Raw genomic sequence first — 54,926 nt, 5'->3', positions numbered from 1 at the left:
CGTAACAGTGGGAGAGTAGGTAGCCGCCATTTTTAGAGAAGCCCTTCTGGTATTTCTACCGGAAGGGCTTTATTGTTTTTTGTCCTTCTGAAATTTGTGACATCATTTTTAACAGCAATAATCCTCATAATACCTATTAAAAAAGTGAATATTTACTGGTAATTTGTATGTTATGAGGATATTTATTTGTATCTTTGTCGCCCGAATTGTAATCTAACGATTTAAAAAAGAGAGAAGCTTTGGGAAAGTTTGATAAATACAAAATTGATTTGAAAGGCATGCAAACAGACTCTGCTAAGTATGAGTTTGTTTTGGATAACCTTTACTTCGCCCACATTGATGGTCCTGAAGTTCAGAAAGGAAAAGTAAATGTTACTTTGACTGTGAAAAGAACCTCTCGTGCTTTCGAACTGAGCTTTCAGACAGACGGTATAGTATGGGTACCATGCGACCGTTGCCTGGACGAAATGGAGCTACAGATCACTTCGTCTGACAAACTGATGGTGAAGTTTGGACATGAATATGCAGAGGAAGGCGACAACCTGATTGTGATCCCTGAAGAAGAGGGAGAAATCAACGTTGCATGGTTCATGTATGAATTCGTTGCACTCTCTATCCCAATGAAGCATGTGCATGCTCCGGGTAAGTGCAACAAAGCTGTTACTAGCAAGTTGAGCAAGCATCTCAAAACAGATGCCAATGAAGATAGCGATGAAGTCTTCGAAACAGGTGGAGATGATATCGTAGTTGAGGAGGAAATGGAGGAACAAATTGATCCCCGTTGGAATGAATTAAAAAAAATATTAGATAATAATTAAAGTTTTAAGAAAATGGCACATCCTAAGAGAAGACAATCAAAAACAAGAACAGCAAAGAGAAGAACTCATGATAAGGCAGTAGCTCCTACATTGGCTATTTGTCCGAATTGCGGAGAATGGCATGTTTATCACACTGTATGTGGCGCATGTGGTTACTACAGAGGTAAGCTCGCTATCGAAAAAGAAGCAGCTGTATAATTAGTACAGTATACTCAAGACAGCCGAGGGGGAAAACTCTCCGGCTGCTTTAAGTATTATAGTATCGCTAATTTAAAATAGGTTTGATGGAAAAAATAAATGCAGTAATCACAGGAGTTGGAGGATATGTACCCGATTATATCTTGACTAATGAAGAGATATCAAAAATGGTAGATACCAACGATGAATGGATTATGACTCGTATTGGAGTAAAGGAAAGACATATTCTGAATGAGGAAGGATTAGGTAGCTCATACATGGCACGCAAAGCTGCCAAGCAGTTGATGAAGAAGACCGGAGCCAATCCTGACGATATTGATTTGGTTATTGTTGCTACTACTACTCCTGACTATCACTTCCCTTCTACAGCTTCTATTCTTTGCGATAAACTCGGACTGAAAAACGCATTTGCTTTCGATTTGCAGGCCGCTTGTTGCGGTTTCCTGTATTTGATGGAAACAGCTGCTAACTTCATTCGTTCGGGAAGATATAAGAAAATTATCATTGTCGGTGCCGATAAGATGTCGTCAATGGTTAACTATACAGATCGTGCTACATGCCCTATCTTTGGTGACGGTGCCGCTGCTTTTATGATGGAGCCCACTACGGAAGATTTAGGTGTTATGGATTCGATATTGAGAACTGATGGTAAAGGCCTGCCTTTCCTCCACATGAAAGCTGGTGGTTCGGTTTGTCCTCCGTCTTATTTCACTGTAGACAATAAAATGCACTATCTGCACCAGGAAGGAAGAACAGTGTTCAAATATGCGGTTTCAAGTATGTCGGATGTATCGGCTGCAATTGCAGAAAAGAATGGTCTGACTAAAGATACTATTAACTGGGTGGTTCCCCACCAGGCGAATGTACGTATCATTGAAGCTGTGGCTCATCGCATGGAACTCCCGATGGATAAAGTGTTGGTGAACATTGAGCATTATGGTAACACAAGTGCCGCTACGCTTCCTCTGTGTATCTGGGATTTTGAGGATAAACTAAAGAAAGGTGATAACATTATATTTACAGCATTCGGCGCCGGATTTACATGGGGTGCGGTTTATGTAAAATGGGGTTATGACGGAAAAAAGGAATCGTAACGTAAGTTACTGAATTATAACACAAAAAACGCATCCTATTTCGATTCGATGCGTTTTTTTGTCTCAACCAATAAAATAAAGAGAAATGCATAAAGCAGGTTTTGTAAACATCGTAGGGAATCCGAATGTCGGAAAGTCGACATTGATGAATGCTTTGGTGGGAGAACGTATATCAATTGCTACCTTCAAAGCGCAGACTACCCGTCACCGAATTATGGGAATTTATAATACGGATGATATGCAGATTGTTTTTTCTGATACTCCGGGAGTATTGAAACCTAACTATAAGTTGCAGGAGTCGATGCTGAACTTCTCAACCTCTGCATTGACAGATGCGGATGTACTGCTTTATGTGACTGACGTGGTGGAGACGCCCGATAAGAATAATGAGTTTATGGGAAAGGTGCGTCAGATGACGGTTCCTGTCCTGTTGCTTATCAACAAAATAGACCTTACGGATCAGGAGAAGCTGATCAAACTGGTCGAAGAGTGGAAGGAGTTGCTTCCGCAGGCTGAGATTATCCCTATTTCCGCCGCATCCAAGTTTAATGTAGACTATGTGATGAAGCGTATTCAGGAACTGTTGCCTGATTCTCCTCCTTATTTCGGCAAAGATCAGTGGACGGATAAGCCTGCCCGTTTCTTTGTGAATGAGATTATCCGTGAAAAGATTCTGCTATATTATGATAAGGAAATCCCTTATTCGGTGGAAGTAGTAGTGGAAGAATTTAAAGAGGAAGCGAAAAAAATACATATCCGGGCAGTGATTTATGTGGAACGTGATTCACAAAAAGGAATCATTATCGGCAAGCAGGGAAAAGCATTGAAAAAAGTAGCTACCGAAGCACGCCGGGAATTGGAACGTTTCTTTGGAAAGACGATTTTCCTGGAAACTTATGTGAAGGTTGATAAAGATTGGCGTAGTTCGGATAAGGAACTGCGGAACTTTGGTTATCAGTTAGATTAAGAGTATTCATGCGACTGGGATAGTCGTGAAAAACAAGGTATTGAGCTATGAATAATTTAGTTGCAATTGTAGGACGTCCTAATGTGGGCAAGTCTACCTTATTTAACCGTCTGACGAAAACTCGTCAGGCAATTGTGAATGAAGAAGCGGGTACAACCCGTGACAGACAGTATGGCAAGTCCGAATGGCTGGGCCGTGAGTTCTCCGTGGTAGATACCGGCGGATGGGTAGTGAACTCTGACGATATCTTTGAAGAGGAAATCCGGAAGCAAGTATTGCTGGCTGTGGAGGAAGCAGACGTTATTCTGTTTGTAGTGGATGTGATGAACGGAGTGACTGACCTGGATATGCAGGTTGCGACTATCTTGCGACGTGCTAACAGCCCGGTGATTATGGTTGCCAACAAGACGGATAATAATGAATTACAATATAACGCTCCTGAGTTTTATAAATTAGGATTGGGCGATCCGTATTGTATCTCTGCTATCACCGGAAGTGGTACAGGTGATTTGATGGACTTGATCGTCAGCAAATTCAATAAAGAGACTTCGGAAATTCTGGATGATGATATTCCCCGCTTTGCTGTAGTAGGACGCCCGAATGCAGGAAAATCCTCTATTGTAAACGCGTTTATCGGAGAAGACCGTAACATTGTAACGGAGATCGCCGGAACAACCCGTGACTCTATTTATACTCGTTACAATAAATTCGGATTTGATTTTTATCTGGTAGATACAGCCGGTATCCGTAAAAAGAATAAGGTGAACGAGGATTTGGAATACTATTCGGTAGTCCGTTCGATTCGTTCGATTGAAAACGCGGATGTCTGTATTTTGATGCTTGATGCTACAAGAGGTGTTGAAAGCCAGGATTTGAATATTCTTTCTTTGATTCAGAAAAATCAGAAGGGGCTGGTAGTCGTGATTAATAAGTGGGACCTGATAGAGGATAAAACGGCGAAAATGATGAAGGAGTTTGAAGCGACTATCCGTTCACGTTTTGCTCCCTTTGTGGATTTCCCGATTATATTTGCTTCTGCATTGACCAAACAGCGTATCCTGAAAGTGCTTGAAGAAGCCCGTAACGTGTATGAAAACCGTACGACGAAGATACCGACTGCCCGTCTGAACGAAGAGATGCTTCCGTTGATTGAGGCATATCCACCCCCCTCCAATAAAGGTAAATATATCAAGATCAAATATATCACGCAGTTGCCGAATACACAAGTGCCTTCATTTGTATATTTCGCCAATTTGCCGCAGTATGTGAAGGAACCGTACAAACGTTTCCTGGAAAATAAAATGCGTGAGAAGTGGAATCTGACCGGTACACCGATCAATATTTATATCCGACAGAAGTAAAAGGTATATTCGTATAAATAAAAAGAAATTGCCCGGCAATATTTCATTGCCGGGCAATTTCTTTTTATTTATGAGGATTATTCGTCTTTATTTAACTGGAAGTCCTTACGGCGCAAAACGAAACTGTTACTTAAGTATTTTTCACGCACGATCTTGTTTTCTGCCAATTCTTCCGGTGTTCCCTGAAACAGGATCTTGCCTTCGAACAGCAGATAAGCGCGGTCAGTGATACTTAATGTTTCCTGCACATTGTGGTCGGTAATCAGGATACCGATGTTTTTATCCTTCAGCTTCCACACAATCTGCTGAATATCTTCTACTGCGATAGGGTCTACTCCGGCAAACGGTTCATCGAGCATAATGAACTTCGGGTCGATGGCAAGACAACGGGCGATTTCCGTACGACGGCGTTCACCTCCGGACAACTGGTTACCCTTGTTCTTGCGTACCTTCTGAAGGCGGAACTCAGCGATCAGACTTTCGAGCTTGTCTTTTTGATAATCTTTGGGCTTATTGGTCATTTCGAGTACAGAAGCGATATTGTCTTCTACACTCATCTGACGGAATACGGAGGCTTCCTGTGCAAGGTATCCGATACCTGTCTGCGCCCGTTTGTATACTGGAAACTTGGTTATCTCAAGGTCGTCGAGGAAGATTCGTCCTTCATTAGGAGTGATCAGTCCTACGGTCATATAGAATGAAGTCGTCTTACCGGCACCGTTCGGTCCCAGCAAACCCACAATTTCACCTTGCTTCACGTCGATGGATACATGGCTTACAACGGTTCGTTTACCGTACTTCTTAACCAGGTCTTCCGTGCGAAGCACCATCTTGCTTTCTTCCATATTCTAGTTATTTTGCGGCAAATGTAGTAAAAATAAGCTGAAATAATGTACATTTGCAGACAAATAGTGTGAGTTATGATAAAAGCATTGAGAACTGTCGGACGATATATCATGCTGATGGGACGTACTTTTTCCCGTCCCGAGCGTATGCGTATGTTTTTCCGGCAATACCTTAACGAGATGGAGCAACTGGGTGTGAACTCCATCGGCATCGTGTTGTTGATTTCGTTTTTCATCGGCGCGGTGATTACTATTCAGATAAAATTGAATATTGAAAGTCCATGGATGCCTCGCTGGACAGTGGGATATGTGACTCGTGAAATTATGTTGCTGGAGTTCTCCTCTTCTATTATGTGTTTGATTCTGGCGGGAAAGGTAGGCTCGAACATTGCTTCAGAACTGGGAACGATGCGGGTGACGCAGCAGATTGACGCACTTGAAATAATGGGTATAAATTCCGCCAATTATCTGATACTACCCAAAATAACGGCCATGGTAACTGTGATTCCTGTATTGGTGACGTTTAGTATTTTTGCCGGTATCATCGGTGCTTTTTGTACCTGTTGGTTTGCCGGTGTGATGAATGCGGTCGATCTGGAATATGGATTGCAGTATATGTTTGTCGAATGGTTTATCTGGGCGGGTATCATAAAATCCCTTTTCTTTGCCTTTATTATTGCAAGTGTTTCTGCCTTTTTCGGTTATACGGTAGATGGTGGTTCCATTGCTGTAGGAAAGGCTTCTACGGATGCTGTGGTAAGCAGTAGTGTGTTGATTCTGTTTGCAGATTTGGTATTAACTAAACTTTTGATGGGATGATTGATATTAGAGGACTTTATAAATCATTTGAGGATAAAACGGTATTGAGTGATATCAATGCGTCTTTTGAGAATGGAAAGACAAACCTGATTATCGGTCAGAGCGGCTCCGGTAAAACGGTCTTAATGAAATGTATCGTAGGCTTGCTTACTCCTGAAAAAGGAGAAGTGCTGTATGACGGACGTAACCTTGTCCTGATGGGGAAGAAGGAGAAAAAGATGCTTCGTAAGGAGATGGGGATGATTTTCCAGAGTGCGGCGCTTTTTGACTCCATGTCGGTGCTGGATAATGTAATGTTCCCGCTGAATATGTTTAGCAACGATACACTGCGTGACCGTACCAAGCGTGCCATGTTTTGTCTGGAACGTGTGAATCTGACCGAGGCGAAAGATAAATTTCCGGGTGAAATCAGTGGTGGGATGCAGAAGCGTGTGGCCATTGCCCGTGCTATCGCATTGAATCCGCAGTACCTGTTCTGTGACGAACCGAACTCCGGGCTGGACCCCAAAACGTCATTAGTTATTGACGACTTGATTCATGACATCACTCAGGAGTATAACATGACGACTATCATCAATACCCATGACATGAATTCTGTGCTGGGAATCGGTGAGAAAGTGATTTATATTTATGAAGGACATAAAGAATGGGAAGGGACGAAAGATGATATCTTCACTTCTACCAATGAACGGCTGAATAACTTTATCTTTGCTTCGGACCTGCTTCGTAAAGTGAAGGATATGGAAGTGCAGAATATGGAAGGCTGACGGAAAAGTAAATAGAAGGACATAAAAAAACTTCTGTCATCATGTGGCAGAAGTTTCTTTTTTTTCTTAGCTATATTAGCGTCGGCAATTAAGCTCTGGGTCTAGCTTCTTTAACTACCATTGTACGGCCCATGTACTCTGCACCGTTCAATTCTGCGATTGCTTTAGCAGCTGCTGCATCGTCTTCCATTTCGATGAAAGCAAATCCTTTGGATTTACCGGTTTCACGATCCATAACTACTTTAACTGATGATACTGCTCCGTAATCTTCCATCACTTGTTGCAGATCTCCTTCCTTAACACGGTAGTTAAGGTTTCCAACATAAATGTTCATAATGAAAATGATAAAAAAATAAATAAATGAATAAAACTCTCTGGATAGATGGTTACTAATAAAAAGATTAAAACGACAGAGAGTTTACAAATGCGTTTTCGAAACAGAAGTAAAAACCTTGTAATCAAATCGAGAAACTAATGGTCCATCAATCCGCAGCAAAGAAAAGAATAATTTTTGGATTGACCATCTTTTTCTTACTTTAATTTGCAGGTAACGAGAAAAAAAGAAGGATGCGTGGCTAGTGAACCGCTGCCTGTCATGCAATTGTCACTTGGATATTCCAAAATAGATGCGAAATAAATCTGCAATGTCTTTTGAAAATTGAAAGATTAGCACTAATTTTGCACCCTCGTTTGAGTTAGAACAAAGTATAAATCAAATAAATAATTGTCAGAATGAACGTTTCATTACAAAACATTGACAAAGTAAGCGCACAGCTTACTGTGAAGCTTGAGAAAGCCGACTATCAGGAAAAAGTAGACAAATCGTTGAAATCATTCCGTCAGAAGGCACAAATGCCGGGATTCCGTAAAGGAATGGTTCCGATGAGCCTGGTTAAGAAGATGTATGGTAAATCAGTGATTGCAGAAGAAGTGAATAAGGTACTGCAAGAAGCTGTTTACAACTATATTAAAGAAAATAAGGTGAACATGCTGGGCGAACCGTTGCCTAACGAAGAAAAACAGCAGGTTATCGACTTCGATACAATGGAAGAATTCGAGTTTGTGTTCGATATCGCTCTGGCACCTGAATTCAAAGCTGAAGTAAGCGCTAAAGATAAAGTGGATTACTATACGATCGAAGTATCGGATGAAATGATCGAAAACCAGGTGAAGATGTATACTCAGCGCACTGGTAAATACGACAAAGTGGACGTTTACGAAGATAACGACATGCTGAAAGGTCTGTTGGCTCAGCTGGACGAAGAAGGTAATACGAAAGAAGGCGGTATTCAGGTAGAAGGTGCAGTATTAATGCCTTCTTATATGAAGAACGACGATCAGAAAGCTATCTTTGCTAATGCAAAAGTAAATGATGTACTGGTATTCAACCCGAATGTTGCTTACGACGGACACGCTGCTGAACTTGGTTCTCTGTTGAAGATCGACAAGGAAATCGCTAAGGATGTGAAGTCTGACTTCAGCTTCCAGGTAGAAGAAATCACTCGTTTCGTACCGGGTGAACTGACTCAGGAAGTATTTGACCAAGCATTTGGTGAAGGTGTAGTGAAGACTGAAGAAGAATTCCGCGCTAAGATCAAAGAAGAAATCGCAGCAAGATTTGTTGCTGACAGCGATTATAAATTCCTGATCGACATTCGTAAAGTGATGATGGACAAAGTAGGTAAGCTGGAATTCTCTGATGCATTGCTGAAACGTATCATGTTGCTGAACAACGAAGAAAAAGGCGAAGAATATGTAGCTGAAAACTACGATAAGAGTATCGAAGAACTGACTTGGCACCTGATCAAGGAACAGCTGGTAGAGGCAAACGATATCAAAGTAGAGCAGGAAGATGTGCTGAAGATGGCGAAAGAAACTACCAAAGCACAGTTCGCTCAATACGGAATGTTGTCTGTCCCCGAAGATGTACTTGATAACTATGCACAGGAAATGTTGAAGAAGAAAGATACTATTAACAACCTGGTAAGCCGCGTAGTGGAAGTAAAGTTGGCTGCAGCTTTGAAAGCTCAGGTCACTTTGGAGAACAAGAACGTTTCTATGGAAGAATTCAATAAAATGTTTGAATAATCGTTCGGTTGAATAGAACATAAAGTCACAGAAACACAGAGTTTTTATAAAATTATAACTCTGTGTTTTTTTGTGTCTATGTGTTCTTTTTCGTTTCTTTGCACTTACGTTTATAATAAATTTAATTAGAAAGGAACAATAACATGGATGATTTTAGAAAATACGCAACCAAGCATTTAGGAATGAATGGCATGGTGCTGGACGATGTGATTAAATCGCAAGCCGGGTATTTGAATCCCTATATTCTCGAAGAGAGACAGCTGAATGTAACTCAGCTCGATGTATTCTCCCGACTGATGATGGATCGCATTATTTTTCTGGGTACACAAGTAGATGACTATACGGCAAACACGCTTCAGGCGCAGTTGCTCTATTTGGACTCTGTAGACCCGGGTAAGGATATCTCTATCTATATCAATTCTCCGGGTGGTAGTGTATATGCCGGACTGGGTATTTACGATACCATGCAGTTTATTTCAAGTGATGTTGCTACTATCTGTACAGGTATGGCTGCTTCGATGGCTGCTGTATTACTGGTAGCCGGTGCCGAAGGCAAACGTTCTGCATTGCCGCATTCACGTGTGATGATTCACCAGCCGATGGGCGGTGCGCAGGGACAGGCTTCAGATATTGAAATCACAGCCCGTGAAATTCAGAAATTGAAGAAAGAACTTTATACGATCATCGCCGATCATTCGCACACTGACTTTGATAAGGTATGGGCCGATTCGGACCGTGATTACTGGATGACAGCTCAGGAAGCGAAAGAATACGGAATGATTGATGAAGTATTGATTAAAAAATAAAAATGGCTGATTCAAAGACAAAGAAAAAGTGTAGCTTCTGTGGTCGGTCGGAGAATGAAGTCGGATTCCTGATCACAGGAATGAACGGCTATATCTGCGACAGCTGCGCTACCCAGGCTTATGAGATTACTCAGGAAGCACTGGGCGAAGGCAGAAAAAGGGCCGGAGCTACCAAACTCAACTTAAAAGAACTGCCCAAACCGGTAGAAATAAAGAAATTCCTCGATCAGTACGTAATCGGACAGGATGATGCGAAGCGCTTTCTTTCCGTATCGGTTTACAACCATTATAAGCGTCTTTTGCAGAAAGACAGCGGTGATGATGTAGAGATTGAAAAATCAAACATTATCATGGTGGGTAGTACCGGAACCGGGAAAACATTGCTGGCACGTACTATTGCCAAGTTGCTTCATGTTCCGTTTACGATTGTAGACGCTACGGTATTGACGGAAGCCGGTTATGTCGGTGAAGATATTGAAAGCATTCTGACCCGTTTGCTTCAGGTGGCAGACTATAATGTGCCGGAGGCTGAGCAAGGAATTGTGTTTATCGATGAGATAGACAAGATCGCCCGCAAAGGAGACAATCCTTCTATCACTCGCGACGTAAGTGGAGAAGGGGTGCAGCAAGGTTTGCTGAAATTGCTTGAGGGATCGGTGGTGAACGTTCCTCCCCAGGGAGGCCGTAAGCATCCCGACCAGAAAATGATTCCGGTGAATACCAAGAACATTCTCTTTATCTGTGGTGGTGCTTTCGATGGTATTGAAAAGAAAATCGCCCAACGGCTGAATACGCATGTGGTAGGATATACCGCATCGCAAAAAACGGCAGTGATCGATAAGAATAATATGATGCAGTACATTGCTCCTCAGGATTTGAAGTCATTCGGACTGATTCCCGAAATTATCGGTCGTCTTCCGGTGCTGACTTATCTGAACCCGCTGGACCGCAATGCACTCCGTGCTATTCTTACCGAACCGAAAAACTCTATCATCAAGCAATATATCAAGTTGTTTGAAATGGATGGTATCAAGCTGACATTTGAAGATTCTGTTTTCGAATATATCGTTGACAAGGCTGTAGAATATAAGTTAGGTGCCCGCGGGTTGCGTTCTATTGTGGAAACAATCATGATGGATGTCATGTTTGAAATCCCTTCAGAGAGCAAAAAAGAGTATAAGGTAACGCTGGATTATGCAAAACAACAGCTGGAAAAAGCGAATATGGCAAGGCTGCAAACTGCTTAATATCAAATAGTAAGGCTATTAAAAATGATTGTTTCTGTTTTTTCTTGAAAATATTAGTCGTATTTTGCTTGGTAATTACGAAGTTGTTTATAACTTTGTTTGGCTCTCTTGCAATGGAGGGCTTTACTTAAAGTTAAACCATGAACTGAATAAAACAACCTAAGTTAAGATGGCAGGGAAGATTAATTTAACAGATGAACTGAAAAAGTATTTCGGATTTAATAAGTTCAAGGGAAACCAGGAAGCAATCATTCAGAACTTGCTTGATGGTAAAGATACCTTTGTGCTAATGCCTACCGGTGGCGGAAAATCTTTATGCTATCAGTTACCTTCGCTCTTGATGGAAGGTACGGCAATTGTTATTTCTCCGCTCATTGCGTTGATGAAGAATCAGGTGGATGCAATGCGCAATTTCAGTGAAGAGGATGGCATCGCCCATTTTATAAATTCTTCATTAAATAAAGGCGCAATAGACCAAGTAAGGTCTGACATCCTTGCCGGAAAAACAAAATTGCTATATGTGGCTCCTGAGTCATTGACAAAGGAAGAAAACGTAGATTTTTTGCGTTCGGTGAAAATATCGTTCTATGCGGTAGACGAAGCTCATTGTATTTCCGAATGGGGGCATGACTTCCGTCCGGAGTATCGGCGAATTCGTCCGATCATTAACGAAATAGGGAAAGCTCCCTTGATTGCGCTTACTGCAACAGCAACACCGAAGGTACAGCACGATATCCAGAAAAATCTGGGGATGGTGGATGCACAGGTTTTCAAATCTTCGTTCAACCGTCCGAACCTTTATTATGAGGTACGCGCAAAGACTAACAATATTGATAAAGATATCATCAAGTTCATCAAGAACAACTCGGAAAAGTCGGGCATTATCTATTGCCTGAGTCGGAAGAAAGTAGAGGAACTTGCTGAAATTCTTCAGGCAAACGGAATAAACGCGCGTCCTTATCATGCAGGTATGGACTCAATGACGAGAACGAAAAACCAGGATGATTTCCTGATGGAAAAGGTGGAAGTGATTGTGGCTACCATCGCTTTTGGTATGGGAATCGACAAGCCGGATGTACGGTTTGTGATCCATTATGATATCCCGAAGAGTCTGGAAGGGTATTATCAGGAGACTGGACGTGCCGGTAGAGACGGTGGCGAAGGTCAGTGCCTGACCTTTTATACAAACAAAGACTTGCAGAAACTGGAAAAGTTCATGCAAGGAAAACCTGTGGCAGAACAGGAAATTGGCAAGCAGCTTCTGTTGGAAACCGCTGCTTATGCCGAATCTTCCGTGTGCCGGCGCAAGACATTGCTGCATTATTTCGGTGAAGAATATACGGAAGAAAATTGTGGAAATTGTGACAACTGTTTAAACCCTAAAAAACAAGTGGAGGCTCAAGAGTTATTATGTGCCGTGATTGAAGCGATTATCGCGGTGAAAGAAAATTTTAAGGCAGATTATATCATAGACATACTACAAGGTAGAGAAACGTCGGAAGTACAGGCTCACCTACACGAAGACCTCGAAGTGTTCGGTTCGGGTATGGGCGAAGAAGACAAAACATGGAATGCAGTGATCCGGCAAGCTTTGATTGGCGGTTACTTGAGCAAAGATGTGGAGAATTATGGTCTCTTGAAAGTGACGGAAGAGGGGCATAAGTTCCTGAAGAAGCCAAAATCATTCAAGATTACTGAAGATAATGATTTTGAAGAAACGGAAGAAGAAGTACCTGCACGTGGCGGTGGCTCTTGTGCGGTAGACCCGGCTCTTTATTCAATGCTGAAGGATCTACGGAAGAAGCTGTCCAAGAAACTGGAAGTTCCTCCTTATGTCATTTTCCAGGATCCGTCTTTGGAAGCAATGGCTACCATCTACCCGGTGACATTGGATGAACTGCAGAATATTCCGGGCGTAGGTGCCGGAAAGGCGAAACGCTATGGTGAAGAGTTCTGTAAACTGATCAAACGTCATTGCGAAGAGAATGAAATCGAACGTCCGGAAGATTTACGTGTACGTACGGTTGCCAATAAGTCAAAGATGAAGGTGGCTATCATTCAGGCTATCGACCGTAAAGTGGCGCTGGACGATATCGCTCTTTCCAAAGGAATCGAGTTTGGTGAACTGCTGGATGAAGTGGAAGCAATCGTTTACTCCGGAACTAAACTGAATATTGACTACTTCCTGGAAGAAATTATGGATGAAGATCATATGCTCGATATCTATGATTACTTCAAGGAATCTACGACAGACAAGATTGATGATGCTCTTGACGAACTGGGCGATGAATTTACCGAAGAGGAAGTCCGACTGGTGAGAATCAAGTTCATCTCTGAAATGGCTAATTAAAAAAGCGAAAAAAATAGGCGTGCAGGTATGCTGTTTTGAATAAAAACCGTATATTTGCACGCAATAAATTTTTAAACGCACAGCCCTATGTCATTTATTGCTGATAAGATTGTAATGGATGGGTTAACTTACGATGACGTATTGTTGATCCCCGCTTATTCTGAAGTTTTACCGCGCACTGTCGATCTCTCGACAAAGTTTTCAAGAAACATTGAGTTAAAAATACCTTTTGTGACGGCTGCCATGGATACGGTTACCGAAGCGAAAATGGCTATTGCCATTGCCCGTGAAGGTGGTATCGGTGTGATTCACAAAAATATGTCTATTGAGGAGCAGGCAAGACAAGTTGCCATTGTAAAGCGTGCTGAAAATGGTATGATTTACGATCCTGTTACTATCAAGAGAGGTTCTACTGTCAGTGACGCTTTGGGAATTATGGCTGAATATAAAATCGGTGGTATTCCTGTAGTGGATGATGAAGGTTATCTGGTAGGTATCGTTACTAACAGAGATTTGCGTTTCGAAAGAGACATGACAAAGCATATTGATCTTGTTATGACTCCTAAAGAAAGATTGGTTACTACCAATCAGTCTACCGATCTGGAATCTGCTGCACAGATTCTTCAAAAACATAAGATTGAAAAGTTGCCGATTGTAGGAATGGATGGCAAACTGATCGGTCTTGTTACATATAAAGATATTACAAAGGCAAAAGATAAACCGATGGCTTGTAAAGATGCCAAAGGTCGTCTGCGGGTAGCTGCAGGTGTCGGCGTTACTGCTGATACGCTGGATCGTATGCAGGCATTAGTGGATGCCGGTGCAGATGCTATCGTAATCGATACGGCTCACGGACATTCTATGTACGTTATTGAGAAACTGAAAGAAGCAAAGAAACGCTTCCCGAATATTGATATCGTGGTAGGTAACATTGCTACCGGAGAAGCTGCGAAGGCTTTGGCAGAAGCTGGTGCTGATGCTGTGAAAGTAGGTATCGGTCCGGGGTCTATCTGTACGACTCGTGTTGTTGCAGGTGTAGGTGTTCCTCAGTTGTCGGCTGTATATGATGTAGCCAAGGCACTGAAAGGTACAGGTGTTCCTCTGATTGCTGATGGTGGTTTGCGCTATTCCGGTGATGTGGTAAAAGCATTGGCTGCCGGCGGATACTGTGTGATGATCGGATCATTGGTTGCCGGAACAGAAGAGTCTCCGGGTGATACTATCATCTTTAACGGACGTAAATTCAAATCATATCGCGGTATGGGTTCATTGGAAGCAATGGAGAATGGCTCTAAAGACCGTTATTTCCAGAGTGGAACTGCCGACGTGAAGAAATTGGTTCCGGAAGGTATTGCTGCTCGTGTTCCTTATAAAGGTACACTTTATGAAGTAGTTTATCAGTTGTCTGGTGGTCTTCGTGCAGGTATGGGATATTGCGGTGCTGCTAATATTGAAAAACTTCATGATGCGAAGTTTACTCGTATTACAAATGCCGGAGTGATGGAAAGTCACCCGCATGACGTGACGATTACCAGTGAATCACCTAACTATAGCCGTCCGGAATAATTTATATAAACGGTAAACGATTAACGGTGAACGGTGAACAGGCTGTATGGCATATGTTCGTTGTTCACCGTTTGTCGTTTTTAAATAAAAATCAATGATGAAAAGAAATCTGCTTTTAGGATGGATAAGTCTCTTCGGAGTATTAGCTTTCGCTCAGGAAGATTCCGTAGTGATGCGGATTAATGGGAAAGAAATACCTCGTTCGGAGTTTGAATGCTCCTATCGCCGGCATACGGACGGTAATGGTACGAAATTGTCTCCTAGAGAATATGCGGAGCTTTTCATTCTGTCTAAGTTGAAAGTGGAAGCGGCCAGAGCGGCCGGACTCGACACTACTTCGGCTTTTCGCAAGCAACAGCAGGCTTATCGGACAAATTTGCTGAGGTCATACCTTCTGGATGATCAGGAAATGGATGGCAATGCCCGTATTCTATATCAGAAGATGAAGGAAAATGTACGTGGCGGACAAGTGCAGATACGGCAAATTTACAAATATCTGCCTCAGACCATTACATCCCGGCATTTACAGGAGGAACAGGCTCGCATGGACTCTATTTATCAGGTGATACAAAATCAGCCGAGTGTGAATTTTGCCCGTTTGGTAGATCGGTTTTCGGATGATAAACGTTGTCGGTGGATAGAAAGTTTACAGACAACATCGGAGTTTGAGGAGGCTGCTTTCTCTTTAGCAAAAGGTGAAATATCCAAACCTTTTTTTACTCCGGAGGGGATTCATATTCTGAAAGTCATAGATCGAAAGGAAGTGCCTGCATATGAAGTCGTTAGTGACAGTCTTCTGAATCGTTTAAGGCGTCAGCCGTTGGATAAAGGAACGGAAGCCATCGTAGAGCAATTGAAAAAGGAATACCAGTATATTCCCAATATGGAGTCTTTGGAAGAAGTATTGCAGAAAGGTGGAACGGAACGGGCTTTGTTTACCATCAACGGGCAGGCATATACAGGAGAAATGTTTAAGCGGTTTGCTTCATCCCATCCTCAGGCTGTAAAACGGCAGTTGAATGGCTTTATAGCAAAATCTCTGCTGGATTATGAGAGTCAGCATATGGAAAGAAAACATCCGGAACTTCGTTATACTTTGCAGGAATATGCTGAGAAATGTCTGGCTGAGGAAATCGTGCATCAGAAAGTAGATTTACCGGCTGTTAACGACCGGGCGGGATTGGCTACTTATTTTAAGTTTCATTCATCGGATTACCGATGGGAGCATCCCCGATACAAAGGAGTAGTGTTGCATTGTGCAGATAAAAAGACTGCTAAACAGGCTAAAAAGCTACTGAAAAAAGTTCCGGAGAATGAATGGGAGGATATGCTTCGCAAAACATTTAATACATCCGGTGCTGAAACAATTAAAATTGAACAGGGTGTTTTTGCCGACGGAGATAATAAATATATAGATAAATTGGTCTTTAAGAAGGGCACTTTTGACCCTGTAGTGTCTTATCCTTTTACTATTGCTGTAGGCAAAAAACAGAAGGGACCGGAGGATTACAGAGAGGTAATTGATCAGGTGAGAAAAGATTATAGAAGCTATCTTAACGCATATTGGGAGCAAGAATTGAGGGAGTCTGGTAAGGTTGAAATAAACCAAGAGGTTTTAAAAACAGTTAATAATAACTGATGTAACCGATTATTCACTATCTTCGTACCTTAAATAAGTAGATTTGAATTGACAATGCGAATATTAGTCCTCTTACTAATTACCCTTCTCTGTTGTGGAGCGTGCAAAGAGCAGTACGACCACAAAGGCAAGACTGCATTGGTGGAGGTAGATGGTAACTTTTTGTATAAAGAAGATTTGATGTCTGTACTACCGGTCGGATTGTCAAAAGATGATAGCATTCTTTTCGCCGAGCATTACATTCGTAGCTGGGCGGAGGAGATTTTGTTGTATGAAAAAGCTGCGAATAATATTCCGGATAATGTGGATGTAGATAAGCTGGTGGAGAATTACCGGAAAGCTTTGATTATGCATACCTATCAGCAGGAATTGATAAACCAAAAACTGACGAATGATATTTCGGAACAGGAAATAGCGGATTATTATGAGAAAAACAAGGAATTGTTTAAACTGGAATCTCCGCTGATCAAGGGATTGTTTATTAAAGTACCGTTGACGGCACCTCAGCTGAACAATGTTCGCAGATGGTACAAGACGGAAAAACAGGATGCTGTGGAAAGTCTGGAAAAATATAGTTTGCAGAATGCGGTGAAGTATGAATACTTTTACAATAAATGGGTTCCGGTTACGGATGTTCTGGACCTGATTCCATTGAAAGAGGCGTCACCGGAGCAATATGTAGACAAGCACCGACATGTGGAACTGAAAGATACGGCATTTTACTATTTCCTCAATGTGAGCGATTATCGCGGGGCAGGTGAAGAGAAACCGTATGAGTTTGCCCGGTCGGAAGTGAAGGATTTACTGGTCAATCAGAAACGGGTGAACTTTATGGAACAAGTGAAGAATGATCTGTATCAGCAGGCTGTAAACAAGAAGAAGATTATATACAATTATTAAATACAAAGAATGAAGAAGTTTGTGAACTTTAGATTTATTGTTACCCTTGTCCTGGCAGTATTTGCCAACGTGGTAACTTATGCACAGGACAATGTAATTGATGAGGTAGTTTGGGTAGTAGGTGACGAAGCTATTTTGAAATCAGATGTAGAAGAGGCCCGTATGGATGCCTTGTACAATGGACGCAGATTTGAAGGCGATCCTTATTGTGTAATACCCGAAGAAATCGCTGTGCAGAAGTTATTCCTGCACCAGGCAAAGTTGGATAGTATCGAAGTTTCCGAAGCGGAAATCATTCAGCGTGTAGATATGATGACCAATATGTATATCCAGCAGATTGGTTCTAAGGAGAAAATGGAGGAATACTTCAATAAGACTGCTACTCAAATTCGTGAAACGTTGCGCGAAAATGCCCGTGATGGACTGACAGTACAGAAGATGCAGCAGAAACTGGTAGGAGATATCAAGGTAACTCCGGCAGAAGTACGCCGATATTTCAAGGATCTTCCTCAGGACAGTATCCCTTATATTCCGACTCAGGTAGAGGTGCAGATTATTACACTGCAACCTAAAATTCCTATTGCGGAAATTGAAGATGTAAAGAGACGTCTGCGCGATTATACAGACCGTGTGACAAAGGGTGAAATTGATTTTTCTACACTGGCACGTCTGTATTCCGAAGATAAGGCTTCTGCTATCAAAGGTGGTGAACTTGATTTTATGGGACGTGGTATGCTGGATCCGGCTTATGCCAATGTAGCATTCAGTCTTCAGGACCCGAAGAAAGTATCCAAGATTGTAGAATCTGAATTTGGTTATCATATTATCCAGCTTATCGAGAAACGTGGCGACCGTGTGAATACCCGTCACATTCTGTTGCGTCCGAAAGTATCTGAAAAGGAGTTGACTGAGGCTTGTGCCCGTCTGGATTCTATTGGCGATGATATCCGTCAGAATAAGTTTACATTTGATGAGGCTGCCTCTGTGATTTCACAAGATAAGGATACTCGTAATAATCACGGTCTTATGGTGAATACGAATGAGCGTACAGGTATCACTACTTCTAAGTTCCAGATGCAGGATTTGCCTCAGGATGTTGCGAAAGTGGTGGATAAGATGAATGTAGGCGAAATTTCCAGAGCCTTTACGATGATTAACGAGAAGGATGGAAAAGAAGTTTGTGCCATTGTAAAACTGAAAGCAAAGATCAACGGTCATAAAGCTACCATTGCAGAAGACTATCAGGACCTGAAAGAAATCGTGATGGATAAGCGCCGGGAAGAAATGTTGCAGAAGTGGATTCTGAACAAACAAAAACATACGTATGTACGTATTGACCCGAATTGGCAGAAGTGTGACTTCAAGTATCCGGGTTGGGTAAGGAACGATTGATGTTTAAACAGCTTGACTTTATATGCTGAAACAAAACAAAAAAGATAAACAGCAAGACGGGCATAGATGGCTTCTTATAGGCTTTCTATGCCTGTTTGCCGTATGCCTTGTGGCGCAGGTGAAGCCTACCGGACAGACTAAAAAGGCTGAGACTCCGGCTGCGAAAACTCCAAATGGAACGAAGCAAACTGATAAAGATATCAAGAAAGAGCCCGAAAATAAGAAGACGAAAGTATATTTGCTTCATGCCAATCAGGGACAGGCCGACAAGCTTGCCCGACCGGATGTTCAGGTACTGATTGGGAATGTAAAGCTGCGTCACGACAGTATGTATATGTTTTGTGACAGTGCTTTGATTTACGAGAAAACCAATTCGGTAGAAGCATTCAGCAATGTACGTATGGAGCAGGGGGATACCTTGTTTATTTACGGTGATTATCTTTACTACGACGGGATGACACAGATTGCGCAGATTCGTGAGAACGTAAAGATGATCAACCGGAACACGACGCTTCTGACCGATAGTCTGAATTATGACCGTCTTTATGATCTCGGTTATTATTTCGAGGGCGGTACTTTGATGGATGAAGAGAATGTGTTGACCTCGGATTGGGGAGAATACAGTCCGGCTACCAAACAGTCGGTATTCAATCATGATGTGAAATTGGTGAATCCCAAGTTTGTCCTGACGTCGGATACACTGAAATATAATACTTTTTCCAAGATTGCTACCATTCTCGGTCCTTCGAATATCGTAAGTGACAATAATCACATCTATTCGGAACGAGGCTTCTATAATACACTCAGCGAACAGGCTGAATTGTTGGACCGTTCTATCCTGACGAATGAGGGAAAGAAGTTGATTGGTGACAGTTTGTTTTATGACCGGAAAGTGGGATACGGTGAAGCGTTCGATAATATACGAATGACGGATACCATTAACAAGAATATGTTGACCGGCGATTATTGTTTCTATAACGAATTGACCGACTCTGCTTTTGCTACCAAACGTGCAGTTGCTATTGACTATTCACAAGGAGACAGTCTCTTTATGCATGGAGATACGTTGCAGCTTATTTCCTATAATCTGAATACGGACTCTGTTTTCCGCCTGATGAAAGCTTATCATAAGGTACGTATGTACCGGACGGATGTACAGGGAGTTTGTGACTCACTGGTTTATAATTCAAAAGACTCTTGTCTGACCATGTATACCGATCCGATTCTTTGGAATGAAGGTCAGCAACTGCTTGGTGAGGAGATCAAGATTTATATGAATGACAGTACCATTAACTGGGCCCACATTATCAATCAGGCACTGACGGTGGAGATGAAAGATTCTGTTCATTATAACCAAGTGTCCGGTAAAGAGATGAAAGCCTATTTCGAAAATGGTGATATGCGTCATATTGAAGTGATAGGTAATGTGATGACCGCTTTCTACCCGGAAGAAAAAGACAGTACGATGACCGGATTTAATAATATGGAGGGGAGTGTGCTCCATCTTTATATGAAAGAGAAGAAGATGGAAAAAGGGATGTTCGTAGGTAAGTCCAACGGAACATTATATCCGATGGATCAGATCCCTCCCGACAAGTTGCGGCTATCTACATTTGCCTGGTTTGACTATGTCCGCCCTTTAAATAAAGAAGATATATTCAACTGGAGAGGCAAGAAGGAAGGAGAGACACTGAAACCAACCACCGACCGGAAGCCAAAGACAGATAAGCGAAGTTTAATTAATATGAAGTAATATGGGAATGTTTTTCAATTCGATGAGAAAACCTCGAGGCTTTAATCATCAATACATTTACGTAAACGAGCGGAAAGAAAAGCTTGAGAAGATGGAGGAGAAGGCGAAACGCGAGTTGGGAATGCTTCCGGATAAAGAATTCAGTCCCGAAGATATCCGTGGTAAGTTTGTCGAAGGTACGACGCACCTGAAGCGCAGAAAGGCAAGTGGCCGTAAGCCTGTATCTTTTGGAACCATATTGATTATCATAGCTTTCCTTTTATATTTGTGGCATTATTTAGCGACGGGAAGCTGGTCATTTTAACTACTAAATAAACTATGAGCGATATAATTCATTTGTTGCCTGATTCGGTAGCTAATCAGATTGCTGCCGGTGAAGTGATACAACGTCCGGCATCTGTTATTAAAGAGCTAGTGGAGAATGCGATCGATGCAGATGCTCAAAATATACATGTGTTAGTTACGGATGCCGGTAAGACCTGCATCCAGATTATAGACGATGGAAAGGGAATGTCCGAAACGGACGCGCGACTTTCCTTTGAACGCCATGCGACTTCTAAGATTCGGGAAGCAGCGGATTTGTTTGCTTTGCGTACGATGGGGTTTCGTGGAGAAGCACTGGCTTCCATTGCAGCTGTGGCGCAGGTTGAACTGAAAACACGGTTGGAATCGGAAGAACTGGGAACAAAACTGGTGATTGCAGGCTCCAAAGTCGAAAGTCAGGAAGCTGTTTCCTGTTCCAAGGGAAGTAACTTCTCTGTGAAGAATCTGTTCTTCAACGTGCCCGCCCGTCGCAAGTTCCTGAAAGCTAATTCAACAGAACTAAGTAATATTCTGGCAGAGTTTGAACGTATTGCTTTGGTTCATCCCGAAGTAGCCTTTTCGCTTTACAGCAATGATTCCGAACTGTTTAATCTGCCTGTATCTCCTTTGCGGCAACGTATTCTTGCTATCTTCGGCAAGAAGCTGAATCAACAGTTGCTGAATATAGAGGTGAATACTACGATGGTGAAAATCTCAGGCTACATAGCGAAGCCGGAAACTGCCCGTAAGAAAGGTGCTCACCAATATTTCTTTGTCAACGGGCGTTATATGCGCCATCCTTATTTTCATAAGGCAGTGATGGAGGCTTATGAACAGTTGATTCCCGTTGGCGAGCAAGTTTCTTACTTTATTTATTTTGAAGTGGATCCGGCTAATATCGATGTGAATATTCATCCCACTAAGACAGAAATCAAGTTTGAGAATGAACAGGCTATCTGGCAAATACTTTCGGCATCAGTAAAGGAGTCGTTGGGCAAGTTCAGCGCCATTCCTTCCATTGATTTCGATACGGAAGATATGCCGGATATTCCTGCATTTGAGCAGAATCTGCCTCCTGCACCTCCGAAGATTCATTATAATTCGGATTTCAATCCGTTCAAAGTATCTTCCGGTGGAAGTGGCGGCGGATCATATAGCCGTCCGAAGGTGGAATGGGAAGGACTGTATGGTGGATTGACCAAGGCAAGTAAGATGAATGAGCCTCAGCAGGAACCGGAAATGGATTGGGAAAATTCTCCTTTCGAGGAAGAACCGATGGTTGCTGAAGAGAAAACTATTTCGGCGGTATCTGCCGCTTCCTCCACTTTCTCATCGGCCTCCTCTACTTTATATGCCAATGAATCGGTGATTGAGAAAGGGAATCTGCATTTGCAGTTCAAAGGTCGTTTTATTCTGACTTCGGTGAAATCCGGATTGATGTTGATCGACCAGCATCGTGCGCATATCCGCGTACTTTTTGATCGGTATATGGTGCAGATAAAACAAAAACAAGGTGTTTCGCAGGGAGTGCTTTTCCCCGAGATATTACAGCTGCCTGCTTCAGAAGCGGCTGTCCTGCAAGGAATCATGGATGATTTGTCGGCGGTAGGTTTCGATCTGAGTGATTTGGGTGGCGGTAGTTATGCTATCAATGGCATTCCTTCGGGGATAGAAGGATTGAATCCGGTTGAGTTGGTACGGAATATGCTACATACAGCTATGGAAAAAGGGAATGATGTGAAGGAGGAAATCCAGAATATCTTAGCTTTAACACTCGCACGTGCGGCGGCTATTGTATATGGTCAGGTATTGAGTAATGAGGAAATGGTAAGTCTTGTAGACAGTCTTTTTGCCTGTCCTTCACCAAATTACACTCCGGATGGCAAAACAGTCTTGACAACAATCAAGGAAGAGGACATCGAGAAATTATTCAAATAAAACAAATAAAATCATCATTTCTTAAAACCTTTTAGTTCAGTTCGTGTTATTTAAATAGTTCAACAAAGAAAAGATTATAATAACCACTTAACTATTAGGTATATGAAAAAGATTCTAATGTTGCTGGCTTTTGCCGGCGTTGCGTCTGTCGCTTCTGCGCAGCAAACCGTGACTGTAACTGAATACGAGGTTATTCAGGTACAAGATAAACATCAAGTAATAACTAACCCATTCTGGAGCAACTGGTTCTTCTCTGTAGGAGGCGGTGCACAGGTATTATTTGGTAATAACGACCATATCGGAAAATTCAGAGATCGTATTGCTCCGACATTGAATGTGTCAGTTGGTAAATGGGTAACACCCGGTTTCGGGTTACGTATGCAATATAGCGGACTGCAATCCAAAGGATTCACCACCAATGAATCTGCAAATTATGTAGTCGGTGGCCCGAGAGAAGATGGCTCCTACAAACAGAGATGGGACTATATGAATCTTCATGGCGACTTGCTGATTAATCTGAATGCACTTTTCGGTGGTTACAATCCGGATCGCGTATATGAGATTATTCCGTATATCGGTGCCGGTTGGGCTCATTCTTATTCTAAGCCTCATACAAACGCTGCTACCTTCAATGCAGGTATTATCAACCGTTTCCGTTTGTCAAACGCTGTAGATTTGAACCTTGAACTGAGTGCAACAGGGCTGGAAGGTAAATTTGATGGTGAACACGGTGGCAAACCCGATTATGATGGTATCTTAGGTGCTACTCTCGGTGTGACTTATTACTTCCCGACCCGTGGATTCCAACGTCCTGTTCCACAGATTATCTCCGAACTGGAATTGAGACAGATGCGTGATCAGATGAATGCTATGGCAGCCGCAAATATGCAGTTGCAGCAACTGTTAGCCAATGCACAGCAGCCTGTAGTGGAAGAAGCTGAAGAAGTCGTTGTAACAGATGCCAACATTGCACCGCGTACTGTATTCTTCAAGATCGGTTCAGACAAATTGTCTCCACAAGAAGAAATGAACTTGTCATATCTTGCCAGCAAGATGAAAGAATTCCCGAACATGACCTATACAATCAACGGATATGCAGACTCTGCAACCGGTACTCCTTCTATCAACCAGAAGTTAAGTCTGGAACGTGCACAAGCTGTAAAGGACCTGTTGGTTAAGAAATATGGCATCTCTGCAGACAGACTGTCTGTTGCAGCAGGTGGTGGTGTCGACAAGTTCGGTCAACCGATTCTGAATCGTGTGGTATTGGTAGAATCAGCTCAATAATACATTTGATATTGTAATATAGATACGGCTGTTAAGTGGGCCGTATTTATGAAAGGAAAGACTTGCTCAGGTAAAGATATCCCTCGGATACTTTACTTGGGCGAGTCTTTTTGTTTCCAATGATTTGCATATCCTATAATTTTTTGCGAATATTGCAATCAAATGCATTGGTCTTAGACATAAGTTTCTTACTTTTGAACAAGGATTCCGGTTTTTATGATTGTTACTATGAAATGTAGATACCTTCTATCTTTAGTCTTTTTATTGCATATATGGGTATGCAAGAGTAATGTTATAGATAATAGTGTCTATGATTATGGTCTTACGTTTCTGGCTCATTCTACCAATCAGGATCAGCGGACCAATTTGGATCTTACTCCTGCGGCTTCTTTGTCTTTTCCCGAGGACGGTTTCTCGGTGGGATTCGATATAAAGTTGAGAAATGAACTGTATACTTATGGTTATGTTGTACGGGTCATAGCAGATGATTCTTCCTGCTTTGATTTTATCTCCTACCTGCTTTATTCCCGATTTAATATTGTATTGACTGACAAAGACCGAGTGATCAAGAATACGGAGATTGCAGATTCGGTAAAGATTGTAGCAGACAGATGGATACACGTCGATCTGCAATTTACCAAAGACCGGATTCATATTGCTGCAGACGGTATCCAGGCGGAAATCAATCATTCCCTGAGCAACTTTAAGGATATCAAGATCTATTTCGGAGGCAGCAAGCATCCCCGTTTTTTCTCTACAGATGTACCTCCTATGACCATTCGTAATATAGAACTTGCTGATATTCAAGGTAAACTGCTTTATAAATGGGAATTGGCTGCTCATGATAAAGATGTGACTTACGATAGTGTCAGAAATAAACAGGCTTTTGTACGTAATGGCGTCTGGGAGATAGATAAACATACTAAATGGGCGGCATTAGCTTCGTTGAATGTGCACCATATTAATCCGCAGGTGGCTTATGACGATGTGTCGGGACGTTTTTTCATAGCAGGAGGCGGTCAGTTATTTGTTTACGATGTGAAGGCGAATCGTGTTGATTCGATTGCTTATAAAGGACATCCTTATATAGGAGCTTCCAGCCAGATTATTTTTGATGCCAAACGAAACAGGCTCTTGTCTTATACACCGGATTTCAACGATTTGAATGTCTATGAGTTTGACCGGAAATGCTGGACATTAGAAACTCCGGTAATGATTGATACCCGCCAGCATCATAATCGTATTATCAATCAGAAAAGAGATGAACTGATTGTTTTTGGTGGCTATGGTAATCACCGCTATAATTCACAGTTGAGCAGAATAAACCTGTCTGATCCGCAGGGGTGGTCGATCAGTTCCCTTGATTCCTGTCTGTTTCCCCGCTATTTAAGTGCGATGGGGGCGGAGAATGAGGACTACTTATTGATCATGGGTGGTTATGGCAATCAGTCGGGTAAGCAGGAAGAATCTCCAGGAAACTTTTATGATCTTTACCGGTTGAATTTGAAAACAGGTAAATGCGCTAAGTTATGGGAGTTTGTGAATGACAGGCAGCACTTTACTTTCGGTAATTCAATGATTGTCGATACACCGTCGAATAGTGTATATGCTTTGACATATAATAATGACCGGTATAATACTTTTGTTTATTTGAGCCGGTTTGATATACAGACCAGACAACCGGTTCAGGAAGTGATGAGTGATTCCATTGTTTATAACTTCCTCGATATTCATTCTTATTGTGATATGTTTTTGCATAGAGAGACATCTTCTATTTATGCTGTGGTGTTGCAGGAAAAGGAGCCCGGAATATCTAAAGTCGAATTTTATAAACTGGCATTTCCACCTTTGTCCAAGGAAGGTATTTTGCCTCATCAGACTGGCGGAATGAAGCCGGTGATATTGATATCCGGTATTTTGGCAGGACTACTGTGCCTGATAGGAGGAAGTATATGGTTATTGCATAGTAAGAGAAAGAGAAAAGTGAATGTGTCAGTCGGTCCGGTTGCTACGGAAGAAGTAAAAGACAGATTGGTCGAAGAAGAACCGACTGAACAAAAAGTATCTTCGGTTTTATTACTGGGCGGATTCCAGATATTTGATAAGCAAGGCGGTAACATCACGGGAGATTTTACGCCTACTCTTAAGCAATTATTCTTGTTTTTACTGCTGAATACCATTAAGAACGGAAAGGGAACGACTTCTCAATGCCTGGATGAAACTTTCTGGTTCGATATGAGTAAGTCCAGTGCATCGAATAACAGAAACGTGAATATCAGAAAGCTAAGGCTGATCATTGAGAAAATCGGAGATATCAATATTGCCAATAAGAACGGCTATTGGTATCTGAATCTGGGGAAAGACGTGACCTGCGATTATCAGGAAGTGATGAGATTGCTGGATCAGATAAAAGATAAAGATACCATTACGGATAAAAAGATAATCAATAAAATCATATCCCTGGCGAGTGCCGGCGCATTGCTCCCTAACGTCAGTGCCGAATGGATTGACGAATATAAGTCAGCCTACTACGTTCTGTTGACGGAAATACTGCTTTCTGTGGTCAACCGTCCCGATATAAAAGAAGATTCCAGGCTTTTGCTGAAAATATCAGATGTAATTCTGCTTGTTGATAATATAGACGAAGACGCTATCCGCACTAAATGCAGAGTCTTGTATCAGATGGGGCAGAAAGGTTTGTCCAAGCAAAGTTTCGATAAGTTCTGTATTGAATATGAACGTTTGCTGAATGCCAAGCCTGATTTCTCTTACGATGATATTATAAATTCACTCTAAATTAATCCTCTATTAATAATTTTCCGGTGCTTCCTGTTGGTCGGTGGAGAGATAGTTCCTCATCGGTGGCGGAGCCTGTCCTCATCGGTGCCGGAAATAGGTCTCATCGGTACCCGAAATAAATCCTTGCGGAGTAAGGCACTCATTATACCATCAAATAATAATTGTTTTTTTTTATCATGAAAACATTATTGATAACTAGATACTTATGCGAAAAGAATGAAATTCTTTATCGCTATTAATCTAAAATTAATATGGCATTAAGGACTGGAATTCTATATTTGCTTCAGAAACGGACGGGATATCCTCCACTATGTTTCTGATGACTTGAGCGGATCGAACTATAACCTTATAAAATGATGGAAATATGAAAAACGACACTTCTTAACTACTGCTTGGACTTACTTGTCAGAGAAAGTTTTCTTGAGATGAAAACGGTTTGAATCAATTAATGTTAATCTATAAATTATGAAAACAGGAAAGAGCAAAGATCATTTGCAAAGAGTTTTTTTAAGGTTCCTTTATTTGATAATGGGGAGCATCCTTTCTTTGGATTCTGTTATGGCGCAGGAAAACCTGAAAGTTTCCGGGCAGGTGACAGACAATAAAGGAGAAGCCATTATCGGAGCCTCAGTGAAAGTTCTGAAAACGGGTACGGGGACTATTTCGGATATGGATGGTAAGTTTACTATTCAGGTTCCTGTGGGAGCTGAACTGGAGATAGGATATGTCGGCTATAATCCGAAGAGAGTGAAAGTGGTGAATAAAAACTTCGTAACGGTAGTCCTTGAGGAGAATGTGGTAGCATTGGGCGATGTAGTTGTTGTCGGATATGGCATTCAGAAAAAGGAAAGTCTGACAGGAGCTATCGGAAACCTGAAAGTAGATGATATCGTAAAGACCAAGGCACCTAGTTTGGCACAGGCTATTCAAGGAAAGGTAGCCGGTCTGCGGATCAGACAGGAGAATGGAGAGCCGGGTAAGTTCAGTTCCAATATCAATGTCCGTGGCTTCGGAACTCCTTTGTTTGTGATTGACGGAGTGGTGAGAGACGGTTCCAGCGAATTTCAACGGTTGAATCCGGAAGATATTGAAAGCATATCTTTTCTGAAAGATGCTACTGCCTCTATCTATGGTATGAATTCGGCGAATGGTGCCGTGATTGTTACCACCAAGAAAGGGGCTACAGGCAAACCGCGTATTACGTTGAACGCCAATGTCGGCATTACTTCTCCTACCAATGTGCCGGAGATGGCCAACGCCGGACAATATATGACCATGCGAAATGAGGCGGAAATCAATGCAGGCAGACCGGCTTATATCACAAAGGACGAATTGACCAAATGGCAGCAAGGTGCTCCCGGTTATGAGAGTGTAGACTTGTATGATGCCGTTTTCAATAAGCACGCCACACAGTTCCAGACGACTCTGTCCCTGGAAGGTGGTACCGACAAAGTAAGTTATTACGGTAGTTTCGGTTATGCCACCGATAACAGCTTGTTGAAGAATAACGCATTGACTTATGATAAATATACATTCCGTTCCAATGTCAGTCTGAAGATTACCAAAGACCTGACAGCCAGTATCAATCTTGGCGGACGTTATGATACCACCAACCGTCCCTGGTTTCCTTTCTATGATATATTTAAGAGTACGCGTGTAAATCCGCCTACTACTTCTATCTATGCCAATGACAATCCGGATTATTATAATAACTTCTCTTATGTCCCTAATCCGGCGGCTATGATCGATGCCGATTATACCGGAAGCGCTAAAGAGCGGAATAAGAACTTGCAGACACAGTTTGCATTAGAGTATAATATTCCTTATGTAAAGGGGCTGAAGGTGAAAGGTACTTTTATCTACGATTACAATAACTACGGATATAAGGCAACGCGGAAAGGTTTTAAGACATATACCTATGGCGAATATACGGGCGAGTATACGGCGGCAGATGCCAACTATCCGGCTTTACTCCAGGATAATCGCAGAGAATCGGAACGGGTGGATATGCAGTTCCAGACAAACTATAACAGAACGTTCGGCAACCATACCATCGGAGCTACTTATGTCTTCGAAAGACGCGAAGAGAAAGCAAACTGGATGAATGGTGAGCGCAAGTTTGACTTTTTCACAATCGGTGAACTGGACAATGCACGCGAATCTGACCAGAAAGTATCCGGTTCCTCGGAACACCAGGCTTATCTTTCTCATATCGGGCGTCTGACCTATGATTATAAAGGCAAATATCTGGCAGAGCTTGCTTGCAGATACGACGGTTCTTATCGATATGCTCCGGGCAGCAGATGGGCATTCTTTCCGTCCGCTTCCGTAGGATGGAGGATTTCGGAAGAGAGCTTTATCAAAGACAACTTCAAGTTTGTCGATAATCTGAAACTTCGTTTCTCTGCCGGTCGTTCGGGGCAAGATGCCGGTGATCCGTTCCAATACTTCTCCGGTTACACGTTGAACAGTGGCGGATATGTATTCAGCCAGGGAAATTATACCAATGGAGTAGCTTCTCCTGTGATGATCAATAAGAATCTGACCTGGATTAAAGTGAATATGTATAATATTGGTATTGACTTTTCAATCTTTAACCGGCTGATCGCAGTAGAGTTTGATATTTATCAGCGTGACCGCAGCGGCCTGTTGGCCGACCGTTACGGTTCTCTTCCCAATACGTTCGGTTCCAAGTTGCCACAGGAAAACCTGAACGGCGACCGTACGAGGGGTATTGAATTTACATTGACTCATACCAACAAAATCGGTGATTTCCACTACAGTGTATCCGGTAACTTTAACTTGGCGCGTACCCAACGCCGTTATATAGAGAGCGGTCCTTACAAGAGCAGTATGGAAAGATGGAGAAACCAGGCATCCAACCGCTGGGGAGATTTTATCTGGGGGTATCAGACGGACGGACGTTTCCAGAACTTTGACGAGATTAATACATATCCGATTCAGAATGGGGATAACGGAAATTCCAAGGAACTTCCCGGTGACTACATCCTGAAAGACGTAAACGGTGACGGAGTGGTGAATGATCTGGACAAGACCCCTTTATTCTGGTCCGGCAGCCCATTGATTCACTATGGTTTCAATGTGGAAGCGTCCTGGAAGAACTTCGACTTCTATGCTCTTTTTCAAGGTTCTGCCCTGTACACGGTGCAGTTTGACGAGGTATACGCAAAGATGCTCTGTTTCAAGGGTGGCAATACCCCCGAATACTTCTACGACCGTTGGCATCTGTCCGACCCGTATGATGCGAACAGTGAATGGATACCGGGAGAATGGCCGGCCATCCGTCTGGAGCAGGACATGGGATCGTTCTATACGAGGGATTCGCAGATATGGCGTAAGAACGCTTCTTATCTGAGACTGAAAACAATTGAGATCGGCTACACCTTCAGTCCCCGACTGATGCATAAACTGGGTATCGGTAGTTTAAGAATCTATGCGAACGGAAATAACCTGTTTACTATCTGTGACCCGTTTGTAAAGGCATTCGATCCGGAAAAGATTGAAGGAGACTATAGTGCCGGCTTGAATTATCCTCTGAATAAGAGCTTTAACTTTGGATTGACCTTGAACTTTTAAAGAAGATGATTATGAAAATATATAGTTGTTTATTATTGGGAGCCATGTTCCTGCTGGGCGGATGTAGCGATTTGCTTGATATCGATCCGAAGAATAAAATTCCGGCGGATGAATTGTTCTCTACTCCGGAAGGAGTACAGGCACATATGGCCAATCTGTACGGTCGTTTGCCTATCGAAGATTTTACCTATTCACCGAATCGCGGCTTCAATGTGGGAGTCGGTACGGATGTGAATAATGCCGGTTTTATGGCTGCTCATTTCTGTGATGAGGCTATCCATCCGGAGTACAATGACTTTGGAGAAGAGTGGTTCGATTATTGGGAAGACGGTTATAAACTCATTCGTGATTTAAACAGTCTGTTGGTTACTATTCCTACATTGACCAGTATTACCGAACAGCAAAAGAATGAGATCAATGCGGAAACTCATTTCCTGAGAGCTTATACCTATTTTGCCTTAGCCAAAAGATACGGTGGGGTACCTATCATTAAAGAACCGCAGGAGTATAACGGTAATATCGAAGAACTGCGTGTCCCCAGAAATACGGAGAAAGATACTTGGGACTTTGTCTTGGAAGAATGTGACCAGGCAGTATCGCTTTTTGGAGATGCGAATGAAAATGATGTGCTGAGAGCGAACAAATGGGTAGCATTGGCACTGAAGTCAAGAGCAGCTCTGTATGCAGCTTCCGTTGCCAAGTTTACTCATCAGCCTTATGTCTCTTTCTCTGGTCCGGCTGTTGACCAGAAGCTGGTAGGTATAGAAGTTATATCGGCTGATCATTATTATGATGAATGTATATCAGCTTCACAGGAAATCATGAATAGTGGTAAGTTCGGTCTTTACAAACCTTCCCCCGCTACTCCGGAAGAAGCGACAACCAACTATCAAAAGTTATTTGAACAACCTTTCCAATGTCTGGACGGATTGAAAGAGCCTATCTTCATGAAGGCCTATGCTGCAAATACCATTCTGGCACATAACTATGATGTCTGGTTCAGCCCCCGTCAGATGATCCTCGACCCGAATCTCTATCCCGGTCGTATGAATCCGACACTGGATTTTGTCGACTCTTTCGAAGATTATACGGATGACGGAACCGGAACACCCAAGCCGATCAGCACTCGTGTGGATGGAAATGAAAGTGATTATAATGGATTTAACTTATCCACCCGATACCTGTCTTTCCCGATAGATAAACCTTACCAGGCATTTGCCGGTCGTGATGCCCGTTTGAGTGCCATGGTGTTATTCCCGGGACAGAACTTCGGAAGTACGAAGATCATTATCCAGGGTGGTCTGGTAAAAGCTGACGGTTCCGGTTATCATTATAGGACTCAGGCTTCGGAGAAGGGACAGGATGGTCTGATCTATTATACTTACGGAGCGGAGAAAAGCACGGAATATTCAGGATTCGATCCGACTTTGGGACATTATACCCGCAGCGGATTCCTGTTTAAGAAGTTCTTGCAGATAGAAAGTCCGGTTGAGCAGGCATGGAGTAAAGGTACACAGCCTTGGATCGATTTCCGTTATGGGGAAATTCTTCTCAACTATGCAGAAGCTGTTATCGAAAAGACAACCTCTACTTCTGCTGAAAAACAGGCTGCACAAGACGCTTTGAATGCGGTCCGCAAAAGAGCGGCTCACAAAGATGACATTGCATTGACTCAGGCGAATGTTCGCAAAGAACGTTTTGTCGAGCTGGCATTTGAAAACAAACGCAGATGGGATTTGTCGCGCTGGAGAACTTTCCATAAGGAATTTGAAAACCGGGTGAGAAAGGGACTTGTACCTTTCCTTGACCTGCGGACAAATCCTGCGCATTATGTATTTGTACGTGTCAATCCGTTGGGCATTGAATCAAAGACCTTTGATTATAGCTGGTATTATAAGAGTATTCCGGGTACGGGGGCTAATGGTCTGGTACAGAATCCTTAATTAGTATATTCTAAAATATAGATTAGATATGAAAAAGCTTCTATTTTTATTATGCGTTGTAGTAGCAGGCAGTATGTTTTACTCTTGTGAAAAAGATAATCTCGAAGGGCCGGATGCAATCTTTGCCGGCGAACTGAGAGACCGGAAGACCGGAGAACTCATTCAACAGGAGATATCGGACGGTTCCCGCGTTTATTTCATCGAACAGGGGTGGGGAGATAATCCTCCTGTTCAGAATATGGTCGTTAAAAAAGACGGAACGTTTTATAACGGTATGATTTTCTCCGGTGACTATAAAATCATCCTGAATCGTGGGAACTACGTTCCTTTGGATACTCTGGATATGAAAATAAAGCCGGGAAAGAATTATCAGGTCTTCGAAGTGAATCCTTATCTGCGGATCATTGAACCGGAAATATCTGTGATCGGAAGAAAGGTAGTGGCGAAATTCAAACTGGAGCAGGTGACCAGTAACGAGGTCTATCGTATTTCGTTGTTTGCACACTCTCACATCGATGTATCCAACAAACTGAATATTGTCAACCGGACAGAAGAACTAAACCGTTCCATTACTGATGGTGAGGCTTTCGAATTGTCTATCAATCTGGAAGACTACACTTCCACGCTGGTTCCGGGCAAGAGTTATTATTTCCGGATCGGTGCACAGTCTCACGGAAGTGAGACAAAGTACAATTATTCGGCATCTGTACAGTTGGATATTTAGCATAAAAACGGAAAAGCCATGAGAAAGTATTTACAGTTGGTATTCCTTGCGGTCTCTGTCTTTTGTTCAGAGATATTGTTGGCAGAATCTCGTGATCCGGTCCGGATACTGGATTTGAGAACGCTCAATGAACTTGATCTGAAAGAACAGGAGAAGGCGGAGCAACTATGGGACATTATGCATACGACAGCTACCTTGCAAGGCATTGTGAATCGGAATAGTCCGAGATTGTACATTCGCTATGTCAAGAACGGGCAGGGAGAGAATGTCGATGATTATTGGTGGAATAAATACCGTCAGGCAGGACAGTGGCTGGCGGGACGTGATACGATAGCTTACACGGAACTGTCGGATGTCGTGACCGTTTTCAGAAAAGAAATACGCGGAGTGGTTGTTTATGACTCAAAAGTAGCATCTACCAGTAATATTGCTTCATCTGTGGCAGGAATCGAGAATCTGATAGCTGTGCGCTATGACATATCTCCCAATAGTCTCTATACCCGTTTGGTACTGCAAGGACCGAAGCTGGCTGTGAAATGCTGGCTGGTGAACAAAGATGGTTCTTCTCTTTTCACGGGCAAAGGAAGGATTGCCGGAACCGGTCAACCTTCGACAGGATCTCTGAAAATCGATCCCTATGTATGGTTTATAGAGAAATACCTGAAGAAAGGGTTATGCAATACGGAGTACGCCGCTTATTACATCGACCAGTTCTGGCGTACCGATCCTACCCGGACGGTAACGAACCATCACCAATTGACCAATCATGACTTTTTTGTCAGCAAGAAAGCTTTTTTCTTTGACCTTTCTCCTTGGGGAGACGAGCCGGCAACGGATGATCCGACACAAGAAGAAGGACTGGACTTGCAGATACTGAAAACTTTTCTGCAAGAAGCCTATAAGCAAAATAAAGGAGAGAAATTCTGCTATATCGGAGGTTTCCCGAGCTGGATTTATAAATATACGCAGCATGCTGGAGGAAAGCATGAAGATGTAGCTACCGAGTGGGAATTTTCCCGTATTATCAGTGCTTATAATGCCTTTAAGGATGCCGATGCCATCGGACTGGGAGCATTGGCTAACTCCTCCTTCTGGCAACATTTTCCTCTTCAGGAAAAGTATCCCCAAAAGTGGGTGACACATCAGGAACTGATGGACAGAGGCTATCTGAACCGTGACGGAACAATCAACTTTCAGGGACGGAACTTTATCCTCTTCTATGTAGGCGATTATGATTCCTCCTCCTGGATTGCTCAGACTACCCCTTTCCTGTGGGACGAACCTAGCCGGGGAGAAGTGCCTTTGATGTGGTCTGTCAGTCCTGTACTTGCAGAACGCGTTCCGATGGTGATGCATAATTATCGGGTGACGGCTACTCCGAATGATTATTTTGCCGCTGCTGACAATGGTGCCGGATATTTAATGCCGGGTATGTTGCAAGAGCCTCGCTCGGTGTCCGGATTGAAAAGCGGATTGAGTGCATGGGCAAAGCATTGCAGCAAATATTATCAGAAGTGGGGATTGACCATTACAGGATTTGTGATTGACGGCGAAGCCCCCGGACTGGATTCAGACGGATTGGACTGTTACGCATCGTTCAGTCCGAATGGAATAGTTCCGCAGAAGATGCCTTTGACATTGCTGCACAATGATATGCCGGTGATCCGGGCAGATTATGATATTGTAGATCATGATTACCGCAGGGCAACGGATGTGATTGTGGAAAGAGTGGAGAAACGTCCGGTTCCTTTCCATTGGTTCAGAGCCATATTGAAGTCACCTTCCTGGTATAAAGGGATTTGTGATGAGTTGAAACAGCGGCATACGAATATTGAATTGCTGGATGCACCGACATTTTTTGAACTCTATCGTATCTATCTGAAGCAGCATCCGGATGCTGCTGCCGGAAAGATAACGATGAACTAACCTGATTAATGAACAGACATATTCATATAGAATGATGATGAACAGATTGAATATAAAAAGAACAGTCGGCTCCTGTTTGATGGCGATGGCGTTTTTTTCGTGTACCCATACGGATCAGACGCCCACGAAAGACTTTGTCGATTATGTAAATCCATATATCGGCAATATCAGCCATCTGCTGGTGCCTACTTACCCAACCGTACATCTGCCGAACTCGATGCTCAGGGTCTATCCGGAAAGGGGAGACTATACATCGGACAGGGTAAACGGCCTTCCGGTCGTGGTGACCAGTCATAGAGGCAGCTCGGCTTTTAACCTGAGTCCGGTGCAGGGAGAGGTATCCCGACCGATTGTATCTTACTCCTATGATTTGGAGAATATTACCCCCTATAGTTATTCCGTATACCTGGATGAGGCTGATATACAGGTTGAGTATGCCCCTTCACATCAGGCTGGTATTTATCATATCAGTTTTGGGACGGAAGGTGATAATGCTCTGGTGGTGAATACGAAGAACGGAAAGCTGGTCGCTGAAGAAAAAGGAGTCAGTGGCTATCAGGTTATTGACAACACTCCTACCAAAATCTATCTGTATCTCGAAACCAGTCAACTACCTTTACGCAAAGGGGTACTGGCAGATGGAAAAGTTGATATGGAAAGTAAGGAAGGCAGTGCCATCGCTTTGTATTATGGAAGCGAGAAGAACCTGAATCTACGTTACGGAATTTCCTTTATCAGTGCCGAGCAGGCAAAGAAGAATCTGCAACGTGACATCACCACCTATGATGTAAAGGCGGTGGCGGATGCCGGACGCAGGATATGGAACAAGACATTGGGCAAGATTGTGATAGAAGGCGGTTCGGAAGACGAAAAAGAAATCTTCTACACTTCCCTTTATCGTACCTACGAACGCATGATCAATCTTTCGGAGGACGGGAAATATTACAGTGCTTTCGATGGCAAGATTCATGAAGATGGCGGAGTACCTTTTTATACAGATGACTGGATATGGGATACTTACCGGGCTACACATCCGTTGCGTATCTTGATAGAACCGCAGAAGGAACTCGATATGATTCGTTCATATATACGGATGGCAGAACAGTCGGACAGAAGATGGATGCCTACCTTCCCCGAGGTGACCGGAGACAGTCACCGGATGAATGGCAATCATGCAGTGGCAGTTATCTGGGATGCTTATTGCAAAGGATTGAAAGACTTTGATCTGGAGGCTGCTTATGAAGCCTGCAAAGGAGCGATTACAGAAAAAACGTTGTTGCCCTGGCTGAGATGTCCGTTGACGGAGCTCGATAAGTTCTATCAGGAAAAAGGATTTTTCCCTGCACTGAACCCTGGCGAAGAAGAAACTTGCAAGGCTGTTCATTCGTTCGAGAGACGACAAGCGGTTGCGGTTATGTTGGGTAACTGTTACGATAATTGGTGTCTGGCACAGATAGCCAGAACATTAAACAAGACCGATGACTATAAGAAGTTTATGAGGATGTCTTATACGTACCGGAATGTTTATAATGCGGAAACGGGTTTCTTTCATCCCAAGAACAAGGACGGAAAGTTTATCGAACCGTTTGACTATCGATATTCGGGAGGACAGGGGGCACGTGGCTATTATGGTGAAAACAACGGTTGGATCTATCGTTGGGATGTGCAGCACAATCCGGCGGATTTGATTGCCTTGATGGGTGGACAGGCTTCATTTATCGAGAGATTGAATCAGACATTCAATGAACCGTTGGGGCGGAGCAAGTTTGATTTCTATCATCAGTTGCCGGACCATACCGGTAATGTCGGCCAGTTCTCTATGGCAAATGAACCTTGTCTGCATATTCCTTATTTGTATAACTATGCCGGTCAGCCGTGGATGACACAAAAAAGGATTCGCGTTTTGCTGAACCAGTGGTTCCGTAATGACTTGATGGGCGTTCCCGGTGATGAAGACGGAGGTGGAATGACTGCATTTGTGGTATTCTCCATGATGGGCTTTTATCCGGTAACTCCCGGTTCTCCAACTTATAATATCGGCAGTCCGGTATTCCAATCCGCAAAGATGGAGGTAGGTGACGGACATTATTTTGAGATCATAGCGGAGAATTATGCGCCGGACCATAAGTACATCCAGTCGGCTACCTTGAATGGAACGCCGTGGAATAAGCCGTGGTTCAGCCATGCGGATATTCAAAACGGCGGACGTCTGGTTTTGCAGATGGGAGATAAGCCCAATAAGAAGTGGGGGATAGCTTCGGATGCCGTGCCGCCCTCTTCAGAGAGTTTGCCGGAATAAAGTCAGAATAATAATATTAAAATCTAAAATATAACACAATGAAAAAGATGATTGTACTCACCAGTCTATGGTCGTTTTTATTTATCTTTTCCTTTTCAATGTTCGGTTGCAGCGAGGATGACGATGAATTTGGAACAACGGCCGAAAGAGGAAATGAAGTCCGTACTCCCCGTGTGGAGGAGATCAATGGAAAAGCAGTGGTCACCTGGATTGATCCTTATATTACGGATATCAAGGAGGTGCAGGTAAAGGATTTGCAGACTAATGAGCAACAGACGGTTGCCAAAGGAGTGCAGAGCGCGGAATTTGCGATTACGGACAATAGCCTGTTGTCTTACCGATATGAAATGAAAGTTGTCAGAACGACCGGAGAGGTGTCTGCCGGAGTGACTGCCCGTCTGGTGAAGAACTGGGCGCAAAAGCTGCATCCTTTGATGGATTATCATAGTGATGCGACTCCTCAAAGTGGTATGTTCTTTAAGAATCAGCCGGTGGCGAAAGTGAATGTATTCGATATTCGTGATGACGAAAATATATCGAAGCTGACCACTGCTGTCATGCAGGGAGTGATTAACCAGGAACAGGCACTGACTTATCTGATCTGGTTACAGCAGGATTTGACGCAGCTGGATGATGCCGAAGTGCAGTATGAAATGCAGCCTTTGGCGAATACTTCCCGCAACAGAGGCTTTGCGGCATTATATAATATGTATAAAGACCGCTTCAACTGCCTGGTAGTCTGGGATGAGAATCAGCCTTGGTCATGGAGTATGGCACAGATGATTTCGTCACAGGAGAAAGGCATTCCGGTTACGGAATCCATGAGAAAGTTTATAGAGGACGAGCTGGGAATAGGAAATCTGGAAGTTAGGGATATACGTAACCAATGGTCGTCAAAGGCAGAAGCTTATGGCTGGGCGATAGCGCACTATGCCGACAAATGCCATCCGAAGCTAACCTTCTCCGGTGGATTGCGGAGTGATTATAAAGATAATCCGTGGAGAATGTACGATTACGTAGCTGCTTCTAAAGGCTTTGTCTTCTGGTTGGACGACTCTAATGGAGATGACAAACAGATCATGGATAATATCTTTAATAGTGGATCTTATCCGGTGGGTTCTTCGGTATTTGGTTATGGAATGAATGCCAATGGCGACGAACTGAACAAGATTACCAACATCCATAATGCAGGATTTGTAGTGAGTGACTATTATGCGAATGGCAGTTATTGGTGCAGTTTCCCGAGCAAAGCCTTCCAGCAGCGTAAAGGGATAGCCGGAGAAGTGAAGCCGGGTAAGATATATGTCGCTATCAGTCTGAGTGACGGAGACAATATTCAGTTTGATGCAAATTCTCTTTATCAGATATTCAAGGAAGGAAAGCGCAGAGGCGAAGTTCCCGTAGGAGTGACTTTGGCGGCAGGCTTACAGGAATTGAATCCGAAGCTACTTGAATTTTACTATAAGAATATGACTCCGAACGATGAATTGACGGCAGGGCCTTCCGGTTTCCAGTTTATCTATGGTGATTATTATGCGCAGAGCGGTAAATATGCGGAATGGCTGGAAATGAACAAGAAGTGGTTATCCACTGCCGGTTTCCACACGGCGCATCTCTGGAATACAGACGAGCAGATGTATTTCGAACAATACATGAAGAGCAAGGCTGTCGATGCGATTATGGACGGATCTAACCGGACACATACCACAGGCTCATCTTACAAATTGGTAGATGGCGTGGTGCGTATTGATCAGGGGACTATGTGCCGCAATAATGGAGACGTATACCGTGATCTGATGTCTGTATCTCCCAGCCCGCGGCGTCCTTTATTCCGGCATGTCTATCTGTTGACCAACTATTACGGATTTGAAGGAAATAAAGTGGTAGTGTACGAGAGACTGATCAAGGAACTCGAACGGGTTGAACAGGATTGTCCGGATACGTATGAATTTATGCTCCCGATGGATTTGGCCGCTTCTATCAGGAAGTACATAGAAGAAGGCGGTGTTTATTAAAGGAATTATAAACGAATCTAAAACAAATGAGATATGAAAAATAGATATAGTATCCGGTTACTGGTTATAGTCTTTCTTTCGGCTTTCGCTATGGGTATCTGCTACTCATGTTCGGATGATGACGGAGAAGGAGTGAAGGTATATGAGTATCGTGAACAGATAGGCAAGAAGATAAAAGTGTTGACCGACCTGCAGGCTGAATCCCAGTTCGGGCTTCGGGAAGGAATGTATCCTGAAACAAGCCGGGCGATTCTGGAAGATGCGATAGCCAAGCTGAAAGATTTCCTTCAGACGATAAAAGAAGCGGGAGTGGCGGAAGCTCGGATTCCCGAAGAGACAGCCAAACTGCTGAAAGAATCGGACGAAAAGATAGCCGAGTTTAAGGCGACTGTCCGGACGGAAGACTTACTGGTTCCGGCAGAGCTGGAAGTAAGCGGAAAGAATGGCGGATATATTGACTTTGGCGCTCATCCGGAGTATTCCACATTCGGTGAAGTTGGCAAGCAGGCATTTACTGTTGAGTTTTGGGTAAAGCTGAAGGATGTAGAAGGCTTCTTCTATCTGATCTCTACCTTTACGGATGATGATACGAACAATCACGAACGCAAAGGCTGGTGCGTGAATAGCTACAACTATGGTGGCAACAACATGCGTATGACATACGGAATGGGCTTTAATGACCTGATGGAACCTGCCTTCGGATTTGCCACCGTTAATGAGTGGGTACACTTGGCTGTGGTGACGGATGAAACCGGAGTAGACGGCGAGATGAATGGAGGCAGACCTGTCATGACCAAAATGTATATGAACGGTGAACTGAAACTTTCGACCACCTCTCATCAGGATGCTTCCAAACCGTATGCTTCTAACGACAGCAATGTCCCGATGGTGGCATTTGGCGGCATGAGTGCTACAGGCAACCGTATCGGTGATAAAGGTGCTAACGGAAGTATGAAACATCTGCATATCTGGCGTGCCGCCAAGACTCAGGATGAAATCCGCCGGTTGATGGAGCATCCGGAGAATGTGACGGGCGAAGAGGACGATTTGGTTTGCGGATGGACTTTCGCGAAGATGGCGCTTGACGACCAGGAAATTAAAGACTTGACCGGAAAGTATACGGCAAAGCTGGTCGGAGACTATAGGTGGATTGAATTAGAATGATACGAAACAGAAAATACAGGATAGATATGAAAAATAACTATTTATATAATTGGGTAGTGATAGTGTTTATGATGCTTCAGATGCTGGCATTTACTTCTTGTTCTGATGATGATGACAATAGCGGCTGGCCGACGGAAACGGACAAGACCGAAATCTTCATAGAGCGCTTCAGTACATTGGTGACTAACCTGACTGCGCTGCGGGATGGAGCTACATATGGCGAACTGAAAGATAACTATCCGGTATCCAGTAAAGCCATGCTGGATGATGAAATTGTTTATCTGGAGGAAACGATCGCTAAACTGAAAGAAGGAAACAAAAAGTTGGCTGACAGTGAAGCCGACCGCATTATCCGTGAAGCTAACCAGATAGAGAAGAACTTCAGAGCGACCAGACGTACCGAAGACTTTTTACCGGTTGCCGCTGAACTGTTGGTCAACGGAAAGAATGGCGGATACATTGATTTTGGTGTTCATCCGGAGTATTCAGCTTTTGGCGAGCAGGGGCAACAAGCATTCACAGTCGAGTTCTGGGTGAAGCTGACAGATGTGGACGAATATCTCAATAGCTTTGTATTCTTGCTTTCCACCTTCACGGATGATGATACGAAAGATCACGAGCGTAAAGGATGGGCGGTAAACAGTCACTTCGGCAGATTACGTATGACGTATGGTATAGGCTATAGTGACTTGTTTGAACCGGGCTTCTCATTCAGCACACTAAATCAGTGGGTTCATGTGGCAGTTGTCACTAACGAGAACGGAGTGGACGGAGAAGTCAGAGACGGAATTCCGGTGATGACCAAGATTTACGTCAACGGTCAGTTGATGTTGTCGGAAAGAGGCCGGGATGACCGTTTGCCATATACTCCGAATGATAAGGAAGTGGCTATGGTTGCCTTTACCGGGCTTAGCGCAACTGCCAACCGTATCGGAGAAAAGAGCACCAATGGATGTATGCGTCATCTGCATATCTGGAAATCGGCGAAGACACAGGCCGAAATACAACATCTGATGGATACTCCGGAATCCGTGACTGGAAGCGAATCGGATCTGGTATGCGGATGGACATTGAATAAGACTGTTTCGGATAACAATAACATCAAAGATCTGACGGGCAAATTCTCAGCCAGGCTGATCGGAGATTTTCAATGGGTAGAGAATAGATAATTGTTTTACGAACCGGGTAGTTCCCAAGGCCGTCGGATAGCTGGCTTTGGGACTACTTTCTTAAACAAACGAACATGAGGAAAGAACTTGTTTTTGTTTTATTGGCATTATTTCTGTGTGCCGGCTGTAACGGTAACAAAAAGAAAATGAACGGTGAACACGATTTGGATGCGGCAAACATTACGTTGGATGACCATACGATCAGTTTTTATTATAATTGGTATGGAAATCCGTCAGTGGATGGAGAAATGAAGCACTGGATGCACCCGATAGCCCTTGCTCCGGGACATTCGGGAGATGTCGGTGCCATATCCGGACTTAATGATGACATCGCCTGTAATTTTTATCCGGAACTCGGAACGTACAGCAGCAATGATCCTGAAATCATCCGGAAACATATCCGGATGCATATAAAAGCGAATGTCGGCGTACTGTCTGTCACTTGGTGGGGAGAAAGCGATTATGGCAACCAAAGTGTGTCTCTCCTGCTGGATGAGGCTGCAAAAGTAGGGGCAAAGGTGTGCTTTCATATAGAGCCTTTTAATGGACGCAGCCCGCAAACGGTGAGGGAGAATATTCAATATATAGTGGATACTTATGGTGATCACCCGGCTTTTTACCGTACGCACGGCAAACCTCTTTTCTTTATCTATGATTCTTATCTGATCAAACCTGCCGAGTGGGCGAAGTTGTTTGCTGCCGGGGGAGAGATAAGTGTGCGTAATACCAAGTACGACGGTCTTTTTATTGGTCTGACATTGAAGGAAAGCGAGTTGCCCGACATTGAGACAGCGTGCATGGATGGCTTTTACACTTACTTTGCCGCAACAGGTTTCACAAATGCTTCTACTCCGGCCAACTGGAAATCCATGCAGCAATGGGCAAAGGCACATAATAAATTGTTTATTCCGAGTGTCGGTCCGGGATATATTGATACCCGGATTCGTCCTTGGAACGGAAGTACCACCCGAGACCGTGAGAATGGAAAATATTACGATGATATGTATAAAGCTGCCATAGAAAGCGGTGCTTCTTATATTTCGATTACGTCTTTCAATGAATGGCATGAAGGAACTCAGATAGAGCCGGCTGTCTCAAAGAAGTGCGATGCTTTTGAATATTTGGATTATAAACCATTGGCTGATGATTACTATTTGATAAGAACTGCCTATTGGGTAGATGAATTCCGGAAAGCAAGATCTGCTTCGGAAGATGTTCAATAATATGCTATATCTTGTCGGTTTTGCCCATTTGTAATTAAAATGTTCTATATTTGTGATACATAACTCAAATATAGAACATTATGGGTGAACTTTATGGCACATGTGCATTGCTTGCTGCAGTGTTGTTTTTTGTTCTGCTGCAAAAGTTTGAAAGCCGGTTCGGCAAGGTAGACAAAGAGCTTGGCGAGATAAAGAAACGAATGGACGACCTGCTCAAAGCTCAGGAGAAAATGGCTTCCGGCCCTGTAAGGGCCAAAGAGGATGTAACGGCAGAGACTTTGGACAATACGGATATACTGCCTTATGTAACAGAAGAATTGCCCGATTCGACAGTGACAGCCTTGAAGGAAGAGAAAGCTGTCGAAGAAAAAGCTGTTGAAGGCATACAGCCCATTATGGCGGAAACTACGCCGCAGAAATTAAACGCTTCCCTTGAAAAAGAATCTGCTGAGGCCACTTTGCAGGAAACTTCTCCAGAGGCTCCTCTCGAAATACCGTCTGTTTCCAAACGGAAGCAGGTTAACTATGAAAAGTTTATCGGTGAAAATCTTTTCGGTAAGATTGGTATTCTTGTATTCGTCATCGGAGTCGGCTTCTTTGTAAAATATGCCATTGATAAAGACTGGATTAACGAAACATTGCGTACCGTACTTGGTTTCCTGACCGGCTCCGCATTGCTGGTGGTTGCCGAACGCCTGCAAAAGAAGTACCGCACATTCAGTTCCTTGCTTGCGGGTGGCGCCTTTGCCGTTTTCTATCTCACAGTCGCCATTGCCTTTCATTTTTATCACCTTTTTCCTCAGACGGTTGCTTTTACTATTCTGATAGCTATAACGCTGTTCATGTCTATCCTGTCCATTCTGTATGACAGGCGCGAACTGGCTATCATCTCACTTGTCGGGGGATTTCTGGCACCTTTCCTTGTTAGCACCGGGAATGGTAACTACCTGGTACTGTTCACTTATATGAGTATCTTGAATCTTGGAATGTTCGGACTGTCCATCTATATGAAATGGGGAGAACTTCCGGTGATTGCATTTGTTTTTACTTATGTGGTAATGGGAATCTTCCTGTTGACAGGCTTTACTACAGGATCGACACATATTTCCGTCCATCTCTTCATTTTTGCGACGCTGTTTTATTTCATCTTCCTCCTGCCGATATTATCGATACTCCGGATAGAAGCCGTGAAAAAGAACAGGGGATTGCTGCTGGTCATCATAACCAACAATTTCATTTATCTGTTATTAGGAATCCTGTTCCTGCGTAATATGGGACTGCCGTTTAAATCGGAAGGATTACTGAGTTTATTGATCGCTATCATCAATTTAGTTTTAGTCATCTGGCTACGGATGAGCAAGAAAGATTATAAGTTCCTCATTTATGCGATGTTGGGACTGGTACTGACATTTGTCTCCATCACTATACCTATTCAGCTGGATGGAAATTATATCACGCTGTTCTGGGCAGCGGAAATGGTGCTGCTGTTATGGCTTTACGTAAAATCGAAGATTGGAGTATACGAACGTGCAACACAGGTATTGATGGGACTGACCCTTGTTTCATATCTGATGGATATATATAATGTACTGATGACCTCTTCCTCCTCCGAAACCATTTTCCTGAACAGTTCTTTTGCTACTTCCCTGTTTGTCGGTCTGGCCACCGGAGCATTCGCTTTACTGATGGGGCGTTACCGTTCTCTCTTTACCGAAGCCCGTTATCTGAGATACACTCCCTGGAATTCGATCATGCTTCTTGCTGCTGCCGCCATCCTCTATTATACATTTATGGCAGAGTTTGCCTTGCACTTGGCAGGAGCTACAAGAAGCGGAATGATGCTGGCGTTTACTTCTGCTGCCATCTTTATTCTCAGCTATGCTTTCAAAAAGCGCTTCCCGATAAAACAATACACAATCCCTTATCTGACAGCTATGGGAATGAACGTGCTGATCTATGCGATCAATATATGGGGAGACCAGTGGGTATACACGAGCCTGACTCCTGCTTTGCTCCGATGGTTTGCGGCAGCGTTTGTTATAGCTAATCTGTACTACGTTGCCCGTCAATACTATACATTAATAGGATTGAAAACTCCTTTCACCGTTTATCTGAATGTCCTGGCGCTCTTCCTTTGGCTGACGATGGCACGTTCTTTCCTCCTGCAAGCAGGAGTAGAAGATTTCGATGCCGGCTTCTCCGTTTCACTGAGTATCGCAGGATTTATTCAAATGGCACTGGGTATGCGTCTGCATCAGAAAGTATTGCGAATCATCAGTCTTTCAACTTTTGGAATCGTCCTGTTGAAGCTGGTTCTGAAAGACTTATGGGCAATGCCAACAATCGGTAAGATCATTGTATTTATCATTTTAGGATTGATCCTGCTGATCCTCTCATTCCTTTATCAGAAACTAAAAGACGTACTCTTTAAAAATGATGAAGATGAAACTGATTGAGCAGACTATATAATAAAGTAAAGGCTGCCTGTTCGAAAGTGGACGGCAGCCTTTACTTTATTATATTCGTCTTTATTATCTTTATTCCTGTGAAGCCGCGAAGCGTTTCACCTGCTCTTCAATCAGTTCTTTGTCATCGAAATAGTTGATCTTCATAGCCTTCTTCACATCCGCCAATGTTTCGGCAGCGGCAGCTCTGGCTACTTCGCATCCTTTTTGTAGCATCTCGTAAACGGCAGGAATATCCTTGCTGAACTCTTTACGACGATTGCGGATCGGTTCCAGTGTTTCCTGCATGATAGCGTTCAGGAAGCGTTTTACCTTCACATCACCCAGTCCACCGCGTTGATAATGCGCTTTCAGTTCATCCAGATTCGGATAATCCGGCAGATAGCGTTCGAAGTGTTCCGGACGGCAGAAAGCATCCAGGTATGTAAATACGGTATTACCTTCAATCTTGCCCGGGTCCTGAACACGAAGGTGTCCCGGATCGGTATACATACTCATGATTTTCTTCTGTACTTCATCCGGCTCTTCCGACAGGTAGATACAGTTGCCGAGTGATTTACTCATCTTGGCTTTGCCGTCCGTTCCCGGCAGACGCAGGCAGGCAGCGTTGTCCGGTAACAGGATTTCCGGTTCTACCAGCGTTTCGCCATAGATATAGTTGAAACGGCGGACGATTTCACGAGCCTGTTCGAGCATCGGTTCCTGGTCTTCACCGACGGGGACGGTGGTTGCCCGGAAGGCAGTAATGTCCGCAGCCTGACTGATAGGATAAGTGAAGAATCCTACAGGGATGCTTGCCTCAAAGTTACGCATCTGTATTTCTGATTTCACAGTCGGGTTACGTTGTAAACGGGATACGCTTACGAGGTCCATATAGTAGAAACTGAGTTCGCAAAGTTCCGGAATCTGTGACTGGATGAAGATGGTAGCCTTGGACGGGTCTATTCCACATGCCAGATAGTCAAGAGCAACCTCAATTACATTTTGACGTACCTTCTCCGGATTATCTATATTGTCCGTCAACGCTTGTGAATCGGCAATAAAGATAAACATCTTACTATAATCACCTGCATCCTGCAGGTCAACTCTGCGCTTCAATGAACCTACATAGTGTCCGATATGAAGTCTCCCGGTAGGGCGGTCACCGGTGAGTATGATTTTTTCTTTTCCCATTGTTGTTACCTTATTATAATAGATTTAGCGACAAAGATAAGGATAAAAAATGAAAGATGCGTCAAAATGGAGCTACTTCGTTACTAATGCTTACTATTGCTGGCTTTTGGTATCAGATGGCAGGGGGACGGCGCCTGTTTTCACAGTAACAAAGCAAATAAAAGAGAATATTCTTCTTCAAATTCTTTGTAGTTTTAGAAATATGTCGTTACTTTGCACAAATTTTGAAATCGACAATGAATCAACAAGAAATAAGAAGTAAGTATTATCTACATTCGGATGTTTTCCACCCGGAATCAACAACCTTCTTCTTTTTTCTCCAAAAACGATATTTTAGTTCTTTGGTAATGCGTTAATCCTTTTACGAGGGTAACGCATTTTTTTTATTGGCAAAACTTAGAAATAACAACTTACTATAACAACAAAAGAAATGGAAAAGGAAATCAAGAAAGTTCTCGTTTTGGGTTCTGGAGCACTCAAAATCGGACAAGCCGGAGAATTTGACTACTCAGGCTCACAAGCACTGAAAGCTTTGAAAGAAGAAGGTATCAGCTCAGTATTGGTAAACCCGAACATCGCAACCATTCAGACTTCTGAAGGAATTGCCGATAAAGTGTATTTCCTTCCCGTAACTACTTATTTCGTAGAAGAGATTATCAAGAAAGAACGTCCCGACGGCATCCTGCTGGCATTTGGCGGACAGACTGCATTGAACTGCGGCGCCGAACTGTACACACAAGGTATTCTTGATAAATATGGAGTGAAAGTACTCGGTACATCGGTAGAAGCTATCATGTACACGGAAGACCGTGACCTGTTCGTGAAGAAACTGGATGAAATCAATATGAAGACTCCGGTAAGTCAGGCGGTAGAAAGCATGGAGGATGCCATTGCTGCTGCCCGCAAGATCGGTTATCCGGTGATGGTACGTTCGGCTTACGCGTTGGGAGGTCTGGGTAGCGGTATCTGCGCTAACGAAGAAGAATTCCTGAAACTGGCCGAAAGCTCTTTCGCCTTCTCCAAGCAGATCCTGGTAGAAGAATCTCTGAAAGGCTGGAAAGAAATCGAGTTCGAAGTGATCCGCGACGCGAACGACCACTGCTTCACTGTAGCCAGCATGGAAAACTTCGACCCGCTGGGTATCCACACCGGTGAATCTATCGTAGTAGCTCCGACCTGCTCATTGGACGACAAAGAACTGAAACTGTTGCAGGAACTGTCTACGAAATGTATCCGTCACCTCGGCATCGTAGGTGAATGTAACATCCAGTATGCGTTCAACTCAGATACGGACGACTACCGTGTGATCGAAGTAAATGCTCGTCTGAGCCGTTCTTCCGCGCTGGCATCCAAGGCTACCGGTTATCCGCTGGCATTCGTTGCCGCCAAGATCGCATTGGGTTACTCACTCGACCAGATCGGTGAAATGGGCACTCCGAACTCTGCATACCTTGCTCCGCAACTGGACTACTATATTTGTAAAATCCCTCGTTGGGACTTGACGAAATTCGCCGGTGTATCCCGCGAAATCGGTTCAAGCATGAAGTCGGTAGGTGAAATCATGTCTATCGGCCGCTCTTTCGAAGAAATCATCCAGAAAGGTCTTCGTATGATCGGACAAGGCATGCACGGTTTTGTCGGTAATGATGATGTACACTTCGACGACCTTGACAAAGAACTTTCACGTCCGACAGACTTGCGTATCTTCTCCATCGCACAAGCTATGGAAGAGGGATATTCCATCGACCGCATCCACGAACTGACTAAGATCGATCCTTGGTTCCTCGGCAAGCTGAAGAACATTGTTGACTACAAGGCGAAACTGTCTACATATAATAAGGTGGAAGATATTCCGGCTGACGTGATGCGCGAAGCTAAAATCCTTGGTTTCTCTGACTTCCAGATTGCCCGCTTCGTACTGAACCCGACCGGCAACATGGAAAAGGAAAATCTGGCAGTACGCGCTCACCGTAAAGCCCTGGGCATCCTTCCGGCAGTAAAACGTATCAATACTGTTGCTTCCGAACATCCGGAACTGACTAACTACCTGTATATGACTTATGCAGTAGAAGGTTACGATGTAAACTATTATAAGAATGAGAAATCAGTAGTCGTACTGGGTTCGGGCGCTTACCGTATCGGTAGCTCGGTTGAATTTGACTGGTGCTCGGTGAACGCAGTTCAGACTGCCCGCAAACTGGGTTACAAGTCTATCATGATCAACTACAACCCCGAAACGGTTTCTACTGACTACGATATGTGCGACCGTCTGTACTTCGACGAACTCTCTTTCGAACGTGTACTCGACGTGATCGACCTTGAACAACCGCGCGGTGTGATCGTATCCGTAGGCGGACAGATTCCGAACAACCTGGCTATGAAGTTGTATCGCCAGTCAGTTCCTGTACTGGGTACTTCTCCGGTTTCCATCGACCGTGCCGAAAACCGTAACAAGTTCTCGGCAATGCTCGACCAGCTTGGCATCGACCAGCCGGCTTGGATGGAACTGACCAGCCTTGAAGAAGTGAAGGGATTTGTAGAAAAAGTAGGTTATCCGGTATTGGTTCGTCCTTCTTACGTACTCTCGGGTGCGGCTATGAACGTTTGCTACGATGACGAAGAACTGGAAAACTTCCTGAAGATGGCTGCCGAAGTATCTAAAGAATATCCGGTAGTTGTTTCTCAGTTCCTCGAAAATACAAAGGAAATTGAGTTCGACGCGGTAGCTCAGAACGGTGAAGTGGTTGAATACGCTATTTCCGAGCACGTAGAATTTGCCGGTGTACACTCCGGTGACGCTACACTGGTATTCCCAGCACAGAAGATTTACTTTGCAACTGCCCGCCGCATCAAGAAGATCAGCCGTCAGATTGCTAAAGAACTGAATATCTCCGGTCCGTTCAACATCCAGTTCCTTGCCCGCAACAACGAGGTGAAGGTAATTGAATGTAACCTGCGTGCTTCCCGTAGCTTCCCGTTCGTATCTAAGGTGCTGAAACGCAACTTTATCGAAACAGCTACCCGCATCATGCTGGATGCTCCGTACAGCCAGCCGGACAAGACTGCGTTCGACATCGATTGGATCGGTGTGAAAGCTTCTCAGTTCTCTTTCTCCCGTCTTCACAAGGCTGACCCTGTTTTGGGCGTGGATATGTCTTCTACCGGTGAAGTAGGTTGTATCGGCGACGATTTCTCTGAAGCATTGCTGAACGCAATGATCGCTACAGGATTCAAGATTCCGGAAAAGGCGGTGATGTTCTCTTCCGGTGCTATGAAGTCTAAAGTAGATTTGCTGGATGCGAGCCGTATGTTGTTTGCCAAGGGATATCAGATTTATGCTACTGCCGGAACGGCTGCATTCCTGAACGCTCACGGTGTAGAAACTACTCCGGTTTACTGGCCGGATGAAAAACCGGGTGCTGAAAACAACGTGATGAAGATGATCGCTGACCATAAGTTCGACTTGATCGTCAACATTCCGAAGAACCACAGCAAACGTGAGTTGACGAATGGTTACCGTATCCGTCGTGGTGCTATCGACCATAACATTCCGTTGATTACCAATGCCCGTCTGGCAAGTGCTTTCATCGAAGCATTCTGTGAACTGAAACTGAGTGATATTCAGATTAAGAGCTGGCAGGAATATAAATAAACTGCTTTAGCTGTATATATATTGAGGAGACTCTCTCTTTGGCATACCAAAGAGGGAGTCTCTTCTTTTGTAGATATGACTCTTCTTTTTGTTTGTTGTCTGCGGTGTAATGAGTCGTAAGATAGTGCTAATGTTCTCTTCAGCTCCTTATATACTTGCTTTTTCCTATAAGGAAAGTAGGAATAGAGTGCCGTTCTCTTTAGCTCTTCACGGCCGTGAACAGGTCTGCTCATGTCCGTGATCAACTCTTGTCACGACTGTGAACAATGCTTGCCACGGCCGTGAACAACTAAAGAGATCGGTGTCTTAATGGAACAATAAAGGCACTATAAGAGAAAGATACCGGTAGTATACGGTATTTGTTGCGTAGGATCAGGACTCGGATGAAGTAGGCTTGATGGGGAGATAGCAGTAGGTGAGATGAACAGTGAGATTGGGAGGGAAGTGACAATAAAATGTATGGATGCAGCTATTGTCACCGTATTATCACCGCTTATTATCACCGATGATATGTTTATAATCAGTTAGTTAACTTCGAAAAGTGATAAGTGACAATAAAAAAGCGTTTTATTGCTTAGGGAAGAAACGTTTGTGTAGCTTTTGGTTATACAGGTTTGAATTGATTCGTAACGGTTCAAAAATGAATGAAACAGTAGTATCTCCATTGGGGGCACCCCCATTTTAAGATACTATTACTATCATTTTGCTCAAATCCGTACGTAAATGAAATGAATGATTGTGCTTCTTCCAGAAGCGGATTACACAGATTGATACGGTTTTTGGTAGATTGTACCGCTAAAAAAATGTGAAATCTGTGTAATCCGTATCTAAATCTTATGGTTTGCTTACGCAATAATTGTATACTTTCAGATTCTGTACCTTACTATTAAAGTTTCCTGCTTTCTCCAGCGGGAAAACTAGTGTACGTACATAGTTCATTGAATCTTTTCCCGCATTAAAGTAAAGTTTCTGCGTATTCATTTCATCAACCACTTTACCGTTGACTCTCAGCGTTGTACTGCAATTGTCTCCTTCTATCTGAATTGTTGCTTTTTCTCCCGGATTCACTTTGTAGGGGAAGGTATTCAGATAGCCGTCGCGTGCAAATCCCATCATCCCCCGAATAGGGTCTGACAGATAGAATACGGCGTTAGGCGAACGGAACAATTCGGTTCCTTCACTTTCTTTTGCTCCGGTAATGTCGAAACTGACAGTGTAATTATAGCCAATTTCCGGATAATCGGAAGTGCTGCCGGGAGCGACTGTGGAACGTTCGTATACCAATTCCGGCTTTTTGCCGATTCTTGCCAGTTGGTTGACTCCGGGCGCTTCGCTGAGGAGGGCACGTTTTTCATTGAATGTTTCATAAGGAATGCCTGTTTGAGCGCCTGTCCACATCTTTACAGAGAGTGTTTGCAGGGGCGAGAATATACGGTGATGGATGTCTTTCACCGAGATACCGTTGCCGACATGGTCGTTCCAGATGGCAAACATACCGCCAAGAATGGAAGGATGTTTTTCGTCGAATACAGCTTTGCCGATATGGGCGGGTGTCCACTCCTTATATAAGTATGGTTCGTTGAGGTAATCATAATAGTAGCCGGCTTTCGGAACGATATATACCAGTCCGTCCGGAATACTGATCAGTTGATATCCGTCTTTGATCATAGTTGCCGGATCGGCGTATCCGTTGTACCAAGCATTCATGACGACATTTTCTGATTTGACGGGCGTATCGCCTTTGGCATGGCTGAGCGCGCCCCATACGACTGCTTGCTTGCCGAAACCTTCCACAAAACGGATGTAATGGTCGGTGAAAGCACGGAATTTTTCTACCACGTCTTTCTTCGCGTTCGAGTATTCGTCTGTACCGATATGTACACGCTTGCCTACGAATACCGGATTGTCGCCTTCCAGATATTCTTTGAACAGAGCATCTACGAATTCGTAAGTTTCCGGCTTGAACAAGTCGAGATGATCCATGCCGTACTCCTTGCTTCCGATTTCCGGTTTGTAATGGGTGAGAGCCAGTGAGTGGGCGGGAACGTCAATTTCCGGAATGATTTCCACGAAGTTGGATGCCGCCTGTTTCTGGAAATCGATGAATTCTTTCTTGGAGTACGAGCCGTCACGGGCTGTCAATCCCGGATAAGTCTCCGATTCCAGCCGGAAGGCAGCGTAAGTCTTGTCCCAGTTGTGCTCGAAGTATTGCTTGAATCCATTATCGTTCAGATGGACTTGCAGGGTGTTCATTTTGTAGTAAGCCATGATTTTCACCAAGTCCTGCAGATAAGCCATCGGAATGAACTTACGGCCACAGTCTATCATGAAACCGCGAAGCGGATAATCGGGATAATCACGAATCGTTCCTTGCGGGAGTGAGCGTTCCTGATTTTGTTCCGCCAGTTGCAGGAGTGTGCGTGTGCTCCAGTAAAGACCGGTCGGGGTGGGAGCGGAGATGGCTACACGGTCGGTTATCTTGATGGCGTAACCTTCCTCACCGAGCTTCTTGTCTGCCGACAAGGATAGGACGAAATCGCCGGACGTGGCTTTGCCTTGTGCTACGCTTAATGTCTGCCCGAACATCTGTTGATAATCGTCGGCAAACATTCGGGCTATTCTCAGTAATTCGGGATTTTGGGAAGTGCAGACGATTCGGGCGTCTTTTCCCGGAGTGAAGTTACCGTCTTTTCCCGTCCATTGTTTGAGTTCGGGGACAACAAACGGTTTCGGGTTGACAGCGGCACGGGTTAAGCTACCCGTCAGACAAAAGATGACCAATAAGGCCAGAGCTTGCAAAGATACAAACTTGTTTCTCATAAGGGGGATTTTTGTGTTTTTGTTAATTAATAAATGATTATAGTTAATTATTGGCTGAAAGTAGGCATAATTTGGATATCTGTCAACAAGTGAAGCTATTTATTTTTTATTTTTGTGTTTTTCAAAATGATTAAACCCGATTCAGAATGTTAGTACTTCTATCTTGTGCCAAGACGATGAGTGCGGTGTCGAAGGTGAAAGTCCCTTTGACTACGAGTCCCCGTTTTCAGAAGGAAGCGGCGGAAATAGCGTTGCAGATGTCCCAGTTTTCTGTAGACGAATTAGAACGTCTGCTGCGTGTAAACGCAAAGATTGCTGTGGAGAATTATAAACGTTATCAGGCTTTTCATGCGGAAGCCACTCCGGAATTGCCTGCTTTGCTGGCATATACCGGCATTGTATTCAAACGGCTGAATCCGAAGGACTTCTCTGCAGAAGATTTCGGGTATGCGCAGGAACATTTGCGGCTGACTTCTTTCTGTTACGGTCTGTTGCGTCCTTTGGACGTGATTCGTGCTTATCGGCTGGAAGGAGATGTCGTATTGCCGGAATTGGGGAATCAGACTTTGTTTTCTTATTGGCGGTCGCGTTTGACGGATACGTTCATAGAGGACATCCGGTCGGCAGGAGGAATCTTGTGTAATCTTGCCAGTGACGAGATGAAAAGCCTGTTTGACTGGAAGCGGGTGGAGAGCGAAGTCCGTGTGATCACTCCCGAATTTCATGTCTGGAAGAATGGAAAGCTGGCTACGATAGTGGTGTATACCAAGATGTCCCGTGGCGAGATGACACGTTTCATATTGAAAAATAAGATCGGAAATCCGGAGGAACTGAAAGGATTCTCGTGGGAAGGGTTCGAGTTTGACGAATCGCTTTCGGATGAAAGGAAATTGGTATTTATTAATGGGATGGGAGAATAAGGAATATGACAGAAGTAGAGAAGATGCGTAGCAGCCAGTTGGCTGATATGTCCGCGCCGGAGTTGCAGGTGCGTTTTGAGCATGCCAAGAAGTTGCTGGCGATCATGCGCGGGTTGAGTACGTACGATGACGGGTACAGAGAATTGCTGGAAGAACTGGTGCCGGGTATTCCTGAAACTTCGGTGATCTGTCCTCCTTTCCATTGCGATCACGGAGACGGGATAAAGTTGGGCGAACACGTCTTTGTCAATGCCAACTGTACTTTTCTGGACGGAGGGTATATCACAATCGGTGCCCATACGCTAGTCGGCCCTTGCGTACAGATTTATACGCCGCATCATCCGATGAATTATCTGGAGCGTCGCGGTTCGAAAGAGTATGCTTATCCGGTTACGATCGGCGAGGATTGCTGGATTGGCGGCGGTGCTGTCATTTGTCCCGGTGTGACGATTGGCAACCGTTGTGTGATAGGAGCGGGAAGCGTCGTGACGAAAGATATTCCCGACGACAGTGTTGCAGTCGGGAATCCGGCGCGCCTTATCCGTAAGCAGGCTTGACCGGGAATCTTATTTCCCGGATTTGAGTGTTCCCACATTGTTGGCTTTATCTTGTTCTGTTTAGTGGACAGGCTTGGAGAAGGGAAAGTTGCATGAAAAAAACTTTTTTCATTATTTGCTGATAATCAGTTGGTTTTTATTTTTGATAAAAAGTTTCTTGAAAAATAATATGCAAAATGTTTGGAGGTTTCAAAAAAAGCCGTACCTTTGCATCGCTTTTGAAACGGAAGTGTACGGGCGCTTAGCTCAGCTGGTTCAGAGCATCTGGTTTACACCCAGAGGGTCGGGGGTTCGAATCCCTCAGCGCCCACAAAGAATACCGAAACACTTCCGTCAACAAAA

General features: G+C 43.7%; 37 protein-coding genes and 1 tRNA gene. 34 read left to right on the top strand and 4 right to left on the bottom strand.

Annotated elements, in window-relative coordinates; genetic code table 11:
* Nucleotides 1–239 precede the first annotated feature (239 nt).
* The 5 genes from DW640_RS08945 (at nt 240) to der (ending at nt 4,438) form a co-directional block, all read left to right on the top strand.
* The gene (locus DW640_RS08945; RefSeq protein WP_055298847.1) at nt 240–818 is read left to right on the top strand and encodes a DUF177 domain-containing protein; all 579 of its coding nucleotides are present in this window, start codon (nt 240–242) and stop codon (nt 816–818) included.
* A gap of 12 nt (nt 819–830) precedes the next feature.
* Nucleotides 831–1,016: a 50S ribosomal protein L32 gene (gene rpmF, locus DW640_RS08940; protein ID WP_002562387.1), complete on the top strand. Its 186-nt coding sequence runs from the start codon at nt 831–833 to the stop codon at nt 1,014–1,016.
* A gap of 86 nt (nt 1,017–1,102) precedes the next feature.
* On the top strand, nt 1,103–2,110 hold the full coding sequence (locus DW640_RS08935) for a beta-ketoacyl-ACP synthase III (protein WP_008760764.1): 1,008 nt from the start codon (nt 1,103–1,105) through the stop codon (nt 2,108–2,110).
* Nucleotides 2,111–2,195: 85 nt separating this feature from the next.
* Entirely contained in the window at nt 2,196–3,077 is an 882-nt protein-coding gene (gene era, locus DW640_RS08930) for a GTPase Era (protein WP_008760765.1), read from the top strand.
* Nucleotides 3,078–3,124: 47 nt separating this feature from the next.
* The gene (gene der / locus DW640_RS08925; protein WP_008760766.1) at nt 3,125–4,438 is read left to right on the top strand and encodes a ribosome biogenesis GTPase Der; all 1,314 of its coding nucleotides are present in this window, start codon (nt 3,125–3,127) and stop codon (nt 4,436–4,438) included.
* 77 nt (nt 4,439–4,515) lie between these two features.
* On the opposite strand, the gene lptB is transcribed toward der, so the two are convergent.
* On the bottom strand, nt 4,516–5,283 hold the full coding sequence (gene lptB, locus DW640_RS08920) for an LPS export ABC transporter ATP-binding protein (protein ID WP_008760767.1): 768 nt from the start codon (nt 5,281–5,283) through the stop codon (nt 4,516–4,518).
* Nucleotides 5,284–5,358: 75 nt separating this feature from the next.
* Here lptB and DW640_RS08915 point away from each other — a divergent pair, with 75 nt between their 5' ends.
* Entirely contained in the window at nt 5,359–6,102 is a 744-nt protein-coding gene (locus tag DW640_RS08915) for an ABC transporter permease (protein ID WP_008760768.1), read from the top strand.
* Entirely contained in the window at nt 6,099–6,869 is a 771-nt protein-coding gene (locus DW640_RS08910) for an ABC transporter ATP-binding protein (RefSeq protein ID WP_008760769.1), read from the top strand. Before DW640_RS08915 ends, DW640_RS08910 begins: the two co-directional genes overlap by 4 nt.
* Nucleotides 6,870–6,957: 88 nt before the next feature.
* Here the strand turns inward: DW640_RS08910 and DW640_RS08905 are convergent, their stop codons facing one another.
* Nucleotides 6,958–7,203 carry an RNA-binding protein gene (locus tag DW640_RS08905; protein ID WP_004297160.1) on the bottom strand — a complete coding sequence of 82 codons (246 nt, stop codon included), beginning with the start codon at nt 7,201–7,203 and terminating at the stop codon, nt 6,958–6,960.
* A gap of 398 nt (nt 7,204–7,601) precedes the next feature.
* Here DW640_RS08905 and tig point away from each other — a divergent pair, with 398 nt between their 5' ends.
* The 23 genes from tig (at nt 7,602) to DW640_RS08790 (ending at nt 45,453) form a co-directional block, all read left to right on the top strand.
* Nucleotides 7,602–8,957 carry a trigger factor gene (gene tig, locus DW640_RS08900; protein WP_008764110.1) on the top strand — a complete coding sequence of 452 codons (1,356 nt, stop codon included), beginning with the start codon at nt 7,602–7,604 and terminating at the stop codon, nt 8,955–8,957.
* A 143-nt stretch (nt 8,958–9,100) separates the two neighbouring features.
* The gene (clpP, locus tag DW640_RS08895) at nt 9,101–9,763 is read left to right on the top strand and encodes an ATP-dependent Clp endopeptidase proteolytic subunit ClpP (protein ID WP_004297164.1); all 663 of its coding nucleotides are present in this window, start codon (nt 9,101–9,103) and stop codon (nt 9,761–9,763) included.
* Nucleotides 9,764–9,765: 2 nt separating this feature from the next.
* A complete protein-coding gene (gene clpX / locus DW640_RS08890) occupies nt 9,766–11,010 on the top strand; it encodes an ATP-dependent Clp protease ATP-binding subunit ClpX (RefSeq protein WP_008760771.1) in 1,245 nt (414 codons plus the stop codon).
* 169 nt (nt 11,011–11,179) lie between these two features.
* The gene (gene recQ / locus DW640_RS08885; RefSeq protein WP_008764112.1) at nt 11,180–13,360 is read left to right on the top strand and encodes a DNA helicase RecQ; all 2,181 of its coding nucleotides are present in this window, start codon (nt 11,180–11,182) and stop codon (nt 13,358–13,360) included.
* 87 nt (nt 13,361–13,447) lie between these two features.
* Nucleotides 13,448–14,926, top strand: coding sequence for an IMP dehydrogenase (gene guaB, locus DW640_RS08880; RefSeq protein ID WP_008760772.1), 1,479 nt, complete (start codon nt 13,448–13,450; stop codon nt 14,924–14,926).
* Between the two features lie 94 nt (nt 14,927–15,020).
* On the top strand, nt 15,021–16,565 hold the full coding sequence (locus tag DW640_RS08875) for a peptidylprolyl isomerase (protein ID WP_074856025.1): 1,545 nt from the start codon (nt 15,021–15,023) through the stop codon (nt 16,563–16,565).
* A 54-nt stretch (nt 16,566–16,619) separates the two neighbouring features.
* Nucleotides 16,620–17,465, top strand: coding sequence for a peptidylprolyl isomerase (locus DW640_RS08870; protein WP_008760774.1), 846 nt, complete (start codon nt 16,620–16,622; stop codon nt 17,463–17,465).
* Nucleotides 17,466–17,474: 9 nt separating this feature from the next.
* On the top strand, nt 17,475–18,857 hold the full coding sequence (locus tag DW640_RS08865) for a peptidylprolyl isomerase (protein ID WP_008760775.1): 1,383 nt from the start codon (nt 17,475–17,477) through the stop codon (nt 18,855–18,857).
* A 22-nt stretch (nt 18,858–18,879) separates the two neighbouring features.
* Nucleotides 18,880–20,610, top strand: coding sequence for an OstA-like protein (locus DW640_RS08860; protein WP_008760776.1), 1,731 nt, complete (start codon nt 18,880–18,882; stop codon nt 20,608–20,610).
* Between the two features lies 1 nt (nt 20,611).
* The gene (locus tag DW640_RS08855; RefSeq protein WP_055298846.1) at nt 20,612–20,914 is read left to right on the top strand and encodes a hypothetical protein; all 303 of its coding nucleotides are present in this window, start codon (nt 20,612–20,614) and stop codon (nt 20,912–20,914) included.
* A 14-nt stretch (nt 20,915–20,928) separates the two neighbouring features.
* A complete protein-coding gene (gene mutL / locus DW640_RS08850; protein ID WP_008760778.1) occupies nt 20,929–22,851 on the top strand; it encodes a DNA mismatch repair endonuclease MutL in 1,923 nt (640 codons plus the stop codon).
* A gap of 102 nt (nt 22,852–22,953) precedes the next feature.
* Nucleotides 22,954–24,138, top strand: a complete 1,185-nt coding sequence (locus DW640_RS08845) for an OmpA family protein (protein ID WP_117577858.1) — start codon at nt 22,954–22,956, stop codon at nt 24,136–24,138.
* Nucleotides 24,139–24,366: 228 nt separating this feature from the next.
* On the top strand, nt 24,367–26,934 hold the full coding sequence (locus DW640_RS08840) for a hypothetical protein (protein ID WP_233525433.1): 2,568 nt from the start codon (nt 24,367–24,369) through the stop codon (nt 26,932–26,934).
* Between the two features lie 468 nt (nt 26,935–27,402).
* Complete coding sequence (locus tag DW640_RS08835; RefSeq protein WP_199610300.1) at nt 27,403–30,534, top strand: TonB-dependent receptor; 3,132 nt, start codon at nt 27,403–27,405, stop codon at nt 30,532–30,534.
* A gap of 11 nt (nt 30,535–30,545) precedes the next feature.
* Complete coding sequence (locus DW640_RS08830) at nt 30,546–32,477, top strand: RagB/SusD family nutrient uptake outer membrane protein (protein WP_055229295.1); 1,932 nt, start codon at nt 30,546–30,548, stop codon at nt 32,475–32,477.
* Nucleotides 32,478–32,505: 28 nt separating this feature from the next.
* Nucleotides 32,506–33,201 carry a DUF3823 domain-containing protein gene (locus DW640_RS08825; protein ID WP_008764129.1) on the top strand — a complete coding sequence of 232 codons (696 nt, stop codon included), beginning with the start codon at nt 32,506–32,508 and terminating at the stop codon, nt 33,199–33,201.
* Nucleotides 33,202–33,219: 18 nt separating this feature from the next.
* Entirely contained in the window at nt 33,220–35,127 is a 1,908-nt protein-coding gene (locus DW640_RS08820) for a GxGYxYP domain-containing protein (protein WP_008764130.1), read from the top strand.
* A gap of 31 nt (nt 35,128–35,158) precedes the next feature.
* On the top strand, nt 35,159–37,426 hold the full coding sequence (locus DW640_RS08815) for a GH92 family glycosyl hydrolase (protein ID WP_011108997.1): 2,268 nt from the start codon (nt 35,159–35,161) through the stop codon (nt 37,424–37,426).
* A gap of 38 nt (nt 37,427–37,464) precedes the next feature.
* Nucleotides 37,465–39,441, top strand: a complete 1,977-nt coding sequence (locus tag DW640_RS08810) for a GxGYxYP domain-containing protein (RefSeq protein ID WP_016269404.1) — start codon at nt 37,465–37,467, stop codon at nt 39,439–39,441.
* Nucleotides 39,442–39,474: 33 nt separating this feature from the next.
* On the top strand, nt 39,475–40,605 hold the full coding sequence (locus DW640_RS08805; protein WP_117577854.1) for a DUF4972 domain-containing protein: 1,131 nt from the start codon (nt 39,475–39,477) through the stop codon (nt 40,603–40,605).
* 26 nt (nt 40,606–40,631) lie between these two features.
* Nucleotides 40,632–41,774 (top strand): DUF4972 domain-containing protein, encoded by a 1,143-nt coding sequence (locus DW640_RS08800; RefSeq protein ID WP_008764133.1) that lies wholly within the window; start codon nt 40,632–40,634, stop codon nt 41,772–41,774.
* A gap of 74 nt (nt 41,775–41,848) precedes the next feature.
* Nucleotides 41,849–42,997 (top strand): endo-alpha-mannosidase, encoded by a 1,149-nt coding sequence (locus DW640_RS08795; RefSeq protein ID WP_011108998.1) that lies wholly within the window; start codon nt 41,849–41,851, stop codon nt 42,995–42,997.
* An 80-nt stretch (nt 42,998–43,077) separates the two neighbouring features.
* Entirely contained in the window at nt 43,078–45,453 is a 2,376-nt protein-coding gene (locus DW640_RS08790) for a DUF2339 domain-containing protein (protein ID WP_048696346.1), read from the top strand.
* A gap of 81 nt (nt 45,454–45,534) precedes the next feature.
* Here the strand turns inward: DW640_RS08790 and trpS are convergent, their stop codons facing one another.
* Nucleotides 45,535–46,635 carry a tryptophan--tRNA ligase gene (trpS, locus tag DW640_RS08785; RefSeq protein ID WP_117577852.1) on the bottom strand — a complete coding sequence of 367 codons (1,101 nt, stop codon included), beginning with the start codon at nt 46,633–46,635 and terminating at the stop codon, nt 45,535–45,537.
* Nucleotides 46,636–47,065: 430 nt separating this feature from the next.
* Between trpS and carB the strand changes: the two genes are divergently transcribed.
* The gene (carB, locus tag DW640_RS08770) at nt 47,066–50,287 is read left to right on the top strand and encodes a carbamoyl-phosphate synthase (glutamine-hydrolyzing) large subunit (protein WP_008760792.1); all 3,222 of its coding nucleotides are present in this window, start codon (nt 47,066–47,068) and stop codon (nt 50,285–50,287) included.
* Between the two features lie 834 nt (nt 50,288–51,121).
* On the opposite strand, the gene DW640_RS08760 is transcribed toward carB, so the two are convergent.
* A complete protein-coding gene (locus DW640_RS08760) occupies nt 51,122–53,107 on the bottom strand; it encodes a family 20 glycosylhydrolase (protein WP_117577850.1) in 1,986 nt (661 codons plus the stop codon).
* 146 nt (nt 53,108–53,253) lie between these two features.
* Here DW640_RS08760 and yaaA point away from each other — a divergent pair, with 146 nt between their 5' ends.
* From yaaA to DW640_RS08745, 3 genes are all read left to right on the top strand, one after another.
* Nucleotides 53,254–54,027, top strand: coding sequence for a peroxide stress protein YaaA (gene yaaA, locus DW640_RS08755; protein ID WP_117577848.1), 774 nt, complete (start codon nt 53,254–53,256; stop codon nt 54,025–54,027).
* Between the two features lie 5 nt (nt 54,028–54,032).
* Nucleotides 54,033–54,584, top strand: coding sequence for a sugar O-acetyltransferase (locus DW640_RS08750; protein ID WP_008764140.1), 552 nt, complete (start codon nt 54,033–54,035; stop codon nt 54,582–54,584).
* A 235-nt stretch (nt 54,585–54,819) separates the two neighbouring features.
* A tRNA-Val gene (locus DW640_RS08745) sits at nt 54,820–54,894 on the top strand.
* Nucleotides 54,895–54,926 lie beyond the last annotated feature (32 nt).

It is taken from the genome of Bacteroides sp. AM23-12 (assembly GCF_003434395.1).
GTDB lineage: Bacteria > Bacteroidota > Bacteroidia > Bacteroidales > Bacteroidaceae > Bacteroides > Bacteroides thetaiotaomicron.
Note: the sequence above shows the minus strand (reverse complement) of the source record. Positions and strands in the feature narration are given on the sequence as shown.

What these genes read in the sequence shown, in the direction of transcription:
- rpmF (WP_002562387.1), top strand. Translation starts at nt 831, where the DNA reads ATGGCACATCCTAAGAGAAGACAATCAAAAACAAGAACAGCAAAGAGA.
- DW640_RS08935 (WP_008760764.1), top strand. Translation starts at nt 1,103, where the DNA reads ATGGAAAAAATAAATGCAGTAATCACAGGAGTTGGAGGATATGTACCC.
- era (WP_008760765.1), top strand. Translation starts at nt 2,196, where the DNA reads ATGCATAAAGCAGGTTTTGTAAACATCGTAGGGAATCCGAATGTCGGA.
- der (WP_008760766.1), top strand. Translation starts at nt 3,125, where the DNA reads ATGAATAATTTAGTTGCAATTGTAGGACGTCCTAATGTGGGCAAGTCT.
- lptB (WP_008760767.1), bottom strand. Translation starts at nt 5,283, where the DNA reads ATGGAAGAAAGCAAGATGGTGCTTCGCACGGAAGACCTGGTTAAGAAG.
- DW640_RS08915 (WP_008760768.1), top strand. Translation starts at nt 5,359, where the DNA reads ATGATAAAAGCATTGAGAACTGTCGGACGATATATCATGCTGATGGGA.
- DW640_RS08910 (WP_008760769.1), top strand. Translation starts at nt 6,099, where the DNA reads ATGATTGATATTAGAGGACTTTATAAATCATTTGAGGATAAAACGGTA.
- DW640_RS08905 (WP_004297160.1), bottom strand. Translation starts at nt 7,203, where the DNA reads ATGAACATTTATGTTGGAAACCTTAACTACCGTGTTAAGGAAGGAGAT.
- tig (WP_008764110.1), top strand. Translation starts at nt 7,602, where the DNA reads ATGAACGTTTCATTACAAAACATTGACAAAGTAAGCGCACAGCTTACT.
- clpP (WP_004297164.1), top strand. Translation starts at nt 9,101, where the DNA reads ATGGATGATTTTAGAAAATACGCAACCAAGCATTTAGGAATGAATGGC.
- clpX (WP_008760771.1), top strand. Translation starts at nt 9,766, where the DNA reads ATGGCTGATTCAAAGACAAAGAAAAAGTGTAGCTTCTGTGGTCGGTCG.
- recQ (WP_008764112.1), top strand. Translation starts at nt 11,180, where the DNA reads ATGGCAGGGAAGATTAATTTAACAGATGAACTGAAAAAGTATTTCGGA.
- guaB (WP_008760772.1), top strand. Translation starts at nt 13,448, where the DNA reads ATGTCATTTATTGCTGATAAGATTGTAATGGATGGGTTAACTTACGAT.
- DW640_RS08875 (WP_074856025.1), top strand. Translation starts at nt 15,021, where the DNA reads ATGATGAAAAGAAATCTGCTTTTAGGATGGATAAGTCTCTTCGGAGTA.
- DW640_RS08870 (WP_008760774.1), top strand. Translation starts at nt 16,620, where the DNA reads ATGCGAATATTAGTCCTCTTACTAATTACCCTTCTCTGTTGTGGAGCG.
- DW640_RS08865 (WP_008760775.1), top strand. Translation starts at nt 17,475, where the DNA reads ATGAAGAAGTTTGTGAACTTTAGATTTATTGTTACCCTTGTCCTGGCA.
- DW640_RS08860 (WP_008760776.1), top strand. Translation starts at nt 18,880, where the DNA reads ATGCTGAAACAAAACAAAAAAGATAAACAGCAAGACGGGCATAGATGG.
- DW640_RS08855 (WP_055298846.1), top strand. Translation starts at nt 20,612, where the DNA reads ATGGGAATGTTTTTCAATTCGATGAGAAAACCTCGAGGCTTTAATCAT.
- mutL (WP_008760778.1), top strand. Translation starts at nt 20,929, where the DNA reads ATGAGCGATATAATTCATTTGTTGCCTGATTCGGTAGCTAATCAGATT.
- DW640_RS08845 (WP_117577858.1), top strand. Translation starts at nt 22,954, where the DNA reads ATGAAAAAGATTCTAATGTTGCTGGCTTTTGCCGGCGTTGCGTCTGTC.
- DW640_RS08840 (WP_233525433.1), top strand. Translation starts at nt 24,367, where the DNA reads ATGAAATGTAGATACCTTCTATCTTTAGTCTTTTTATTGCATATATGG.
- DW640_RS08835 (WP_199610300.1), top strand. Translation starts at nt 27,403, where the DNA reads ATGAAAACAGGAAAGAGCAAAGATCATTTGCAAAGAGTTTTTTTAAGG.
- DW640_RS08830 (WP_055229295.1), top strand. Translation starts at nt 30,546, where the DNA reads ATGAAAATATATAGTTGTTTATTATTGGGAGCCATGTTCCTGCTGGGC.
- DW640_RS08825 (WP_008764129.1), top strand. Translation starts at nt 32,506, where the DNA reads ATGAAAAAGCTTCTATTTTTATTATGCGTTGTAGTAGCAGGCAGTATG.
- DW640_RS08820 (WP_008764130.1), top strand. Translation starts at nt 33,220, where the DNA reads ATGAGAAAGTATTTACAGTTGGTATTCCTTGCGGTCTCTGTCTTTTGT.
- DW640_RS08815 (WP_011108997.1), top strand. Translation starts at nt 35,159, where the DNA reads ATGATGATGAACAGATTGAATATAAAAAGAACAGTCGGCTCCTGTTTG.
- DW640_RS08810 (WP_016269404.1), top strand. Translation starts at nt 37,465, where the DNA reads ATGAAAAAGATGATTGTACTCACCAGTCTATGGTCGTTTTTATTTATC.
- DW640_RS08805 (WP_117577854.1), top strand. Translation starts at nt 39,475, where the DNA reads ATGAAAAATAGATATAGTATCCGGTTACTGGTTATAGTCTTTCTTTCG.
- DW640_RS08800 (WP_008764133.1), top strand. Translation starts at nt 40,632, where the DNA reads ATGAAAAATAACTATTTATATAATTGGGTAGTGATAGTGTTTATGATG.
- DW640_RS08795 (WP_011108998.1), top strand. Translation starts at nt 41,849, where the DNA reads ATGAGGAAAGAACTTGTTTTTGTTTTATTGGCATTATTTCTGTGTGCC.
- DW640_RS08790 (WP_048696346.1), top strand. Translation starts at nt 43,078, where the DNA reads ATGGGTGAACTTTATGGCACATGTGCATTGCTTGCTGCAGTGTTGTTT.
- trpS (WP_117577852.1), bottom strand. Translation starts at nt 46,635, where the DNA reads ATGGGAAAAGAAAAAATCATACTCACCGGTGACCGCCCTACCGGGAGA.
- carB (WP_008760792.1), top strand. Translation starts at nt 47,066, where the DNA reads ATGGAAAAGGAAATCAAGAAAGTTCTCGTTTTGGGTTCTGGAGCACTC.
- DW640_RS08760 (WP_117577850.1), bottom strand. Translation starts at nt 53,107, where the DNA reads ATGAGAAACAAGTTTGTATCTTTGCAAGCTCTGGCCTTATTGGTCATC.
- yaaA (WP_117577848.1), top strand. Translation starts at nt 53,254, where the DNA reads ATGTTAGTACTTCTATCTTGTGCCAAGACGATGAGTGCGGTGTCGAAG.
- DW640_RS08750 (WP_008764140.1), top strand. Translation starts at nt 54,033, where the DNA reads ATGACAGAAGTAGAGAAGATGCGTAGCAGCCAGTTGGCTGATATGTCC.